Below are 57,671 nucleotides of genomic sequence, written 5' to 3' on the forward strand. Positions count from 1 at the left end.
GCCGCAACCGGCCACTCGCGGCCCGCAGTTCGACACGAATTCCCCCAAGCTGGGCAAAGGGCCCCGCCAGGGGGTAAGGAGGGACCCATGACAAGCACCGAGGCCACCGACGTCACCGAGGCCACCGAAGACATCGAGACGTCCGTTCCCTTCACGGCCGGCCAGGAGGGCTACGCGAGCTTCCGTATCCCGGCCGTCGTCGCCACCGCCGCCGGGAACCTGCTCGCCTTCTGCGAGGGCCGGCTCGGCTCCCAGGAGGACTTCGGGAACATCGAGATCGTGCTGAAGCGGTCCATGGACGGCGGCCGCACCTGGGGCCCGCTCCAGGTCGCCGCCCGCAACGGCGAGCACCTCGCGGGCAACCCGTCCCCGGTCGTCCTGGACACCGGCCGTGTCCTGCTCGTCCACGTCCGCAACGCGGCCCACGCCACCGAGAAGGCCATCCGCCGCGGCGAGGTACAGGCCGCCGACGGCCGCCGTGTCTGGGTCCAGCACAGCGACGACGAGGGACTCACCTGGTCGGAGCCGACGGACATCACCGCGGGCACGAAGGACGAGTCCTGGCGGTGGTACGCCACCACACCGGGCCACGCCCTCCAACTGGCCTCCGGCCGTATCGTCGTCCCCGCCAACCACTCCCTCCCGCCGCAGGGCGACGACGACGGCACCGAGGGCAGGTACGACGGCGGCCACTGCCTGCTGAGCGACGACGGCGGCCTGACCTGGACCACCGGATACGTCGACGACAACACCAGCGGCTACGTCAACGCGAACGAGACCACCGCCGCCGAACTCCCCGACGGACGCGTCTACTTCAACACCCGCAACGACTCGCCCGCCCCCGGCACCCGAGCCGACGCCTACTCCCGCGACGGAGGTGAGACCCTGCTCAAGCCCTTCCGCCCGCAGGCCGGCCTCACCACCCCCGTCGTCCAGGGCAGCGTCCTCCACCTCCGCGACCCCGACCTGCTCCTCTACTCCGGCCCCGCCGCCCCCGGTCACCGCGCCCTGATGACCGTCCGCGCCTCCACCGACGACGGCGTCACCTGGCGGCCCGCGCACACGGTCGACGGACTGCCCGCCGCGTACTCCGATCTCGTACGCGCCGACACCGCGACCGTCGGACTCCTCTACGAGACGGGCGACTTCGGCGCGTACGAGACGATCACCTTCCGCCGCATCCCCGTGACGGCTCTCACCTGACCCGCGCGGCCGGGATCCGCGCACGTAAAGTCGGCCCATGACCTCTACTGACAGCGCACCGAACGCCGCCCAGAACGCCGCACAGAAGGCCCCGGCCAAGGACCCCTGGGACCTCCCCGACGTGTCCGGACTCGTCGTCGGCGTGCTCGGCGGCACCGGCCCGCAGGGCAAGGGCCTCGCCTACCGGCTCGCCAGGGCCGGCCAGCGGGTGATCATCGGCTCGCGGGCGGCGGACCGTGCCGAGGCGGCGGCCGGCGAGCTCGGACACGGCGTCGAGGGCGCCGACAACGCCGAGTGCGCGCGGCGCAGCGACATCGTGATCGTCGCCGTGCCCTGGGAGGGCCACGGCAAGACCCTGGAGTCGCTGCGCGAGGAACTGGCGGGCAAGCTCGTCGTCGACTGCGTCAACCCGCTCGGCTTCGACAAGAAGGGCGCGTACGCGCTGAAGCCGGAGGAGGGCAGCGCCGCCGAGCAGGCCGCCGCCCTGCTGCCGGACTCCCGGGTCACCGCGGCCTTCCACCACCTCTCCGCCGTCCTCCTCCAGGACCCGGAGATCAAGGAGATCGACACCGACGTGATGGTCCTCGGCGAGGAGCGCGCCGACGTCGAGATCGTGCAGGCGCTCGCCGGCCGCATCCCGGGCATGCGCGGCGTCTTCTCCGGCCGGCTGCGCAACGCCCACCAGGTCGAGTCCCTGGTCGCCAACCTGATCTCGGTCAACCGGCGCTACAAGGCCCACGCGGGCCTGCGCCTGACGGACGTGTAGAACCGCCCGGTCGGGTGGGGGACACTGGTGGCAAGCAGTGTCCCCCGACAGGAGCCGACCTCATGCCCCGCCTCGCCCTCTACGCCCTCGCCGTCTGCGTACTCTCCGTCGCCGCGGCCGTCGTCTCCTTCGTGCAGGGCAGCCTGCTGGGGATCGTGTGGGTGCTGCTGGCCGGTCTGTCGTCCAACATGACGTGGTACTACGTGCGGCGCGGCAGGGCCCGTACGGAGTCGGGCTCCGTCACTGGCTGACGGAGCAGAACTCGTTGGTGCCGGACCAGAAGCGGTACAGCTCCTGCCCGCAGTACCGCTCGACGTCGTCGATGCCGAGGCCGCCCAGGATCGAGTACACCGCGTCGAAGAACGCCGTGTTCACCGACGGGATCCACAGCACCGCGAACACCGCGAGCAGGCCGAACGGCGCGAACGGCTCCACCTGACGCCGGACACCGTGCGACAGCCAGGGCTCGATCACGCCGTACCCGTCCAGGCCCGGCACCGGCAGGAAGTTCAGGATCGCGGCCGTGACCTGGAGCAGCGCGAGGAACGCCAGCGCGTAGCGGAAGGTCGCCGGCACCCCGTCCAGGGCGTCCAGCCAGAACGGCGCCGTGCACACGATCGCGAAGAGCACGTTGGTGAGCGGACCCGCCGCCGAGATCAGGCTGTGCTTCCAGCGGCCCTGGATCCGGCTCCGCTCGATGAACACCGCACCACCGGGCAGACCGATCCCGCCCATGATCACGAAGATGACGGGCAGCACGATGCTCAGCAGCGCGTGTGTGTACTTCAGAGGGTTCAGCGTCAGATAGCCCTTGGCGCCGATCGAGATGTCGCCGCTGTGCAGGGCGGTCCGCGCGTGCGCGTACTCGTGCAGACAGAGCGAGACGATCCACGCGCCCGTCACGAACAGGAACACAGCCACACCGGGCTGCGCGGCGAAGTCGGTCCAGGCCGCCCAGCCCGTCACCGCCGTCACGGCCACGATCCCGACGAAGACGGGGCTGATCCTCCGGTCGCTGCGGCGGGTCGCTGCGGTGGTCATGGGGCTCCCTGGACTGGTACGCGTGAGCTGGGCCTGCCCGACCGTACCGGGCGCATTCGGAAAACGTCTCGCCATCGCCCATTGGTTCCGGAGAAGGTGGGGGCATGGTGCCCTGACGACCTTCACCTTCACGCGAGCCGGCCGCCGACGGGTCGGTGCCCGATGCCCGAACCCCGAGCCACCAGAGACAATGGACCCCGTGCGCTACCGCATCCTCGGCACCACCCAGGCACTTCGTTCCGACGGCACGTCCCTCCCGGTCGGCGGTGCGCGGCTGCGTGCCCTGCTGACCGTGCTCGCACTACGGCCAGGACGGACCGTGCCCGTGTCCGTCCTGGTCGACGAGGTGTGGGACGGCGACCCGCCCGCGGACGCGTCCGGCGCGCTCCAGGCGCTGGTCGGGCGGCTGCGCAGAGCGCTCGGCGCGGACGCGGTGCACTCGGCGGAGGGCGGCTACCGGCTCACCGCGAGCGCCGACGACGTCGACCTGCACCGTTTCGAGCGGCTGGCGGGCGAGGGCACCCGCGCGCTGGCAGACGGCGACCCCGCGAAAGCCGCGGCCGTCCTCGACGACGCCCTCGCCCTGTGGCACGGCCCCGCTCTCGCCGACCTCCCGGACCGCGCCGCGGAGTCCGCCCGCTGGGAGACCCGCCGCCTCGACGCGCGCCGCGCCCGCCTCACCGCGGCCCTCGCCCTCGGCGACGCCGAACAGGCCCTGCCCGAACTCACCGCCCTCTGCGACAGCCACCCCCTGGACGAGCCCCTCCAGGCCCTGCGCCTGCGCGCCCTGCGCGAATTGGGCCGCCCGGCGGAGGCCCTGGCCGCCTACGAGTCCGTACGACAACTGCTGGCCGACCGGCTCGGCTCCGACCCGGGCGCCGAACTGCGCGCCCTGCACGCGCAGTTGCTGACACCGGCCCAGCCCAAGGCGCCGGGGCCCCAAGCGCAGCAGCCCCCGCCCTCCGGCAACCTCCGGGCCCGGCTCACCTCCTTCGTCGGCCGGGAGGCCGACATCGATGCCATCCGGGGCGACCTCGCGGCGGCCCGTCTGGTGACCCTGCTCGGACCCGGCGGGGCGGGGAAGACGCGGCTGTCGCAGGAGGCGGCGGAGACCGTGGGGGACACGGCGCGGGACGGGGTGTGGCTGGCCGAACTGGCCCCGGTCGACGACCCGAAGGCCGTGCCCGAGGCCGTGCTCACCGCCGTCGGCGCGCGCGAGACCGTGCTGCGCGGCGCCGGAGCCGAGGAGATGCGAGCGGTCTCCGACCGGCACGACGACCCCCTCAACCGGCTCGCCGAGCACTGCGCCACGCGCCGCATGCTGCTGATCCTCGACAACTGCGAACACGTCGTGGACGCCGCCGCGCACCTCGTCGAGGAGCTGCTCAAGCGCTGCCCCGGACTGACGGTGCTCGCCACCAGCCGTGAACCCCTCGGCATACCGGGGGAGTTGCTGCGCCCGGTGGAGCCATTGCCCGAACCCTTCGCGCTGCGGCTGCTCGCCGACCGCGGATCGGCGGCGCGGCCGGACTTCCGGATCGAGGACGATTCCGAGGCGGCCGCCGAGATCTGCCGGCGGCTCGACGGTCTCCCGCTCGCCATCGAACTCGCCGCCGCCCGGCTGCGGATGCTCACCCCCAGACAGATCGCCGACCGCCTCGACGACCGGTTCCGCCTGCTGACCTCGGGTTCCCGGACGGTCCTGCCGAGGCAGCAGACCCTGCGTGCGGTCGTCGACTGGTCCTGGGACCTCCTCGACGAGGACGAACGCGACGTACTGCGGCGGCTGTCCGTGTTCGCCGGCGGCTGCGCCCTCGCCGCCGCCGAGGCCGTCTGCGGACCCCGCGCCCTGGAGACACTCGGCTCACTCGTCGACAAGTCCCTTGTCGTGGCGGCCCCTTCGGCGGACGGGGGGATGCGCTACCGGCTCCTGGAGACCGTCGCCGAGTACGCGGGCGAGCGGCTGGAGGAAACCGGTTCGCGTGCCGCGGCCGAGCGCGCCCACCTCACGTACTACCGCGAACTCGCCCGCACCACCGACCCCGCGCTGCGCGGTCCGGGGCAGTCCGCGGCGATCGCGCTGCTCGAGCGCGAGTACGAGAACCTGCGCACCGCCCTGCGGCTCGCCGTCGCCGAGCGCGACGAGCAGGAGGCCGTCTGCCTCGTCCTGTCGCTGCACTGGTACTGGCAGATGCGCGACCAGCGCATCGAGGCCCGCACCTGGTCCCGCGAGGTCATGGGCCTCGGCCCCGACCCGTTCGTGGCGCCCGCGCGCCCGGCCGCCCCGCTGTACGAGAGCTGCACGGCCGGCCCGCCGCCGCTCGCCCCGGACGTCATGGAGGAGGCCCGGCGCGGTGTGCACCTCATCCAACTCGCCTGTATGGACATGGACATGGGCACCTGGCAGAGCCCGGAGTCCCAGCGGAAGCTGCACGTCATCAGCGACACCTACCGGCCGGGTCTCCCGCAGACCTGCCGCAGCCCCGGCAGCTTCTGGTTCTACGCCGTCATGCTCACCGGTGACATGGACCGGATGCGCTCCGTCATCGACGTCACCGTCAGCACCTGCCGCGAGCTCGGCCTCGAATGGGAGCTCGGCGCCGCCCTCCAGATGCGCGCCAACATCCTCGCCAACCGGACCGACTGGGCGGGCGGCGCGACCCGGGACGCCGACGAGTCGCTGGAGATCTTCGCCCGCGTCGGCGATGCCTGGGGCACGGCCGAGGCGCTCTCGGCACGCGGCGAGGCCCATGAGCGCAGAGGCGAGTTCGGGCCCGCCGCGGCGGACTACGCGGAGGCGATGGCGTACGCCGAGGAACTCGGTGCCCGGGCCCAGCAGGCGGTGCTGAGTGTCCGCCTCGGCAGCATGTACATCGAGCTGGGCGAGCCCGAGCGGGGCGAGCGGATGCTGCGCGAGGTGCTGGCACTGGGCCGTGGCGTGATCAACGAGGCCTTGCCCGCGGGCCGCATCTTCCTCACCATGTGGCTCGGCCGCACCGGACGGATCGACGAGGGGCGTGAGCAACTGCGGCTGCTGCGTGAGGAGTTCGCGGGCAGCACGTTCGTGATCGTCGACGGGTTCATCCTCGGGACGGAAGCCTGGCTGGACGCGGTCGACGGACAGTACGCGGACGCCCTGGACAAGGTGCGAGGCGCGCTGGAGCGGTCCGTGGACCCGCTGTCGCGGATGGTCACGCCGAACCTGGTCTCCGCGCACCTGGTCACCGCCGCCATCGCCCTCACCGGCCTGTACGGCGCCGAGCGCGCCCCCGACGCGGCCCGGCTGCTGGGCGCTTCCGACCGACTCCTGCCGCCGGAGCACTTCGCGGCCCCGATGGAGGACGAGTCGCGCACCCGGGCCGAGGCCGGGGTGCGGGCGGTACTCGACGACGCGGTGTACGAGGCCGCGTACGCCGAGGGCGGCGGGCTCTCCATGGAGGAGGCCGCCGCCCTCATCTGACGCGGACCGGGGAAGCCGTTCGGGAGCCGAACGTCAGCTCTTGGTACGGAACTTGTGGATCGCTATCGGCGCCATCACCGCCGTGATGGCCACCGACCAGCCGAGGGTCACCCACAGGTCGTGCGCGACCGGGCCGCCGACCATCAGCCCACGGGCGGTGTCCGCCAGGGCGGACAGCGGGTTGTAGTCGGTGAAGTTCTGCAGCCAGCCCGGCATCGACTCGGTCGGCGCGAAGATCGACGAGCCGAACTGCAGCGGCATCAGCACCAGGAAGCCCATGGCCTGCACGGACTGCGCGCTCTTCATGACCACGCCGAGCGTGAGGAACACCCACATCAGCGCCGAGCCGAACACCGTGGACAGGGCCACCGCGGCGAGCAGTCCGGGCCAGTTGGTGATGTCGAAGCCCACCAGGACGCCGATCACCATGAGGACCGCGGTCGCGGACAGCATCCGCATCAGCTCCACCGCGATCTTGGCGAACAGCACGGAGCCGCGCCCGATCGGCAGGGACCGGAACCGGTCCATGACCCCGGTGTTGAAGTCCTGGTTGAAGCCGGTGCCGACCCCCTGGGCCATGTTCATGCCCATCATGGCCATCAGCCCGGGCACCACGTACTGCACGTACGCCTCCTGGCCGCCGCCCAGCGACTGTCCGATGGAGCCGCCGAAGACGTACACGAACAGCAGGGTGAAGATGACCGGGAAGAGGATCGCGTCGAACATCGACTCCGGGTCCTGGCGGATCCACAGGAGGTTGCGGCGGACGAGAGCCCCCGTGTGGCGCAGATGCGCGCGCAGCGGGATGCGGGCGTCGGCCGTGAAGTCGGCCTTGGAATCGGTCTGGGAATCGGGGGTGAGAGTGGCGGCGGTCATACGGCGACTTCCTCGCGTGCGTCGGTGGGCGCGGCGTCCTGCGGAGCACTCGCGCGGTGGCCGGTGAGGGAGAGGAACACCTCGTCCAGGCTGGGCAGTTCGGTGGTGATGGAGGAGATGGTGATACCCCGCGCGATGACCGCTCCGGTCACGGCGGTGAGCTGCTCGTCGCTGAGGATCGGGACCAGTACCACGCCGCGCTCGGTGTCCACGGTCGTGCTGGCGAGCCCGGTGATGCCGAGGCTGTCCAGGTCGGCCGCGAGCGGGCGCAGTTGCAGCGGGTCGGCCGGGCGGACGCGCAGGGTGCGGCCGCCGACGCGGGCCTTGAGCTCCTCGATGCGGCCGTTGGCGATGACCTTGCCCCGGTCGACGACGGTCAGCTCGGAGGCGAGCTGCTCGGCCTCCTCCATGTACTGGGTGGTGAGCAGTACGGTGACGCCCTCGCCGACCATGCGCTTCACCTCGTGCCACACCTCGTTGCGGGTGCGGGGGTCGAGCCCGGTGGTCGGTTCGTCGAGGAAGAGGACGGTCGGCTGCCCGATCATGGAGGCCGCCAGGTCCAGCCTGCGCCGCATACCGCCGGAGTACGTGCTCGTCGGCCGCTTGGCCGCCTCGGTGAGTGAGAACCGCTCCAGGAGTTCGTCGGCGCGGGCCCGGGCGTCCTTGCGGGACAGGTCGAGGAGCCGGCCGATCATGTAGAGGTTCTCCCAGCCCGGGAGCTTCTCGTCGACGGAGGCGTACTGGCCGGTGAGGCCGATCACCCGGCGCAGCTGCCGCGGCTGCCGTACGACGTCGAAGCCGGCGACGGTGGCCTGACCGGAGGTCGGGGCGAGCAGGGTGGACAGGATGCGGACGAGGGTGGTCTTGCCGGCGCCGTTCGGCCCGAGCACACCCATCACGGTGCCCTCGCGCACATCCAGGTCGACGCCGTCCAGCGCCTTGGTCTCGCCGTAGTGCTTGACCAGCCCCCGTACGGTCACGGCCGTCCGGCCGTCGGCGACTTGTCGGGGATAGTTGTCGATTCGCGTCATGGCCACCAAGGTGCCAGCCGCCACCGACAAACCACCGACAGCCCGCCCACAGCCTCCTACGCGCCACCGACAGGCTTCACCGAACGTCACCGACAGGCTTCCCGCACGCCGCCGCCAGGCCCCCTTATGCCACCGACAGACCGTGGAAAGGCCGGTGTCCGCGCAGGTCAGTCCTGTCGTACGAGGGGTCGCGCCGGGTCCGCCGACCATTCCTCCAGGGAGCCGTCGTACAGGGTGACGTCCTCGCGGCCCAGCAGTGTCAGCGCGAGGGCGGCGCCGGCCGCGGAGATCCCGCCGCCGCAGTACAGGACGACGGGGGAGGCGGTGTCGTCGAGCACCGCCCCGACGCGCGCGGCGAGTTCGGCGCGCGGCAGGAACCGGCCGGCCTCGTCGAGCAGACCCCGGCCGGGCAGGCTCAGGCTGCCGGGGATGTGCCCGCGCCGCGAGTACCGGGTCGGCGCACTGCCGTCGAACCCGGACTCCGGAAGCGCGCAGACGAGCGTCCCCGGCCGCTCACCGCGCAGCACGGCTTCGATGTCGGGGAGGGCGGTCCAGGCGTGGGGGAGGGGGACGGGGGTGAGCGTTCCCGCCGTCCGCGCGGGCTCCCGCGGCGGCCCGTCGGCAACCGGCCGCCCGGCCGCCTCCCAGACTTGCAGCCCTCCGTCGAGTACCGCCGCCGGTACGGAGATCGCCCGCAGCATCCACCACAGCCGGGCCGCCCAGATGCCGCCGCCGCTGTCGTACGCGACGACCTCGCTGTCGTCCCGTACGCCGAGCCGCTGGAGCGCGGCGGCCAGCGCCTTCGGCGAGGGGACCGCGAAGTGGTACGGCGCCCCGGGGTCGGACAGCTCACCCGTGAGGTCCGCGTGGCGGGAGCCCGGGATGTGCCGCTCCGCCCACCGCTCCTGACCGCTGCCGGAGCGGTGGTCGCCGTCGTGGCCCGGTGAGGGAAGCAGCGCGGTGGCGTCGAGGACGACCAGCCGCGGGTCGTCGAGGCGGTCCGCCAGCCAGGCGTCGTCGACCAGCGGCCCGGGAAGCAGTGAGCCGGACAGCGGGGGTGTGGGGTGCTGGGCGTCGGTCATGGCCGGATGCTAACGCGGGCGTCGGCGCGGAAGACGCCTCTGAGCTGCGAGATCTCGCTCACTGGGCAGATTCTTCCCACATGGTGGACGACGCTTGCACAGGAACAGCCGTTCGGGGTTATGGTTCCGGACATCTACGCGGGAGCCCCTACCCGGTTGGGCTGAGAGGGCGTCTGGGATCCGAGTCGGCATCGTCCGGCCACGATCCCCATGGGAACGCCGACCGCACCACTTGACACTCAGAGGCCCTGCCTCAGTGCCCGCGTAGGAGTACCGCATGTCTTCAGCAGTCGAGCAGCTCTGTCCCCCGGCGCCCGCCGCGGCGGCCCGCTCCTGTTGTTGACCCGGACCGGTTCCCCTTCTCTCTCCCCTTCTCATTCACCAGGCCCTGCTGAGGCCTGAGTGCCGTATGCGGAGTTCCCCCATGTCGCACGTCCGAGTCATGCTCGACTACTTCCACCCCTGGCCGAATTCCGCCGGTATGTACGTCGCCCGGGACCGCGGCTGGTACCGCGAGGCGGGCCTCGACGTGGAACTCGCCGTCCAGGATCCGGGACGCGGCGACACCCTGGCGTACCTGGCCCGCGGGGAGGTGGACTTCGGCATCTTCCCGCCGAACCGGCTGCTGGCCCGCCGCGCCGCCGCCGACGGCCGGCCGCTCCTGGCAGTCGCCGCCGTCAACCACCGTGCCCTGGAGGCGATCCAGACCGCCCGCTCGACCGGCATCACCCGCCCCCGCGACCTCGCCGGGAGGCGCCTCGCCTACAACCCGACCCCCCGGGGCCGCGCGATGGTCCGCCACCTCGTCGCGGCCGACGGCGGTGACCCGGACGCGGTGATCACCGTCGACGCCGGCTACCGCGAACTCACCGTCGACGACATCGCCTCCGGCGAGGCCGACGCCACCTTCGGCAACTACTGGGCCTGGGACGCGCTCCGCGGCGACCTGCCCGAGGAGCGGCGGCTCACCTGGCCTGTCGACGAGATCGGCGCCCCCCGCTACCACAGCTACCTCCTCGGCACGACCGAGTCCTTCGCCGAAACCCGCCCCGAGCTGGTGCGCGCCTTCCTGTCCGCCACCGCCCGCGGCTACGCGGCGGCCGCCGCCGAACAGGACGCCACCCGCGCCCTGCTGGAGCGCGTGATCCCCTACTTCTCCCGCCCGCTGATCGCCCGCTCCCTCGCCCTGGTCGCCCCGACCTGGACCGGCGCCGGCGGCCACTGGGGCGTGATCGACGAGACCCGCATGGGCCCGTACGCCGACTGGCTCGCCCGGAACGGCGCCGTCGCGCACGCCCGGGACTGGGAGTCCTCGTACACCAACGACCTGCTCGAAACCGCCCCGGTGGGCACCAAGTGACCTGCCAGGCAAGGGAACTGACGAAGCGTATGACCGTGGACCTGATGCGGGTCAGCAGCGCGCTGTGTCGGCCGTGAGGAGCACTCCCACGTCCCCGACCACCAGCGCCGCACCCCTTCGAGGATTCCCATGAGACGCCGTACCGCCCTGCTCGCCGTATCCACCGCCGCCGCGCTCGCCCTGACCGGCTGCGCCTCGCAGGACTCCACGTCCGCCGCCGCCGAGAACGGCACGACCACGGTCACCCTCGCCCTCGACTGGACCCCCAACACCAACCACACCGGCATCTACGTCGCCCAGCAGAAGGGCTGGTTCAAGGACGCCGGGATCGACCTGAAGATCGTGCCCTACGGCTCGACCGCGCCCGAGACGCTGATCGCCAACCACAAGGCGGACTTCGGCATCTCCTACCAGGAGGGCATCACCACCGCGCGCGCCGCCGGCCAGGACATCAAGTCGGTGTACGCCGTCACGCAGAAGACGAACGTCACGGTCTCCGTACGCGCCGACCGCGACGACATCAAGTCCCCCAAGGACCTGGACGGCAAGACGTACGCCGGGTTCGGCGCCCCCTACGAGAAGGCCCTGCTCCAGAAGGTCATCCAGGCGGACGGCGGCAAGGGCGACTTCAAGCAGATCACGCTGAGCACCTCGGCGTACGCGGCCCTCTACGCGGGCAAGGCGGACTTCGCGATGCCGATGCCGACCTGGGAGGGCCTGGAGGCCAAGGAGACGGGCAAGCCCCTGAAGGACTTCGCGCTCGCCGACTACGGGGTCCCGGCCATCTACTCCACCCTCATCGCGTCCTCCAGCCAGTACCTGAAGGACAACCCGGAGACCGCCGAGAAGTTCGTCGCCGCGGTCGACAAGGGCTACGAGTACGCCGCCGACAACCCGGACCAGGCCGCCGGCCTGCTCGTCGCGGCCAACAAGAGCACCCTCACCAACACCGAACTGGTCAAGGAGAGCGAGCGGTTGCTCGCCAAGGAGTACTACCGGGCGGAGGACGGCACGATCGGCACCCAGAGCGCCGAGCGCTGGCAGGCCTTCGCCGACTTCGACTTCAGGTCCGGGCTGCTGACCGACGAGAACGGCAAGAAGCTCACCGAGGCCCCCGACGCCTCGGAGTTCTTCACCAACGACTATCTCCCGGCGGCCACCCAGTGAGGGCGGCACTGCGTGCCGTCTGGCCACCGCTCCTCGTCCTCGCCGTGGTCATCGGCGGCTGGCAGACGTACGTCACCGCCGCCGGCGTCGACCCGACGGTGCTGCCCAGCCCCGGCCGCGTCCTCGACCAGGGCTGGGCCAACCGCACCGACCTGTGGGACCAGACCCTGCCCACCCTCCAGGAGACCCTGCTCGGCTTCGCGCTCTCCTTCGCCGCCGCCTGGCTGGTCGCCGTGATCCTGGACTTCTCGGCGGCGGCCCGCCGGGGCCTGTACCCGCTCCTGGTGGCCTCGCAGACCATCCCGATCGTCGCCGTGGCACCCCTGCTGATCATCTGGTTCGGCTTCGGACTGCTGCCGAAGATGCTGGTGGTCACCCTGACGACGTTCTTCCCGCTCGCCGCGAACCTCGCGGCGGGCTTCGCGTCCACCGACCGCGACGCGATGCGGCTGCTGCGCTCGCTCGGCACCGGCCGCTGGCGCGCCTTCCGGCTCGTCCGCGTCCCGAGCGCGCTGCCGCACTTCTTCACCGGGCTGCGCGTCAGCATCACCTACGCCGTCGTGGGCGCCGTCTTCGCCGAGTACGCGGGTGCCGAGAAGGGCCTCGGTATCTACATGCAGGCGCAGAAGAGCGCGTTCCGCACGGACCTCGTCTTCGCGGCGGTCGTGGTCACCGCCCTGCTGAGCATCGCCCTGTTCGGGGCGACCTATCTGCTGCAACGGCTCGTCCTGCCGTGGGAGCGGGCGCTGCTGAAGGAAGGCCGGACATGAGTCTCCGAGAACCGGGAGCTCTCCAGGAGCGGGATGGTCGCCGAGTACGGGACGGTCTCCAACCGCCGGGAGGTCTCCAAGTAAGGGGAGCGGGAAAGGCGTTCGGGTCGCTCCAGGTGCTGCGCGACCTCGAACTCGCCGTGCGGCCGGGCGAGTTCGCGGCCGTCATCGGTCCGAGCGGCAGCGGCAAGAGCACCCTGTTCAACCTGATCTCCGGCCTGGACACGCCCACTTCGGGCGAGATCCTCGTCGACGGCTCCCGCGCGTCGGTGGCCTCCGGCAAGGTCGCCTACATGCCCCAGAAGGACCTGCTGTTCCCCTGGCGCACGGTGCTCGACAACACCGCGCTCGGCCTGGAGGCCCAGGGCGTACGGAAGAAGGAGGCGCGGCGGCGGGCGGGCGAGCTCTTCGGGGCCTTCGGACTGGACGGCTTCCAGTCCGCCTATCCCTTCCAGCTCAGCGGCGGCATGCGCCAGCGCGCGGCCCTGCTGCGCACGGTCGTCCTGGAACGCCCGGTGCTGCTGCTCGACGAGCCCTTCGGCGCGCTCGACTCGCTGACCCGCACCGAGATGCAGCTGTGGCTGGCCGACATGTGGCAGCGCTACCGCTGGACGGTCGTCCTGGTCACCCACGACATCCGTGAGGCCGTTCTGCTGGCCGACACCGTGCACGTGCTCTCACCCCGCCCGGCTACTGTCGTCGAGCGGGTCGAGGTGCCGCGCTCGGGCCCGCGCGGCCTGGACGCCCTGGCCGAACCGGAGTTCGCCGCGACCGAACGGCGCCTGTTCGACGCGCTGAGCGGCAGGACGAGCGACGGGGACAAGGCGGCCGAGGTGAATGGGGCGGACAAGGTGGCCGAGGCGGGAAAGGCGGACGAGGTGGCCGGCGCGGACAAGGTGGTGACCGGATGACCGGCCTGCTGGCGCACGGCATGGGCATCGATCCCGTCGCCCCCGACTGGCCGCCCCTCACGTGTGCCGAGGTGGAGGCCGTCGTCGGCCCGGCGAAGGTGCTGTGGCGCAGCCCGCGCCCGCTGTCCGCCGCCGCGCTCGTCGACCGCGACGGACGGCGCCTCTTCGTGAAACGCCACCACAGCTCCGTACGCACCCTGGATGGTCTGGCCGAGGAACACGCCTTCCTGCGGTACCTGCGCGAGCGCGGTGCACCGGTCGTCGAGGTGATGGGCGCGCAGGCGCGGGGGGAGTGGGTGTACGAGGTGCACTCGGCCGGCACCGGGACGGACCTGTACCGCGACGCGCTGTCCTGGTCGCCCTTCGTCTCCGTGGGCCACGCCCGGGCGGCCGGTGCCGCGCTCGCCCAACTGCACCTGGCGGCCGAGGGTTTCAGCGCTCCCCGCCGCCGCGCACAGCATCTGGTCTCCTCCTTCGGCGTGTTCGCGGCGGTCGACCCGGAGGCGGCCCTGGAGGCGTACGCGGCCGCGCGCCCCGCGGTCGCCGCCGCGTTGGCACGCCGGCCCTGGCGCAAGGACCTGCGCGAGGTCCATCTCCCGCTCTACGAGCGCCTGTTGCCGTACCTGGGCCGTCTCACCCCGCTGTGGACCCACAACGACTGGCACGCCTCGAACCTGCTGTGGGACACGGCGTCCGGCGAGGTGTCGACCGTCCTCGACTTCGGCCTCAGTGACCGCACGACCGCCGTCCACGACCTGGCCACCGCCATCGAGCGCAACACCGTGCAGTGGCTCGACCCGGCCCGCCCGGTCCGCTTCGAGCACGTGGACGCGCTCCTGGACGGCTACACCTCCGTACGGCCGCTCAGCGCCGTCGAGTCGGCCGCCCTGCCCGAACTGCTGCCGCTGGTGCACGCCGAGTTCGCGCTCTCCGAGATGGGCTACTTCCACGGGGTCACCCGGTCCGCGGAGAACACGGCGCTGGCCTACGAGTACTTCGTCGGGCACGCGCGCTGGTTCTCGGGGGAGGACGGGGCGCTGCTGCTGAAGAGGGTCCGCGAGCACGGGTAACGGCAGCGACCCGTCGACGGGGGAAGTTCGACGGGTCGCCTTGGTGCCGCGGTGGCTCGGTGGACCTCAGCAGGTCCTCAGCGGTCCCTCAGTGGACCGCGGGTCCGCATGGGACCTCAGTGGACGGAGTGCTCCTCCAGCGGGAACGTTCCGCCGACGACGTCGGCGGCGAACGCCTTCGCCGCGTCGCCCATGACCGTGCGCAGGTCGGCGTACTTCTTGACGAACTTCGGCACCTTGCCGCCGGTGAGCCCGAGCATGTCGGTCCACACCAGGACCTGCGCGTCCGTCTCGGGGCCCGCCCCGATACCGACCGTCGGGATGTGCAGGGTGCGGGTGACCTCGGCGGCCAGCTCCGCCGGGACCAGTTCGAGAACGACGGCGAACGCGCCCGCGTCCTGGACCGCCTTGGCGTCGCGCAGCAACTGCTGGGCGGCCTCCTCGCCGCGGCCCTGCACGCGGTAGCCCATGGCGTTCACGGACTGCGGGGTCAGGCCGATGTGCGCCATCACCGGGATCCCCGACTCCACAAGCAGCTCGATCTGGCGGTGCGAGCGTTCGCCGCCCTCCAGCTTCACCGCGCCGACCCCGGCCTCCTTGACGAGGCGGGTGGCCGAGCGGAGTGCCTGGACCGGGCCCTCCTGGTAGGACCCGAAGGGCAGGTCGCCCACGATCAGGGCGCGCGAGGTGCCCCGTACGACCGAGGCCGACAGCATGGTCATCTCGTCCATGGTGACGGGCACGGTGGTCTCGTAGCCCAGGTGGACGTTGCCCGCCGAGTCGCCGACGAGCATGACCGGGATACCGGCCTCGTCGAAGACGGACGCGGTCATCGCGTCGTAGGCGGTGAGCATGGGCCACTTCTCGCCGCGCTCCTTGGCGGCGAGGATGTCCCGTACCGTGATGCGGCGGGTGCTCTTGCCCCCGTACAGCGCCTTGCTGCTGTCGGTGGACGGGCGGACACCCTCCGCGGACTGCTTCGCGGCAGCCGAGATCTGCGTCATCGCAACGGCTCCTTCTGTCATCTCGAGGCGCCCTGACGGCGTCCCCGGATCACCTCCATGGTGGCACCTCGTGCCACGCGCGGCTAGACCGGGCCCTCGGAGACCGCCACAGGCCCGCCGGAGCGGCCCCGGGGACTGCGCCCTGCGACCTAGGTCTCTTCGTAAGTTCTCCGTAAAGCATTTCCGATACGAGACGGTGTCGTATCGGAATTCGTCTAGGCTGGCCGTCATGACGACATCCGCTCCCGCTTCCGAACGACACGTGCCCGAGGCGGTGCACAAGCGCCGCTGGGCCATCCTCGGCGTGCTCATGCTGAGCCTGCTGATCGTGGTGCTCGACAACTCGATCCTGAACGTCGCGATCAAGACGATCTCGACCCCCGCGCCCGTCGGCCTCGGCGCCACCCAGGGCGAGCTGGAGTGGGCGATCAACGCCTACACGCTCGTCTTCGCCGGACTGCTCTTCACCGCGGGCCTCCTCGGCGACCGGCTCGGCCGCAAGAAGGTGCTGCTCGCCGGTCTCGCCGTGTTCGGCATCGGTTCGGCGCTGGCCGCCGAGTCCGGCTCACCGGTCCAGCTCATCGTGTTCCGCGCCGTGATGGGTCTCGGCGCCGCCTTCGTGATGCCGGCCACCCTCTCCGTCCTGATGAACGTCTTCGAGCGCGACGAGCAGCCCAAGGCCATCGGCATCTGGGCCGGCGGCGTCGGCCTTGCCATCGCGATCGGCCCGATCACCGGCGGCATACTCCTGGACCACTTCTGGTGGGGCTCGGTCTTCCTGGTCAACGTGCCGATCGTGCTGCTCGCGGTGGTCCTGATGATCTGGCTGGTCCCGGACTCCCGCGACCCGAACCCCGGACGCGTCGACCCGATCGGCGTGGTCCTGTCCGTCGTCGGTCTCGTCCTGCTGGTCTACGGCATCATCAAGGGCGGCCAGCTGGCCGACTTCACCGACCCGACGGTCCTGCTGACCATCGCGGCCGGAGTCGCCGTGCTCGTCGGCTTCGTCGTGTTCGAGAAGCGCAGCGACCACCCGTCGATCGACGTCACCTACTTCAAGAACAAGGTCTTCTCGGCGGCGATGTCCGCCATCGCGCTCGTCTTCTTCGCGCTGATGGGTGTGACCTTCTTCTCCGTCTTCTACACCCAGAGCGTGCGGGGCTACTCGCCGCTCCAGACCGGCCTGTTGATGCTGCCGCTCGCCGTCGCCCAGCTCATCTTCGCGCCGCGGGCCCGCCTCGTCGTCGACCGCTTCGGGAACAAGGCCACCTGCACGGCGGGTCTGTTGATCATCGCCGCGATGCTGGCCGCGTTCGCCACGCTGGACGCGGACACGCCGATCTGGATCCTGGAAGTCATCTTCTTCCTCATGGGCACCGGTATGGCGCACATCATGACCCCGACCAGCGTCGTGATCATGCAGGCCCTGCCGCGTGAGAAGGCGGGCTCCGCGTCCGCCCTCAGCAACACGTTCCGCCAGGTGGGCGGCGCCCTCGGCATCGCCGTCCTCGGCTCCGTCCTGTCCGCCGCCTATCGCAGCGGCATCGAGGACAAGCTCACCCTGGTCCCGGCGAACCTGCGCCACACCGCGGGCGAGTCCATCGAGGCCACCCTCGGCGTCGCCGCCCGGCTCGGCCCCGAGGGCAAGGCCCTCGTCACCCCCGCCAACGACGCCTTCCTGCACGCCATGCACGTCACCGCGCTGTGCGGCGCGGGTGTCGCCGTCATCGGAGCACTGGTCGTGTTCCTGTTCCTGCCGGGCCGCCCGCCGGCGCAGCAGGAGGGCAAGGAGGAGGCGGAGCTGGTGAAGGCGAGGCCGTAGCCGCCGCGACGCTCGTACACCGGGGAGAATCAGCCCACGGGCAACCAAGGAAAACGGACGGAGTTTCGACGTGAGCCTCGCTGAGAGCCAGGACAGGCAAGAGGGCCCCCCGAGGGGACGCCCCCGCAGCGAGGCCGTGGAACGCTCCATCATCGAGGGCGTGATGAAGCTCCTGGAGGAGGGCGTACCCCTCGGAGAGGTCTCCATCGAGCGCGTCGCACGCACCGCCGGAGTCGGCAAGGCGACCATCTACCGCCGGTGGAGCGGCAAGGAGGCCCTCTTCGTCGACGTCCTGCGCACCGCCGAGCCCCCGGACCCGGAACTCCCCGGCACCTCGATGCGCGCGGACCTGATCGCCCTCCTGGAGCCGCTGCGCCAACGCGGCGTGGCCACCCGCACCTCCCTGATCCTGCACAACGTCTACGCACAGATGAAGAGCAGCCCCAAGGTCTGGGAGGCGTACCACACCACCGTCATCGAACCGCGCCGCCTGAGCACCCTGGAAGTCCTGCGCCGCGGACAGCGCGACGGCGAACTCCGCGACGACATCGACATCGACCTGCTCAACGACATGTTCGTCGGACCCATGCTCGTACGCACGGTCCTGCGCCCGCACGGCGAACTCCCCGAAGACCTCGCGGGACGGATCGTGGACGCGGCGCTGGAGGGACTGCGCCCCGCCAGGCCGTAGTCGGACCCGGTCGCGCCCGCGCGCACTCACCCGGCCGCCGACCTGATTTCTGACGGTCCGTATGTGCGCGTTTTGTCACAGGGGACGCGTTCGACCTCCGCATTCGGAACTCCTGGGACGAGGTTGCACGTCCTCGTGCCAGTACGGCCGTCATGGGACGGCGGGAAGGACACGGATCATCCCCTAGGGTCGTAACCGCGGGGCAGTCGGTGTGCACGGCAAGTGGTGAGGCGACGGTATGGCGCAGGCGTATATGACGGAGACGGGCAGCGGCGGCCAGGAGCCCGACCGCAGAGGGTCCCGGCTCCGGCGTATGGTCGCCGGCTGGCGCGGCGACCGGGGCATCTGGCGCCGCGGTGTGATCCTCGCCGCGCTCGCGGTCATCCTCGCGCTGGTGATGCTGCTGCACTCCCGGATCCCGAACGTGATCGGCAACCTCGGCAGTCTCACCGAGACGTTCCTGCCCTGGTTCGGCCTCGCCGTGCCGGTCCTGCTGGTCCTCGCCTTCGTACGGAAGTCGGCGACCGCCCTGATCGCCGTGCTGCTGCCGGCGATCGTCTGGCTGAACATCTTCGGCGGACTCCTCACCGACAAGACGGGCAACGGCGGGAACCTGACCGTCGCCACGCACAACGTCAACGCGGACAACCCGGACCCCTCGGGCACCGCCGGCGACGTGGCCGCGTCCGGCGCCGACGTGATGGCCCTCGAGGAACTGACGGCCACCGCGGTCCCGACGTACGAGAAGGCGCTCGCGTCGACGTACAAGTACCACTCGGTGCAGGGCACCGTCGGGCTGTGGAGCAAGTACCCGCTGACCGGCGTCCGGCCCGTCGACATCAAGCTCGGCTGGACCCGCGCGATGCGCGCGACCGTGACGACCCCGGAGGGTCCTGTCGCCGTGTACGTCGCCCACCTCCCCTCGGTTCGGGTGAAGCTGGAGGCCGGGTTCACGGCCCGCCAGCGTGACAAGAGCGCCGACGCGCTGGGCGAGGCGATCTCCGGCGACGCGAACCAGCAGGTCGTCCTGCTCGGCGACCTCAACGGCACGATGAACGACCGCGCGCTCAACGCCGTCACCGCGCAGATGCGCTCCACGCAGGGCGCGGCGGGCAGCGGCTTCGGCTTCAGCTGGCCCGCGGCGTTCCCGATGGCCCGGATCGACCAGATCATGGTGAAGGGGATCGAGCCGGTGTCCTCCTGGACGCTCCCCAGGACCCCCAGCGATCACCTCCCGGTCGCCGCCCGCGTGAAGATCTCCGCAACCGGTTCTTAACCTCTTGGAATACTGGGCCTGAGAGGCTTTGTTCCACAGATGAACTTACGTGTCCCGTGCACAGCGGTGTGTACGGGGCGCAGACCTGCGCGCGGTCACGTCCCCACGCACCTCCGCGCACCCTCCGCTCCACTGAAAGGCCCCTCATGCCTCTGGCACTGCTCGCCCTAGCCGTGGGCGCCTTCGGCATCGGTACCACCGAGTTCGTGATGATGGGCCTGCTGCCCGACGTCGCGGACGACCTGCACATATCGATACCCACCGCCGGTCACCTGGTCTCCGCGTACGCGCTCGGTGTCGTCATCGGCGCACCGCTGCTGGCGGCCGTCACCGCCCGCATGGCCCGCCGCAAGGTCCTGATCGCCCTAATGGTGCTGTTCATCGCGGGCAACGCGCTCTCCGCCCTCGCCCCCGACTACCACTGGCTGCTGGCGGCCCGCTTCCTCAGCGGCCTGCCGCACGGCGCCTTCTTCGGCGTCGGCGCCGTCGTCGCCACCGGCCTGGTCGCCCCCGAGCGCAAGGCGCGCTCCGTCTCGCTGATGTTCCTGGGCCTGACGGTCGCGAACGTCGTGGGTGTCCCGGTGGCCACGCTCATGGGCCAGCACATGGGCTGGCGCTCCACCTTCCTCGGCGTCAGCGTGATCGGCCTCCTGGCCGTCGTGTCCCTGGCGCTCCTCGTCCCCCGCGACAGCTCCCACGCGCCCGCCGCGGGCCTGCGCGGCGAACTGGCCGCCCTGCGCTCGCTCCCGGTCTGGCTGGCCCTCGGTACGACGGTCGCCGGCTTCGGCGCGCTGTTCGCCGCGTACAGCTACATCACGCCGATGCTGACGGACGCCGCCGGGTACGCCGACTCCAGCGTGACCCTGCTGCTCGCGCTGTTCGGTGTCGGCGCCACGGCGGGCAACCTGCTGGGCGGGCGTCTCGCGGACCGGTCGATGCGGGGCACGCTCTTCGGCGGCCTGGTCTCGCTCGCGGTGGTCCTGGCGCTGTTCCCGGTACTGATGGGGACGGCGTGGAGCGCCGCGCTCGCGGTGGTCCTGCTCGGCACGGCGGCCTTCGTGACCAGTTCGCCGCTGCTGCTGATGGTGATGGAGAAGGCGTCGTCGGCCCCGTCCCTCGCCTCCTCTGCCAACCAGGCCGCGTTCAACCTGGCGAACGCGGGTGGAGCCTGGATCGGAGGACTCGTGCTCGCCGCGGGCTTCGGGGTGACGTCCCCCGCGGTCGTGGGCGCGGGACTGGCCGTGCTGGGACTGGGAGTCGCCGGAGTGGCGTTCGTGGTGGACCGGCGCCGGGTTTCGGTTCCTGGGGCCGGCCGGGAGCGTGTGGTGGCCTCGTACGTGCCGGAGCACCCGGAGTCGGTGCACCACTGAGACTCGCCCCGCCGCTCCTGCCCGTCCCATCCCCGGGGGCGGCGAGGGCGGCGGGGTCGCAGGGGCTCCGCCCGCTGGACCCCCGCTCCTCGAACGCCCGAGGGGCTGGATCCACCTGGCCCGCTCCGGACTAGTCGAACCGGGCAAGGTCCCGCAGCCAGACCGCCGCCGAGCTGTCCGACGGTGCCCGCCAGTCGCCGCGCGGTGACAGCGAACCGCCCGCCGAGACCTTCGGCCCGTTCGGCATGGCAGAGCGCTTGAACTGCGCGAACGCGAAGAAGCGGCGGCAGAACACCTCCAGCCACTGCCGGATCTCCGGCAGCTCGTACGCCACGCGCTTGGCCTCGGGGAAGCCCGGCGGCCAGGCGCCGGCGTTCGCGTCGTGCCAGGCGTGCCAGGCCAGGAATGCGATCTTCGACGGCCGGAAGCCGTAGCGCAGCACGTGGAAGAGCGTGAAGTCGTGCAGCGCGTACGGGCCGATCCTGGACTCCGTGGACTGCATCTCCTCGCCCGGGACCAGCTCCGGGCTGATCTCGGTGTCGAGGATCGCGGCGAGGATCTTGCCGGCCTCCTCGCCGAACTGGCCGCTGCCGATGACCCACCGGATCAGATGCTGGATCAGCGTCTTCGGCACGCCCGAGTTGACGTTGTAGTGGCTCATCTGGTCGCCCACGCCGTACGTGGACCAGCCGAGCGCCAGCTCGGAGAGGTCACCCGTGCCCAGCACGATGCCGCCGCGCTGGTTGGCGAGCCGGAACAGGTAGTCCGTGCGCAGTCCGGCCTGGACGTTCTCGAAGGTGACGTCGTACACCGGCTCGCCCGAGGCGAACGGGTGGCCCATCTCCGTCAGCATCAGCCGGGCGGTCGGCGTGATGTCCAGCTCGGCCGCGGTGACGCCGAGGGCGGCCATCAGCCTGTGCGCGTTGTCCTTGGTGTGGTCGCTGGTGGCGAACCCGGGCAGCGTGAAGGCCAGGATGTCGGTGCGCGGGCGGCCCGCCCGGTCCATCGCGCGGGCGGCGACGATCAGCGCGTGCGTGGAGTCGAGCCCCCCGGACACCCCGATGACCACCTTCGGGCCACCGATCGACGCGAGCCGCTGCTGCAGCCCCGCGACCTGGATGTTGTAGGCCTCGTAGCAGTCCAGGGCCAGCCGGTCGGGGTCCGCGGGCACGAACGGGAAGCGCTCGATACGCCGCCGCAGGCCCAGGTCGGTGGTCGGCGGGTCGAGTGGGAACGACACGGTACGGAAGCCGGCGGTGCGGGCGGCGTGGGTGCGCCGGTTGTCGTCGAAGGTGCCCATCCGCTGCCGCTCCTGCCGCAGCAGGTCGAGGTCGATGTCGGCGACGGCGAACTGGTCGTCGAGCGGGAAGCGTTCGGACTCGGCCAGCAGCACCCCGTTCTCGTAGATCAGGGTCTGGCCGTCCCAGGACAGGTCGGTGGTCGACTCGCCCAGGCCCGCCGCCGCGTAGACGTACGCGGCGAGGCAGCGCGAGGACGCCGAGCGGCACAGCAGTTTGCGGTCCTCGGCCCGGCCGACGGTGATCGGGCTGCCGGAGAGGTTGGCGAGGACGGTCGCGCCCGCCAGGGCCGCCTCGGCGCTCGGTGGCACCGGCACCCACATGTCCTCGCAGATCTCCGTGTGCAGCACCAGGCCGGGGACGTCGTCCGCCGCGAACAGCAGGTCCACGCCGAACGGCACCGGTTCCCCGCCGACCAGGATCGTGCCGCCGCGCTCGTCGTCGCCCGCGGCGATCTGCCGGCGCTCGTAGAACTCCCGGTAGTTCGGCGGGTACGACTTGGGCACGACACCCAGGACGCGGCCGCGGTGCACGACCACCGCGCAGTTGTAGACCCGGTTGCGGTGGCGCAGCGGGGCACCGACGAGCAGCACCGGCAGCAGCTCGGCCGACCCCGCCACGACGGTCCCAAGCGCCTCCTCGACCTCGTCGAGCAGCGCGTCCTGGAGCAGCAGGTCCTCGATCGAGTAACCGCACAGCACCATCTCCGGGAAGACGGCGACGGCCACGCCCTCCGCGGAGCACCTGCGCGCGTGGCGCAGCACCGCCTCGGCGTTGGCGCGCGGTTCCGTGATGACGGTGTGGCCCGTGCAGGCGGCGACGCGTGCGAAGCCGTGCTGGTAGAGCGACCCAAAGTTCAGTGGAGGCACAGGGGCCAGTGTAATCGTCAGAGCGACGCGATGGGGTGGCGGGCGTCGGGCGGCCTCTCGCGACTCCCGGACCCGGGCCCGGACGAGAGGTCTTTCGGCGGACGCACGCCCGCCCCCGACGGAGCCTCCGTCGAGGGCGGGCGCGGGAAACCGCCGGGTGGATCTCAGTGGCGGCGGTACGACTGGACGTAGCCGCTCGCGGGCGTGCCCACGCCGGTGACGTCGTCGTAGCCCCTCACGGCCTTCAGCGAGCTGTCCTTGCCGAGGCTGCGCACGGAGGTGAGGAGACCGTCCGTCGCGTCGAAGCCGTTGACGAAGTCGACGCGCGCCACGGCGAGCCCGGACCCCGTGGGGTTGTCCGTGACGTCGTGGTACACCTTCGAGCCGTACTTGGCGTAGATCGCCGGGTTGGCGAAGCCGATCGCCTTGCCGCCGCGCGTCTGCTGGGCCAGCGCCTGGACCGCCGCGATCACCGGCGCGGCGAGCGAGGTGCCGCCGATCCGGTACTCGCTGTACGCCTGCGTCCCGTCGGCGAGCGTCTGCGTCTGGCCGACCTTGAAACCGGTGTTGGGGTCGGCGACCGCCGAGATGTCCGGCACGGTACGCATGGCGGTGGTGCCGTTCGCCTTGGCGAGCGAGCCGGGCACGACCCCCTTCTGGTAGTACGGCTGCGAGACCGTCCTACTGGTACCGCCGCCCGCGCCCGAGGTGAACGCGCCGGGGAAGCCGGTCCAGCTCTTGCCGTCGTCCGACAGCACGGCCCGCTCGGTGCCCCAGCCGGTCTCGAACTTGTACTTGTCGCCCTTGCCGACCGCCAGTGAGGTACCGCCGACCGCCGTCACCCACGCCGAGTTGGCCGGGGTGTCGACCTGCTTCGTACCGGTGTTGGCGACCTCGTCACCGTTGTCGCCGGAGGAGAAGTAGAAGCCGATGCCCTCGACCGCGCCGAGCTGGAAGACCTGGTCGTAGGCCGCCGCGACGTCGGGCGTCTCGTTGGCCTCGATGTCGCCCCAGGAGTTGGAGACGATGTCGGCGAGGTGCCCGTCGACGATCTTGCCCAGCGAGTCGAGCAGGTCGTCGTCGTAGCAGGAGGCGGCGCCGACGTAGGTGATGCTCGCCCCGGGCGCGACCGCGTGCACGGCCTCGACGTCGAGGGTCTCCTCGCCGTACCAGCCCGCGGCCCCGCACTCCTCGGTCTTCGTGTAGGTGCCGGGCAGTACCTGGCGCAGCTGACGGCTGCTGTACTTCGCGTCACCGTGCTTCTTGGCGTAGGTGGCCGCGTCGTAGGCGATGGTGGGGGAGGCGTACGCGTCGGTGATGGCGACCCGCACGCCCTTCCCGGTGCTGTTGCCCGCCCCGTAGGCGGCGCGCAACTGCTTGCCCGTATAACCCTGGACGGCGTACGGGATCTTCGTGCCGTACGCGCTCGGCAGCGACTTCGCGACGTTCGAACCGTAGTACGAGGAGAACGGTCCGGCGTTCTTGAACACGGCGTCCGGGGGCGGCAGGGTGTCGCTGTGGGTCGCCTTGTGCGGGGCGTTGTCCAGGCCGGTGACGGTCAGGACGGCGCCGTTCAGGGCGGCCGGCGCGGAGGCCGTCCTCGACGGCGCGCGGTAGGTCTTGGCGCCCTTGGTGTAGTTGTGCAGCTGGGTGTCGAACGCCTTCTCGGCGGCGGTGACGTCACCCGTCACGGATATGTAGTGCCGCGTGGAGCCGGTGACCTTCAGGCCCGCCGCCTTCAGCCACGAAGTCACCGCGGCCACCTGCGCCTTGGTGGCGCCGAAGCGATTCTGCGCCTGCGTGGCACTGAGGTACTTCCCGTACGAGGCCGACTGCGGGTCGGACACGGCCTTGGCGTACGCGGCCAGGTCCGAGGTGTTCCGGCCGGCGAGGTAGACCCGGGCGGAGACCTGGGAACCGTCGGCGGTGGCGCCCCTGTCCGCCTTGGCCGTCGCCCAGGTGGGCTTCGTGCCCGCGAGGGTGTCCCGGCTCGGGCCGTCCGCGGCCTGGGCCGCGGGTATGCCGATCGCCAGCGCGCCGGCGAGCAGGGGCAGTGTCGCTGCCATGCTCACTCCGGCTCGCAGCGCTGCGCGGTTGGATCTCATGTAACCCCCTGCGATGCGGTTCGTCGCATGTAGTGGTTCGGTCGGTGATCCGTGAACTCCCCGTGCCATATGGGTGCACAGGGAATGGATCACGCAGGGGTCACTCTTGCGATGAACCGTCCATGCCAGGGGAATGGGCGGTCAATGGGTGGGCCAAGAAGAGCCCAAGGAACCGTATCCGCGGGGGATTCGGGAGTTACGCGCGCCTTGTTCCCATCAACGCGCCTTTGCCCCACGTGCCTTGAGCAGATCCGCCATCAGGTCGATCTCCGACTGCTGCGCCTGGACCATGCCGGTGGCGAGCCTGCGCTCCACGCCGACCTCGCACTTCCGCACGCAGCCCTCGGCCATGTGGATCCCGCCCTCGTGGTGTTCGGTCATCAGCTGGAGGTAGAGGACCTCCGCCTGCTCGCCGCTCAGCGTGTTCAGCTTCGTCAGCTCGGTGTTGGTCGCCATCCCGGGCATCAGCTCACCGTCCTCACCGGAGGCCATGCCGGCCATGCCCATCCACGCCATGGGCCCGTCCGACGACACCTTCGGCAGACCCCACAGATCGAGCCAGCCGAGCAGCATGCCCCGCTGGTTGGCCTGCGTCTGCGCGATGTCGTACGCGAGCCGCCGTACCTCCACGTTCTTGGTGCGGTCCCGCACGATGTACGACATCTCGACGGCCTGCTGGTGATGGACGGCCATGTCCCGGGCGAACCCCGCGTCCGCGGAGTCGGCGGCGGGAATCTCCACCGAGGAGTCACCACCGGAGCCGTCGGCGACCGCGTACGTGATCCCCCCGGCCGCGACGAGCACCGCCGCCGCGGCCCCCGAGATCCACCCGATCTGCTTCATCCGTCCAGTCCGTCCAGTCCGTCCAGTCCGTTCGGTCCGTTCGGTCCGTTCGGTCCGGCTCGGCCGGTTCACTTCGCCAGGCCGCCGGTGCAGGCGGCGCCCGGCTCCGGCGTCTGCTCGCCCTGCACGTACGACTCGAAGAACTTGCCCACGTTCGCGTCGCTCGCGCTCGTCACCGTGCGCTGCTTGCCCCACGCGCTGAGCATGATCGGGTCCTTCTGGTCCTCGACGGGGCTCATCAGCGTGTACGGGGTCTTCTTGACCTTCTCCGCGAGCGCCCGCACGTCGGCGTCGGCGGCCTTGCTGTTGTACGTGACCCAGACCGCGCCGTGCTCCAGGGAGTGCACGGCGTTCATGTTGTTGATCGCCTTGGTGTAGACGTCACCGTTGCAGTTCATCCAGACCGCGTTGTGGTCACCGCCTACCGGGGGCTCCATCGGATAGTTCACGGTCTTGCTGACGTGCGTCTGGGAGAGCTTGGCGCTCCACGTCTTCACCCCGTCCGAGCCGGCGACGAAACGGCCCTTCGCCCCCTTGGAGTCGCTCGCCGTGTCGTCCTTGCCGGACTGCGACTGGACGAGCGCGTAACCGCCCAGGCCGAGCGCCGCGACGATGACCACGCCGAGGGTGATCGAGAGAAGCCGGTTGCGCCGCTCACGGGACTGCTCGGCGCGGCGCATCTCCGCTATGCGCGCCTTCCGCGAGGCGTTTCTGGTGTTCTTCTCGGAACCCATGGCGAGAGTCCTTACACGTGGGGGACGGTCGAGAAAACTGATCGTAGTGGGAGTGCTGCCGCCCATTACGGACGAGCCCCCCAGCAGGCAAGATGGGCGGCGGCGCGGGATCGGCGCGGGACACCTGCCGTACGCGAGGCGTTAAGACCCCGGTCGGCCGGCCGATCAAGGTCGGCAACGCGCATGAAATGCTGTTGTGGTGGGATGGTCAGGTGCCACGACCGTCCCCGAGGCGTGGGAGCAGGCGGCCTGACCAGCAAGGATGGGTGGAAGCGGAAGATGGACAAGCAGCAGGAGTTCGTGCTCCGGACACTGGAGGAGCGTGACATCCGGTTCGTACGCCTGTGGTTCACGGACGTACTCGGCTTCCTCAAGTCGGTGGCCGTGGCCCCGGCGGAGCTCGAACAGGCCTTTGACGAGGGCATCGGCTTCGACGGATCGGCGATCGAGGGCTTCGCCCGTGTATACGAGTCCGACATGATCGCCAAGCCGGACCCCTCGACCTTCCAGGTCCTGCCGTGGCGCGCGGAGGCCCCGGGCACGGCCCGGATGTTCTGCGACATCCTGATGCCGGACGGCTCCCCGTCCTTCGCGGACCCGCGCTACGTCCTCAAGCGCACCCTCACCAAGACCTCCGACCTGGGCTTCACCTTCTACACCCACCCGGAGATCGAGTTCTTCCTGCTGAAGGACCGCCCGCTGGACGGAACGCGGCCCACCCCCGCGGACAACTCCGGCTACTTCGACCACACCCCGCAGAACGTCGGCATGGACTTCCGCCGCCAGGCGATCACCATGCTGGAGTCGATGGGCATCTCCGTCGAGTTCTCCCACCACGAGGGCGCGCCCGGCCAGCAGGAGATCGACCTGCGGTACGCCGACGCGCTGTCCACGGCGGACAACATCATGACGTTCCGCCTGGTCATGAAGCAGGTCGCGCTGGAGCAGGGCATCCAGGCCACCTTCATGCCGAAGCCGTTCTCCGAGCACCCCGGCTCCGGCATGCACACGCACCTCTCCCTCTTCGAGGGCGACCGCAACGCCTTCTACGAGTCCGGCTCCGAGTACCAGCTCTCCAAGGTCGGCCGCTCCTTCATCGCGGGCCTGCTGAAGCACGCCGCGGAGATCTCCGCGGTCACCAACCAGTGGGTCAACTCCTACAAGCGCATCTGGGGCGGCTCGGAGCGCACCGCGGGCGCCGGCGGCGAGGCCCCCTCGTACATCTGCTGGGGCCACAACAACCGCTCCGCCCTCGTCCGCGTCCCGATGTACAAGCCCGGCAAGACCGGCTCGGCGCGCGTCGAGGTCCGCTCCCTCGACTCCGGCGCGAACCCGTACCTCGCCTACGCGATGCTCCTCGCCGCCGGTCTGAAGGGCATCGAGGAGGGCTACGAGCTCCCCCCGGGCGCCGACGACGACGTCTGGGCCCTCACCGACGCCGAGCGCCGCGCCATGGGCATCGAGCCCCTGCCCCAGAACCTCGGCGAGGCCCTCTCCCTCATGGAACGCAGCGAACTCGTCGCCGAAACCCTCGGCGAACACGTCTTCGACTTCTTCCTCCGCAACAAGAAGTCGGAGTGGGAGGAGTACCGCAGCGAGGTCACGGCGTTCGAGCTGCGGAAGAACCTGCCGGTGCTGTAGGGCCGCTGCTCGGGCAGTGTGTGGGGCCGACGGTCGTTGACCGTCGGCCCTTGGCGTTTCCGGGGCCGGGGCTGATCCAAACGACACCCCCTAGCGGTCGGCGGCGCGGTGTCCGCGGTGCGTGGGGAACCAGTCCTGGGCGTGGTCGACGGCGTTCACGAGATTCAGCAGGCGGCACCGGGCCGTCCCCACTGTGCCGACCCGCACCGCCGCCGGGTCCGCGTGTTCGAAGTCCGTGCCCAGTGCGGCGAAGTCGCTGTCGTCCAGGGCGACGTCGTCGTACTGCCACCACTGGCGTCGGCCGTCACGGTGGATCACGCATCGGTAGGACCGGCGAGGAGGGGAGTCCAGGCGGTATTCGCCCAGGTGGAAGGCGGTGCAGCTGTCGAAGGTGACGCCGAGGAGCAGGATGTGGGCTCGGAGGTCGTAGAGCCGGGCCAGGGGCGACTGCTCGCCCAGGTGGCAGTCGGGGCTGTGGTCGGCGGTGACCTTCACGGCTCGGGGGCCGAGGGCGGCGAAGGACGTCTGGGGGTGGGCGCTGCGCAGGGATTCCGGGTGGAGGCGGATCGTCTCGGCCAGGACGCCCATGCCGGTCGAGGGAGTGGTCGCCGGGTCGAAGGGGGGCATGTGCCGGCGGAAGGCGGCTCTGGCCTCGTCGCTCAGGCCGCGGACCCGTTCGCGGTGGGCGGCCGACGTGTCGGAGTTGTCCGAGGTGAAGGTGGGCACGATCACCGTGCCGTCGGGGCCGAGAGCGCGGCGCAGTGCGCGGAGGACGGTGACCGCTCCTCCCTCGACCTTGCCGAGGGAGCGCAGGGAGGCGTGCACCAGGAGGACGGACCCCGCCTCCAGTCCCAGGTCGGTGAGCTGGTGAGTGAGGTGGGACTCGGTGAGTCCGGCCCCGCCGGAAGCTGTGCTCAAGGAACCTCGTCCCCCGCTGTCACGAAGCCGCGGCGCCGACGCGCCGCGGCTTCCAGTGTCGCCTCCCGGTGGTGGACTACTGACGCTCGGCCGCAAGTTCGGCGAGCAGCTGGTGCAGGGGGCGGGTCGCGCGCTGGCGGTACTCCTGGATCGCCCAGCCGTTGCCGTCCGGGTCCTTGAAGTACATGAAGGTGGCGCCGTCCTGCGGGGAGTAGGCCTGCGGCTCGCTGACGTCGAGGCCGCGGCCCTTCAGCTCCTCGTACGCCGCCTTGGCGTCCTCCACGCACAGCTGCATGCCGTGGTACGTCCCCGGCTGCGGTGTCCCCGTCGGGATCGGGAGGCCGTCGACGAGGGCGATGGAACACCCGGACCCGGGCGGCGTCAGCTGCACGATCCGCACGCCCTCCATCACCTCGCCGTCGAGGTCGACGTGGAAGCCGACCTTGTCCCGGTAGAACTCCTTGGCCCGGTTCACATCGGTGACCGGCAGCAGGATCACTTCGAGGGTCATATCCATGGGACGACTCCTTTGTCGTACGGCGTCATGTACTGGATCTACTGGATCTACGGGAACACTCGAACCGCCCGCGTGTCTGGCTGAACGCGGCTCACCCTTACCGAATCCGAAAACCGTGCGGGGCGCCACAGCGAGGACCCGGGTGTTGGTGCCCGTGGTGAGGACGACCCGCGAGTTCCCGGCGAGGTTGTGCGCCTTGCGCTCCTGCGCGCCGAGCTTTTTTTGAGGTACCCGGGGACCCCCGCAGCGCCCCGTCCTTCCAGACGCCGATCATCATGGGCTTCCTCCGGGTTCGGCATGGGTTCGCCGTGTTCGACATGGTTCCGCTGGAGAAGAGACCCCCGACGCGGGGCGGAATCATCGGCGCCGGTCGTGGTGCCCGGCCCGGCGCTTCCGGCCAGGTCTGCGGTTACGCTCGGGATCGTACGACCTTGATCCGACAGGAGGGCCGGGCATGACGGTGCCGGGGCGCAGGAGCAGTACCTTCACGCGGCTGCTGCGGCACGGTTTCACCGATCCGTCGGCCGCCGAGCGGCTGCTGGAGAGCGTGGAGCTGGCGCCCATAAAGGCCGACCCGGTGCTCCTGGACGCGCTGGGAGCCACCGCAGACCCGGATCTGGCGCTGCTCGGGCTCGTAAGGCTCGTCGAGGCGCAGGACGGCAGCCCGGCGCAGCGGGAACTGCTCGACACGCTCATCGCGGCGAAGCCCCTGCGGGACCGGCTGCTCGGCGTGCTCGGCGCCTCCGCCGCGCTCGGCGACCATCTCGCCCGGCACCCGCTGGACTGGCAGGCGCTCGTGACGTACGAGCCGCGGGACCTGCACCCCGGGGTGGAGGAGTTCGAGCGAGGGCTCGCCTCGGCGACGGATCCGGTGTCCCTGAGGGTTTCCTACCGGCGCTGCCTGCTGTCCATCGCCGCGCGTGACGTGTGCGGCACGACCGATCTCGCGCAGACCGCCGCCGAGCTCGCCGACCTCGCGACGGCGACCCTGCGTGCGGCGCTCGCCATCGCGCACGCCGCCGCGCCCGACGACGCCGCGCAGTGCCGGCTCGCCGTCGTCGCGATGGGCAAGTGCGGTGGCCACGAGCTCAACTACGTGTCCGACGTCGATGTCATCTTCGTCGGGGAGGCGGTGGAGGGGGCCGACGAGGGTAAGGCCATGCAGGCCGCCAGCAGGCTCGCCTCGCATCTGATGCGGATCTGTTCCGAGACCACCGTCGAGGGCAGCATCTGGCCCGTCGACGCGAACCTGCGGCCCGAGGGCAGGAACGGTCCGCTCGTGCGGACCCTCAGCAGCCACCTCGCGTACTACCAACGCTGGGCCAAGACCTGGGAGTTCCAGGCGCTCCTCAAGGCACGGCCGGTGGCCGGGGACATCGAGCTCGGCGACGAGTACGTCGCCACGCTCGCACCCCTCGTCTGGCACGCCGCCGAGCGCGAGAACTTCGTCCCCGACGTGCAGAAGATGCGGCGGCGGGTGGTGGAGAACATCCCCGTCGCCGAGGTCGAGCGTGAGCTGAAGCTCGGGCCCGGAGGGCTCAGAGATGTCGAATTCGCCGTGCAGTTGCTCCAGTTGGTGCACGGGCGGGCCGATACGTCGCTCAGGAGCGGGACCACCCTTGACGCGCTGAAGGCGCTGGCCGCCGGTGGGTACGTGGGCCGCGCCGACGCCGTGCAGCTCGACGAGGCGTACCGGTTCCTGCGGTCCATGGAGCACCGGATACAGCTCTACCGGCTGCGGCGGACCCACCTGGTGCCCGAGGAGGACGCCGATCTGCGGCGCATCGGGCGGTCGTTGGGCCTGCGCGCCGATCCGGTCGTCGAGCTGAACCGCGAATGGAAGCGGCACGCCGCCGTCGTACGACGCCTGCACGAGAAGCTCTTCTACCGGCCGCTGCTCGACGCTGTCGCCCAACTCGCGCCGGGAGAGACGCGGTTGAGTGCGGACGCGGCCCGGGAGCGGCTGGTCGCGCTCGGGTACGCCGATCCCGCGGCGGCGCTGCGGCACCTGGAGGCGCTGGCCTCCGGGGTTTCGCGCAAGGCGGCGATTCAGCGGACATTGCTGCCCGTGCTGCTGGGGTGGTTCGCGGATTCCGCCGACCCCGACGCCGGGTTGCTCAACTTCCGCAAGGTGTCCGACGCGTTGGGCAAGACCCCCTGGTATCTCCGGCTGTTGAGGGACGAGGGCGCCGCCGCCGAGAACCTGGCGCGGGTGCTGTCCGCCGGGCGGCTCGCCCCCGACCTGCTGATGCGCGCCCCCGAGGCGGTCGCGGTGCTCGGCGACGGGGACGGTGGCAGAGGCGGGCTCGGACCGCGGCCCCGCGCCCATCTGGAGCAGGAGATCCTCTCAGCCGTGGGGCGGGCCGCCGGCGGCGAGCAGGCCATCACGGCGGTGCGTGGAGTGCGCCGCCGGGAGCTGTTCCGTACGGCGGCGACGGACATCGTCGCCTCCTACGGCACCGAGGAGCACCCGGCCGTCACCGACCAGGGCGCGCTGGTGGACCTCGTCGGCGGAGCCGTGTCCGACCTGACGGCGGCGACCATCGCGGGGGCGCTGCGGGCCGCGGTGCGATGGGGGTCCTCCCGATCGAGCGAGGCCGAGGGCGGGGGAGGGTGGGGGGAGACGCTGCCCACACGGTTCGCCGTCATCGGCATGGGGCGCTTCGGAGGGCACGAGCTGGGCTACGGGTCCGATGCCGACGTGCTGTTCGTGCACGAGCCCCGGGACGGGGTCGATGAGCAGGAGGCGTCCCGGGCCGCCAACGCCGTCGTCTCCGAGATGCGTCGGCTGCTGCAGATGCCGAGTGCCGATCCGCCGCTGCTGATCGACGCCGATCTGCGGCCCGAGGGGAAGACCGGGCCGCTCGTACGGACGCTCAACTCCTATGAGGCGTACTACCGGCGCTGGTCGCTGGTGTGGGAGTCGCAGGCCTTGCTGCGGGCCGAAGTCGTTGCGGGGGACGAGGACCTGGGGCGCCGGTTCATCGAGCTGATCGATCCGCTGCGGTATCCGGCGGAAGGGCTCGGGGACGATGCCGCACGGGAGATCCGGCGGCTGAAGGCCCGGATGGAGTCGGAGCGGATGCCGCGTGGGGCCGATCCCACGCTGCACACCAAGCTCGGGCGGGGCGGGCTATCCGACGTCGAGTGGACCGTGCAGTTGATCCAGCTTCGGCACGGGTGGGCGGAGCCGGGGCTGCGGACCACCCGCACGCGGGAGGCGTTGGCGGCGGCCTGTGCTGCGGGGCTGCTGGGCGGGGAGGACGCGGCGATCCTGGACGAGGCGTGGGTGTTGGCCACGCGGGTGCGGAACGCGGTGATGCTGGTGCGGGGGCGGGCCGGGGATACGTTTCCGTCCGACGGGCGGGAACTGGCCGCGGTGGGGCGGTACTTGGGGTACGGGGCGGGGGACTCGCGTCGGCAGGGGGCCGGGAGTCACAGCGGGGACATGCTCGACGACTACCGGCGGATCACGCGGCGGGCTCGGGCTGTGGTGGACGAGCTGTTCTACGGGGGGTGACGCCGGGACCCGGGTTCGGCTTGGTGGCTGTCGCCGGTGGGTGGGTGGGTCGGGGCCGGGGGCCGGTACATCCGCCCGTCGCCGCCGGATCAGACGTCGGGCGGGCATGGGGACCGTCCGGTGACGCGAACGTACGCGACGGGCATGTGATGTACCGGCCCCCGGCCCCTCCCGCCGGTGGGCGGCGATCAGGCCGTGGGGGCGGCGGTCAGGCATTGGGGTTGCGGTCTTTCTGGCCTATGGGCGGGCTGCGGCTGTACGGGGGTCCGTGGTCGCGTCCTGGGGCTGTGCCTTCGGCTTTTTGCGGGACAGGGCTACGCCTGTCAGGACTACCGCCATGCCTGCGACTACTCGTAGGCCGATCTGTTCGTCCAGGACGAGGGCGCCCAGGGCTACGGAGACCACGGGGAGCAGGTAGCCGACGGTGGCGGCGCTGGTGGGGCCCTCGTCGGCGATCATGCGGTAGTTGAGGTAGAAGGTGATGCCGGTGGCGAAGATGCCGAGGATGGTCACGGCGATCAGGGCGGTGGCGTCGGCCTCGCCGAAGGAGCCTCCGGTGGGGAGGGCCAGGGTGCTCCAGGCGGTGGCGGTGAGGAGTTGGGCCGCCGATACGGCCAGGGGAGCGCCCTGGGTGGTGAGGTGGCGGGCCATGTAGGCGAAGGCGATGGCGTAGCTCGCGGCGGCGGCAAGGAGGGCGAGGGCTCCCCAGCTGGCCAGGCCCTCCTGGTGCCAGGGGGCGAAGATCAGGAGTACGCCGGCGAAGCCCAGGAGGAGGCCGGTCAGGCGGAGGGGGTGGAGGCCTCGGTCGGTGCCGAGGAGGAAGCCTATGAGGAGGGCCCAGAGGGGGGTCGTCGCGCTCAGGACGCCCGCGATGCCGGAGTCGACCGTCTGCTCGCCGATGGCGAAGAGGGCGAAGGGTATGGCGTTGCAGAAGAGCGCCGCGACGACCAGGTGGCCCCAGATCACGCGGGAGCGGGGGAGGTGCTGCTTCGCCCTGCGGGCCAGGATCAGGAGGACCGCCGTGCCCAGGGCGCAGCGCGTGATCGTGATGTGCGCGGGGGACAGGCCGTGGTTCAGGGCCAGTTTGATCCACAGGAAGCCCGAGCCCCACAGGAGGGCCAGAGTGGCCATGCGGAGCGGCGAGGCGAGGGAGCGGAAGCTTGGCATGGGTCTACGGTCCCGGAAGAAACCTTTGAGGACAAGTGAAGAGTGCTGCATGCACTGTTAAGCTTGGCTGCATGCTCGATGTGAGGCGTATGCAGGTCCTGTCGGCTGTGGTGGGGTGCGGCTCGGTCACCGCTGCCGCGGCTGATCTCGGGTACACGCCGTCCGCCGTCAGTCAGCAGATCGCCGCCCTGGAGAAGCAGGCCGGGGTCGAGCTGCTGGAGCGGGTGGGGCGTGGGGTGCGGCCCACCGCGGCGGGGCTCCTGCTGTCCGAGTACGCCGGTGTGATCGGGCGGCAGGTCGCCGAGGCGGAGACCGCGCTCGGGGATCTGCGGGCCGGGCGCACGGGGCGGCTCGCGGTGCGCTACTTCGCCACCGCGGGGGCCGCGCTCGTGGCTCCGGCCATCGCCCGGTTCCGGTCCGAACACCCCGGTGTGCAGGTCGAGTTGAAGCTCATCGATCCCGAGGATCCGCTGCCCGACGTGAAGGAGGGGCGGGCCGACCTGGCGCTTGTCGTGCGGCCGCCCCATGACTCCGGCGGGCCCGAGGGCGTACGGCTGGTACATCTGCTCGACGATCCCTACCGTGCCGTGCTGCCAAAGGGGCACCGGCTCGCCGGAAAGCGCTCGCTGGAGCTGACCGACCTCGCCGATGAGCCGTGGGTCGGCAGCGAGTGGCCCGGGACCTGTCTCGACGCCCAGCTCGACGCCTGCGCCGCGGCCGGGTTCAGGCCCGGTTTCGTGGTCGAGAGCGAGGACTACGTGACCGCCCAGGGGTTCGTGGCGGCCGGGCTGGGGGTCAGCCTGATTCCGCGTCTCGGGCTCGGGGGTCTCCATCCGGAGGTCGTCATCCGCAAGGTGCGTTCTCCCGAGCCGCGGCGGGCGATCTACGTGGCCGTACGGGAGAGTGCCCCGCAGCAGCCGGCTCTGCAGGGGCTGATCGACTCGCTGCGGCACGCCGCCCGCGCGAGCGAGACCCGGGAGTGACCGGAAAGGGGCCCGGCGGCCTGCTGTCAGGCCTCGGCCGGCAGCGGGGGCGCCTTGCGTGAGCCCGGTACCCATCGCGGCAGCGCGTACGGCAGCGCTCCGTACCAGAGCCGGGCCACCGTGAAACCGAAGGCCAGGCAGAGCATGCCGCCCACCGCGTCGAGCCAGAAGTGGTTGGCGGTGGCGACGATGACCACCAGGGTGGCCGTCGGGTAGAGGAGGCCCAGGACGCGGGCCCAGGGGGCGGAGGCCAGGGCGAAGACGGTGAGGCCGCACCACAGGGACCAGCCGATGTGCATGGACGGCATCGCGGCGTACTGGTTGGACATGTGCTTGAGGTCGCCGGAGGCCATGGAACCCCAGGTCTGGTGGACCAGCACGGTGTCGACGAAGCTGTTGCCGTTCATCAGGCGGGGCGGCGCCAGCGGGTAGAAGTAGTAGCCGACGAGGGCCACCGCCGTGGTCGCGAAGAGCGCGAGGCGGATCGCCGCGTACCGGCCGGGATGGCTGCGGAACAGCCACACCAGAACACCCAGCGTCACCACGAAGTGCAGTGTCGCGTAGTAGTAGTTCATGCCGATGATCAGCCAAGTCACCGAGTTCACGGCGTGGTTGACGGATTCCTCGAAGGCGAGACCGAGTTGGTGCTCCGTGCGCCAGATCCAGTCGGCGTTGCGCAGCGCCTGGCCGCGCTGCTCCGGGACAGTGTTCCGGATCAGCGAGTAGGTCCAGTAACTGACCGCGATGAGCAGGATTTCGAACCAGAAGCGGGGGCGCCGCGGGGTCCGCAGCCGACGCAGGAAACGCAGCCCCGCTTTGTCCTCCGCGACGGGCTGCGAAGCAGTCTGCTCCCGGCCTTGCAGTGTCGTCACGGTTGTCTCACCCATAGGGACAGAGTCTGCCAGAAAAGCCTTCCCTCACAGATCATCCCTTGGTCGGGTCCGCGTCGCATGTTCTACGACCAGAGGACTCCAACCGGTGCCGTACGGGCTCCTCCCCAGGGAGGATCACGGACGATTCCGGTCTCCGGGGGCCGAAGCGGTCGAACCGCGCACCACCAGCTCGGGCATGAACACGAACTCGCTGTGCGGCGCGGGCGTCCCGCCGATCTCCTCCAGCAACGTCCGTACCGCCGCCTGCCCCATGGCGGGCACCGGCTTGCGGACCGTCGTGAGCGGCGGGTCGGTGAAGGCTATGAGGGGGGAGTCGTCGAAGCCGACGACCGAGACGTCCTTCGGGACGTCCAGACCACGCTGCCGGGCCGCCCTGATCGCGCCGAGCGCCATCATGTCGCTGGCACACACCACGGCCGTACAGTCGCGGTCCATGAGTGCGGAGGCCGCCGCCTGACCGCCCTCCAGCGTGTACAGCGAGTGCTGGACGAGCCGCTCCTCGATGTCGGCGGAGGTCAGGCCCAGCAGATCCTGCATCGTGCGTATGAAGCCCTCGATCTTGCGCTGCACCGGCACGAACCGCTTGGGGCCGAGCGCGAGCCCGATGTGGGTGTGGCCGAGGGAGACGAGGTGGGTGACGGCCAGGGCCATCGCCGCGCGGTCGTCGGGCGAGATGAACGGCGCCTGGACCTTCGGCGAGAAACCGTCCACGAGGACGAACGGGACACCCTGGGCGCGCAACTGGTCGTAGCGCTGCATGTCCGCGGAGGTGTCGGCGTGCAGGCCCGAGACGAAGATGATGCCGGCGACCCCCCGGTCCACCAGCATCTCCGTCAGCTCGTCCTCGGTGGAGCCGCCCGGGGTCTGGGTCGCGAGGACCGGTGTGTAGCCCTGCCGGGTCAGCGCCTGGCCGATGACCTGCGCGAGGGCGGGAAATATCGGGTTCTCCAGCTCCGGCGTGATCAGGCCCACCAGGCCCTCGCTGCGTTGCCGGAGTCGTACGGGGCGCTCGTAGCCGAGGACGTCGAGCGCGGCCAGAACGGTCTGGCGGGTGGTCGCCGCGACGCCCGGCTTCCCGTTCAGGACGCGGCTGACGGTCGCCTCGCTGACACCTGCCTGAGCCGCGATGTCGGCAAGCCGTGTGGTCACGGGAGTGGACTGTACCGGCCTGTTCTCGCCTTGCCCACCAACCGGACGCCGTGTGCGGGCGGTTGAACGGCCCGCTCCGGGCTGCTGCGTCATCGCGCTCCCTCGTGTAGTGGTCGGCTCGGCGTCCCGGGCGTGCGCCGCGGGAAGGGGTGGCTCCCGCAAGGCGCTGACGGGGCGATGATCCCCGTACCCGGCAGGCGTGGCAAGAGCTTGCAGAGTCTTGCACAGCGCGCCCGATGTCCGCTGAGCGGCCTTGTGCAGGGGTTTTCAGGGGCCGGACGGAGGTCACGGGCACGTAACTCTCGGCAGTCCTTGCACTTTTTTGCTGCAAGGCCTTTCGCGGCGCTTACAACGCTGTTACGTTCACGTCGCCCGGCGGACGCAACGGCGCAGTCGGCAAGTCGGCAAGGGCAGCGGGCGGGACCGCTGCCTCAACCACTCGGGCTTTCACCCTCAAGGAGATCTCATGCGGCGTGGCATAGCGGCCACCGCGCTGGTGGCGTCCATCGCCCTCGCGGCGACGGCCTGCGGCGGCAGTGACAGCGGCAGCGACAAGTCGGACGGCCCCACCACCATCACCTGGTGGGACACCTCCAACGCCACCAATGAGGCACCGACGTACCAGGCCCTGGTCAAGGAGTTCGAGAAGGCCAACTCCGACGTCAAGGTCAAGTACGTCAACGTCCCCTTCGACCAGGCACAGAACAAGTTCGACACGGCCGCCGGTGCCAGCGGCGCCCCGGACGTGCTGCGTTCCGAGGTCGGCTGGACCCCCGCCTTCGCGAAGAAGGGCTACTTCCTGCCGCTGGACGGCACCGAGGCCCTCGCGGACCAGGGCAAGTTCCAGCCCAGCCTGATCGAGCAGGCCAAGTACGACGGCAAGACGTACGGCGTACCGCTGGTCACCGACACGCTCGCGCTGGTCTACAACAAGAAGGTCTTCGAGCAGGCCGGCGTCGAGGCCCCCACCACCTGGGCCGAGCTGAGGACCGCCGCCGCCGCGATCAAGAAGAAGACCGGTGTCGACGGCTACTGGGGCTCGACCCAGGCGTACTACGCGCAGTCCTTCCTCTACGGCGAGGGCACCGACACGGTCGACGCCGACGCCAAGAAGATCACCGTCAACTCGGCCGCCGCGGTGAAGGGTTACGAGACCTGGGAAGGCCTGTTCAAGGGCGACGGTCTGCACAAGGCCGACACCACCGTCGACGCGTACGCCCACATCCAGGAGGCGTTCGTCAGCGGCAAGGTCGCCTCGATCATCCAGGGACCCTGGGAGATCACGAACTTCTACAAGGGCTCGGCCTTCAAGGACAAGGCCAACCTGGGCATCGTCAGCGTCCCGGCCGGCTCCAGCGGCAAGGCGGGCGCCCCGACCGGCGGCCACAACCTGTCGGTCTACGCGGGCTCGGACAAGGCCCACCAGGAAGCGTCCCTGAAGTTCCTGAAGTTCATGACCTCGGCGGCCTCCCAGGAGACGATCGCCCTGAAGAACTCCACGCTGCCGACCCGCGACGACGCCTACACCGCCGAGGTCAAGGCCGACCCGGGCATCGCCGGCTACCAGACGGTGCTCTCCGCCGCCCAGCCGCGCCCGGCGCTGCCCGAGTACAGCTCGCTGTGGGGCCCGCTCGACACCGAGCTGAACAAGGTGGCGGCAGGCAACGAATCGCTGGACAAGGGGCTGGGCAACGCGGCGACCGCGATCGCCAAGCTGGTCCCCGACTTCAGCAAGTGACCGTCGTGGCCGTCGGATCCGCCCGTCACCGGGGCACGGATCCGACGGCCACCGGCCCGCGTGCGCCCAACCCCTGATCTTCCAGAAGGTGTCGAACCATGACAGTCGTCATCGACCGCGCGACCGGCAAGCGCCGCGGTGAACGAGGGCCGCGCCCCGGGCCGCTCCAGCGCCTCAAGCACGGGTACCAGAAGTTCTGGTACGCGTACGCGATGATCGCCCCGGTGGTCGTCGTGCTCGGCGCGCTGGTGCTCTACCCGCTGGTGCGGGGCATCTATCTGACGTTCACGGACGCCAACAGCCTCAACTCGGCCCGCCAGATCGGCGTCAACCACATCGACGCCACCTACAAGTTCATCGGCCTGGACAACTACGCCGACATCCTGTGGGGCCCGACCTCCTACGACCGCTTCTGGTCGCACTTCATCTGGACGATCGTGTGGACGGCGCTGTGCGTCCTGCTGCACTACGCCATCGGCCTCGGCCTCGCCCTGCTGCTCAACCAGAAGCTGCGCGGCCGCACCTTCTACCGGCTGATCCTGGTCCTGCCGTGGGCGGTGCCCACCTTCGTCACGGTCTTCGGCTGGCGCTTCATGCTCGCCGACTCCGGCATCATCAACTCCGCCCTCGACGCGCTGCATCTGCCGTCGCCGCTGTGGCTGGAGGAGACCTTCTGGCAGCGCACCTCCGCCATCATGGTCAACACCTGGTGCGGTGTGCCGTTCATGATGGTCTCGCTGCTCGGCGGTCTGCAGTCCATCGACTCGACCCTGTACGAGGCCTCCGAGATGGACGGTGCCAACGCCTGGCAGCGCTTCCGGCACGTGACACTGCCGGGGCTGCGGCCGGTCAGCTCCACCGTCGTACTCCTCGGCGTCATCTGGACCTTCAACCAGTTCGCCGTCATCTTCCTGCTGTTCGGCGACACCGCCCCGGACGCGCAGATCCTCGTCACCTGGGCCTACTACCTGGGCTTCGGCCAACAGCCGCGCGACTACGCGCAGTCGGCCGCCTACGGCGTGCTGCTGCTGTCCATCCTCGTCGTCTTCACCTCCGTCTACCGCCGCTGGCTGGCCCGCAATGAGCAGCAGCTCGCGAACTGAGGCAGGAGCCCCCATGAGCACCACCACACTGCAGAGTTCCGCCTCGGCGGACCAGGCCCCCACGGACGCGAAGCCGGGCCGCAGGCCGCGGCGGCGCGGCGAGAACAGCCTCGCCGGGACGATCACCTCGCACGGCATCCTGACCGTCGCCAGCCTGATCGCGCTGTTCCCGATCGCCTGGCTGGTGTATCTGTCCCTCGGTCCGGACAAGGACGACTACCTGCACCCCGGGCGCATCTTCGGCAAGATGACGTTCGACAACTACTCGTTCGTGTTGCGGCACACGCCGTTCTTCGACTGGCTGTGGAGCACGCTCGTCGTGTCGCTCGGCACCACCTTCATCGGTGTGCTGGTCGCCGCGACCACCGGCTACGCGGTCTCCCGCATGCGCTTCCCCGGCTACCGCAAGTTCATGTGGGTCCTGCTCGTCACCCAGATGTTCCCGGTCGCCGTACTGATGGTGCCGATGTACGAGATCCTTTCCGAACTCCAGCTCATCGACAACTACTTCGGCCTCATCCTCGTCTACTGCTCGACGGCCGTGCCGTACTGTGCCTGGCTGCTCAAGGGCTACTTCGACACGATCCCCTTCGAGATCGACGAGGCGGGACGCGTCGACGGACTGAGCCCTTTCGGCACCTTCGCGCGGCTGATCCTGCCGCTCGCCAAGCCGGGTCTGGCGGTTGCCGCCTTCTACAGCTTCATCACCGCCTTCGGCGAGGTCGCCTTCGCCTCGACGTTCATGCTGTCCGACACCAAGTACACGTTCGCCGTCGGCCTGCAGAGCTTCGTCAGCGAGCACGACGCGCAGCGCAACCTGATGGCCGCCACCGCGGTGCTCGTCGCGATACCCGTCTCCGCTTTCTTCTACCTTGTGCAGAAGAACCTGGTGGCCGGGCTCACCGCCGGCGGCACGAAGGGCTGACGCCCGCCTCTCAGTGACTCCCGCGTGCCAAGTCGCGCGGGTGGCGGCCGCGGTGGCTCCCCCAGCCTCCGGCCGGGGGACCGCCAGACCCCGCCGTCACCGCGGCCGCCTCGTTCACCCGCCCCACCGCACACGCCCATGACCCGAACTCCGCACCAAGGACGCCATGAGCCAGCACTCCGCCGACCAGGCACCGACCGCCGCCCTCGCCACCGTCGCCACGCACCGCGACTGGTGGCGCGACGCGGTGATCTACCAGGTCTATCCGCGCAGCTTCGCCGACAGTGACGGCGACGGCATGGGCGACCTGGAGGGCGTACGTTCCAGACTTCCCTATCTGCGCGACCTCGGCGTGGACGCCGTGTGGCTGAGCCCCTTCTACGCCTCGCCGCAGGCCGACGCCGGCTACGACGTGGCGGACTACCGGGCCGTCGACCCCATGTTCGGCAATCTGCTGGACGCCGACGCCCTGATCCGCGACGCCCACCGGCTGGGCCTGCGGATCATCGTCGACCTCGTTCCCAACCACTCCTCGGACCAGTACGAGTGGTTCAGGCGAGCGCTCGCGGAGGGGGCCGGTTCCCCGCTGCGGGACCGCTACCACTTCCGCCCCGGCAAGGGCGAGAACGGCGAACTCCCGCCCAACGACTGGGAGTCCATCTTCGGCGGCCCCGCCTGGACGCGCGTACCGGACGGCGAGTGGTACCTGCACCTCTTCGCGCCCGAGCAGCCCGACTTCAACTGGGAACACCCCGCCGTCGGCGACGAGTTCCGCTCCATCCTGCGGTTCTGGCTCGACATGGGCGTCGACGGCTTCCGCATCGACGTGGCACACGGGCTGGTGAAGGCGGAAGGGCTGCCGGACCTGGGATCCCACGAGCAGCTGAAGCTGCTGGGCAACGATGTCATGCCGTTCTTCGACCAGGACGGCGTGCACGAGGTCTACCGGCAGTGGCGCACGATTCTCGACGAGTACTCGGGCGAGCGCATCTTCGTCGCCGAGGCGTGGACGCCGACCATCGAGCGCACCGCCAACTACGTGCGCCCCGACGAGCTGCACCAGGCCTTCAACTTCCAGTACCTGAGCACCCATTGGGACGCGGACGAGCTGCGCTCCTGCATCGACCGCACGCTGGACGCGATGCGCCCGGTCGGTGCCCCCGCCACCTGGGTGCTGTCCAACCACGACGTGACCCGGCACGCCACGCGCTTCGCCAACGAGGCGGGGCTCGGCACCCAGATCCGCACCGCGGGCGACCGCGCGCTCGGCCTGCGCCGGGCCCGCGCGGCGACGCTCCTGATGCTGGCGCTACCAGGCTCCGCGTACCTCTACCAGGGCGAGGAGCTCGGCCTGCCGGACGTCGTGGACCTGCCGGACGAGGTGCGCCAGGACCCCGCGTACTTCCGGGGCGCGGGCCAGGACGGCTTCCGTGACGGCTGCCGGGTGCCGATCCCGTGGACCCGGGAGGGCTCCTCGTACGGCTTCGGAAGCGGGGGCAGCTGGCTGCCGCAGCCCGCCGAGTGGGCCGAGCTGAGCATCGAGGCGCAGACCGGCGCGGCGGGCTCCACCCTGGAGCTGTACCGGGAGGCGATCGCCGTCCGGCGTGAGCGGTCCGACCTCGGCGCGGGCGACTCGGTGAGCTGGCTGAAGGCTCCAGAGGGCGTACTCGTCTTCCGCCGCGGCGAGTTCACCTGCACCGCGAACACCGGCACCGAGGCGGTGACCGTCCGGGCGTACGGTCGTGTGCTCCTCGCCAGCGGCGAGCTGACCCTGTCGCAGGACGGCGAGGCGAAGCTGCCGGCGGACACCACGGTGTGGTGGACCACCGGCTGACGGTCCGGCAGCCGGTCGATCGGCCCGGCTGCCCGGTACCTGACGGTCCGGCAACCGACAGGCTCTGCAAGAAGTTTCTGACAGTTTCAGAGGCCCGCCTTCCGCTTCGGGAGGCGGGCCTCTACTATCTGCGGCACCCGCACAGCTCTGCAAGCTTTCTGCAAGAACCTTCAATTCACCTCAATGCGCCTCAATGCACCTTCCATGGACCTTCAATGGAGAAGGAATCCCCACATGGCCAGCAGAACCCTTTCCGGTGCCCTCGCCCTCGCGGCGGCCGCGTCGGTCGCGCTCGCCGTCCCCGCCGGCACCGCGCAAGCGTCTCCCCCCGGCACCAAAGACGTCACCGCCGTCCTCTTCGAGTGGGACTTCGACTCCGTCGCGACGGAGTGCGCCGGCCGCCTCGGCCCCGCCGGGTACGGCTTCGTCCAGGTCTCCCCGCCCGCCGAGCACATCCAGGGCTCGCAGTGGTGGACCTCGTACCAGCCGGTCAGCTACCGGATAGCGGGGCGGCTCGGTGACGCCACCGACTTCCGGGACATGGTCACGGCCTGCCACAACGCGGGCGTGAAGGTGGTCGTCGACACGGTCATCAACCACATGTCCGCGGGCAGCGGCACCGGCACCGGCGGCTCGTCGTACACGAAGTACAACTACCCGGGCCTGTACTCCTCGTACGACTTCGACGACTGCACCGCCAGCATCAGCGACTACACCAACCGCGCCAACGTCCAGAACTGCGAACTGGTCGGTCTCGCGGACCTGGACACCGGTGAGTCGTACGTCCGGTCCGCCATCGCCGGCTACCTGAACACCCTGCTCGGCTACGGCGTGGACGGCTTCCGCATCGACGCGGCCAAGCACATGCCCGCCGCCGACCTCGCCAACATCAAGTCCAGGCTGAGCAACACGGGCGTGTACTGGAAGCAGGAGGCCATCTACGGCGCGGGCGAGGCGGTCCAGCCCACCGAGTACACCGGCACCGGCGACGTCCAGGAGTTCCGGTACGCCTACGACCTCAAGCGGGTCTTCAACAACGAGAACCTCGCCTACCTGAAGAACTACGGCGAGGGCTGGGGGTACATGAGCAGCGGGGTCTCGGCCGTCTTCGTCGACAACCACGACACCGAGCGCAACGGCTCGACGCTGAACTACAAGGACGGGGCGAACTACACGCTCGCCAACGTCTTCATGCTCGCCTGGCCGTACGGCGCGCCCGACATCAACTCGGGGTACGAGTTCTCCTCCACCGATGCCGGGCCGCCCAACGACGGGACGGTCAACGCCTGTTGGCAGGACGGCTGGAAGTGCCAGCACGCCTGGCAGGAGATCCAGTCGATGGTCGCCTTCCGCAACGCCACCCGGGGTGAGTCGGTCACCAACTGGTGGGACAACGGCGCCGACGCCATCGCCTTCGGCCGCGGCTCCAAGGGCTTCGTGGCCGTCAATCACGAGTCGTCCTCGCTGAGCCGTACGTACCAGACCTCCCTCGCGGCGGGAACCTACTGCAACGTCCAGAGCAACACGACCGTCTCGGTGAACGGTTCGGGCCAGTTCACCGCGACACTCGGCGCCAACACGGCGCTGGCGATCTACTCGGGCAAGTCCAGCTGCTGAGTGGCGGCGGAGGAGGGCCCGTTCACCGATCCCATGGTGAACGGGCCCTCTGTCACGAGCAGATGTGAAAGTTCTTGCCATCGCTTTCAAGACTCTTGCTGTAAGGCTTGCGTGAGCGATACGTTCACGCCGGCGCCCGGCAAAGAGGCCGAGCCGCGGCGTGGGGCAGACGGGGCTTCGGACCTGCCCGCCTGACCCGAATGAGCCGTAATCGCGAGGAGTTCACGCCTGTGATACCGAGATGGCCGGCGCCCTGGGTGCGCCGCAGCGCGCAGCCCGGACGGACCTCGCACCGCGGAAGGGTCGCGGCCGTCGCCGTGACCGCCCTCGCGGCAGCGCTCGTCCAGCCCCTCGCGGCCCGCGCCGCTACCCCGCCCGCACCCCCCTCGGACGCGACGCTGGCCAGGACGGCCGCCCGCAACGACGCGACCCGTGAGCAGTTCTACTTCGTCCTGCCGGACCGTTTCGCCAACGGCGACTCGTCCAACGACCGGGGCGGTCTGACCGGTTCACGCCTGTCGACCGGCTACGACCCCACCGACAAGGGCTTCTACCAGGGCGGCGACCTCAAGGGTCTGACCCAGCGGCTCGACTACATCAAGGGTCTCGGCACCACCTCCATCTGGATGGCGCCGATCTTCAAGAACCAGCCCGTGCAGGGCACCGGCGACAACGCCTCGGCCGGCTACCACGGTTACTGGATCACCGACTTCACCCAGGTCGACCCGCACTTCGGCACCAACAAGGACCTCGAGACGCTGATCTCGAAGGCCCACGCCAAGGGCATGAAGGTCTTCTTCGACGTCATCACCAACCACACCGCCGACGTCGTCGACTACGAGGAGAAGTCCTACGGGTACCTCTCCCAGGGCGCGTTCCCCTATCTGACGAAGGACGGCGAGCCCTTCGACGACGCCGATTACGCGGATGGTTCGCAGGACTTCCCCGAGGTCGACGCCGACTCCTTCCCGCGCACGCCGACCGTGCCCGCCGCCAAGCGGAACACCAAGGTCCCGTCCTGGCTCAACGACCCGACGATGTACCACAACCGCGGCGACTCCACCTTCGCCGGTGAGAGCTCCGAGAACGGCGACTTCTCCGGTCTCGACGACCTGTGGACCGAGCGCCCCGAGGTCGTCGGCGGCATGGAGAAGATCTACGAGAAGTGGGTCCGCGACTTCGGCATCGACGGCTTCCGGATCGACACCGTGAAGCACGTCGACATGGAGTTCTGGACGCAGTGGGCCACCGCCCTGGACGCGTACGCGAAGAAGCGGGGCCGTGACGACTTCTTCATGTTCGGCGAGGTCTACTCCGCCGACACCTCGGTCACCTCGCCGTACGTCACCGAGGGCCGCCTCGACGCCACGCTCGACTTCCCCTTCCAGGAGGCGGCCCGCCAGTACGCCTCCCAGGGCGGCAGCGCGCGGAAGCTGGCCTCGGTCTTCGGCGACGACTACAAGTACACGACGGACAAGGCCAACGCGTACGAACAGGTCACCTTCCTCGGCAACCACGACATGGGCCGCATCGGCCACTTCCTGGACCAGGACAACCCGGACGCGACCGACGCCGAGCTGCTGAAGAAGGACCAGCTCGCCAACGAGCTGATGTTCCTCAGCCGCGGCAACCCGGTCGTCTACTACGGCGACGAGCAGGGCTTCACCGGCGCGGGCGGCGACAAGGACGCCCGTCAGACGATGTTCGCCTCCAAAACCGCCGACTACCTCGACGACGACGAGCTCGGCACCGACCGTACCCACGCGAGCGACGCGTACGACACGAGTGCACCGCTCTACAAGCAGATCAGTGCTCTCGCCAAGCTCCGCAAGGCCAACCCGGCCCTGGCGGACGGCGTCCAGACGGAGCGGTACGCCGCCGACGGCGCCGGTGTCTACGCCTTCTCCCGTACGGACTCCAAGACCGGCACCGAGTACGTCGTGGCCGTGAACAACGCGGACGAGGCGAAGACGGCGACCTTCGCGACCGGCTCGGCGGACATGAGGTTCCGTGGGATCCACGGCACCCAGGACACCGTCACCAGCGGAGCCGACAACCAGGTCACCGTCGCCGTCCCGGCCGGCTCCGCCGTCGTCCTCAAGGCGGCGGGCAAGCTCGCTGCGCCCGCCTCGAAGCCGACGCTCACCCTGAAAGCACCGGACGCGGGCGCCACCGGCACCGTCGAGCTGAGCGCCGACGTCACCGGCGGTCAGCTGAACCGTGTCGTCTTCGCCGCCCAGGTCGGCAATGCCAAGTGGCGGACGCTCGGCTCCGCCGACCACGCCCCGTACAAGGTCACCCAGGTCGTCGGCAAGGACGTACCGGCCGGAACCGCCCTGCGCTACAAGGCGGTTGTCATCGACTCGGCCGGACGCACATCGAGCACCACGGCCACCTCGGTCACGGGCACCCCGCCCGCCGAAGAGGTCCCGACGGTCACGTCGCGCGACTACGCGATCGTCCACTACCAGCGTGCCGACAACGACTACACCGACTGGCGGCTCTACGCCTGGGGCGACCTCGCCGACGGCGAGGCGACGACCTGGCCCGAGGGCCACGACTTCATCGGCCGCGACGCCTACGGGGCCTTCGCCTACGTCAAGTTGAAGCCGGGCGCGGCCAACGTCAGCTATCTCGTGATCGACAAGGACGGCAACAAGGACGTCTCCGCCGACCGCACGATCGACGTCACCAGGACGGGCGAGATCTGGCTCGAACAGGGCAAGGAGGCCGCCCTCACCGAGCGGCCCGACTACCCGGCGCAGGACAGGTCGAAGGCCGTCCTGCACTACCACCGCGCCGACGGCGACTACGACGGCTGGGGACTGCACGTCTGGACGGGCGCCGCGACGGGCACGGACTGGTCCAAGCCGCTGGAGCCGGTGGACACCGACGCCTATGGCGCTGTGTACGAGGTGCCGCTCGCCGAGGGTGCCACCAGCCTCAGTTACATCCTCCACAAGGGCGACGAGAAGGACCTTCCCACCGACCAGTCGCTGGACCTGGCGGCGAACGGCCACGAGGTGTGGCTGTTGAACGGGCAGGAGAAGTACCTGCTCCCGCAGCCGGCGGGCAGCGCGGCCGCGCTCGACCTGACCACGTCCAAGGCCGTCTGGATCGATCGGAACACGGTCGCCTGGAACGGCTCGGAGGCGGCGGTGTCCACGCAGCTCCTCTACTCGCGCGACGGCTCGATCGCGGTGAAGGACGGCACCCTGACCGGGGAGGCCAAGTGGCTCCGCCTGTCCAGGTCCACGCTCACCGACGCCCAGAAGGCCGCCTTTCCGCATCTCAAGGACTACACCGCCTGGACCGTCGACCCGCGCGACCGTGACCGGGTGCGGGAAGCGCTGAGGGGCCAGCTGGTCGCCTCGCAACGGGCCGTGAACGGAGCGGTGTTGTCGGCGACGGGCGTACAGATCGCCGGCGTGCTCGACGACGTGTACGACGCGACGAAGGCCGACCTCGGTCCGGCCTTCCGTAACGGCCGCCCCACGCTTGCCGTGTGGGCACCCACCGCACAGAGCGTCGCCCTGGACCTCGACGGCACGGCCGTCAGGATGAAGCGGAACGACACCACCGGCGTCTGGTCGGTCACCGGCGACAGGTCCTGGACGAACAAGCCCTACCGGTACGTCGTCAAGGTGTGGGCGCCGACGGTCCAGAAGGTCGTCACCAACCCGGTCACCGACCCGTACTCGGTGGCCCTGACCGCCGACTCCGAGCGGAGCCTCGTCGTCGACCTGGACGCCAGGTCCCTTGCCCCGAAGGGCTGGTCGACCCTCAGGAAGCCGAAGGCGGTGGCGCTGAAGGACGCCCAGATCCAGGAGCTGCACATCCGGGACTTCTCGGTCGCGGACCCCACGGCCGAACACCCGGGCACCTACCTCGCCTTCGCCGACAAGGACAGCGACGGCTCGAAGCACCTCCGGGAACTGGCCGAGTCCGGTACCTCGTACGTGCACCTGCTGCCCGCGTTCGACATCGCCACCATCCCCGAGAAGAAGTCCGACCAGGCGACCACCGACTGCGACCTCGCCTCCTACCCGGCCGCCTCCGACAAGCAGCAGGAGTGCGTCGCGAAGGTCGCCGCGAAGGACGCCTACAACTGGGGCTACGACCCCTTCCACTACACCGTTCCGGAGGGGTCGTACGCGACCGACCCGGACGGCACGGACCGTACGGTCGAGTTCCGCGAGATGGTCAAGTCGCTGAACGAGGACGGCCTGCGGGTCGTCATGGACGTCGTCTACAACCACACCGCCGCCAGTGGGCAGGCCGACACCTCGGTGCTCGACAAGGTCGTCCCCGGCTACTACCAGCGGCTCCTTGCCGACGGCAGCGTCGCCAACTCCACCTGCTGCGCCAACACGGCGACCGAGAACGCCATGATGGGCAAGCTGGTGGTCGACTCGATCGTCACCTGGGCCAGGGAGTACAAGGTCGACGGCTTCCGCTTCGACCTCATGGGGCACCACCCCAAGGCCAACATCCTCGCGGTCCGCAGGGCGCTCGACGCCCTCACCCTCACCAAGGACGGCGTCGACGGCAGGAAGATCATCCTGTACGGCGAGGGCTGGAACTTCGGCGAGATCGCCGACGACGCCCGCTTCCCGCAGGCCACCCAGAAGAACATGGCGGGGACAGGCGTCGCGACCTTCTCCGACCGTGCCCGTGACGCCGTACGCGGCGGCGGCCCGTTCGACGAGGACCCCGGCGTCCAGGGCTTCGCGTCCGGCCTCTATACCGACCCCAACTCCTCGACCGGGAACGGCACTTCGGCCGAGCAGAAGGCGCGCCTGCTGCACTACCAGGACCTCATCAAGGTCGGGCTGACCGGCAACCTCGCCGGGTACGGCTTCACCGACACCAGCGGCACGGAGGTCAAGGGCTCCGAGGTCGACTACAACGGCCAGCCCGCCGGATACGCGGACGCGCCCGGAGACGCCCTCGCCTACGCCGACGCCCACGACAACGAGTCCCTGTACGACGCCCTCACCTACAAGCTGCCCGCCGGGACGAGCGCCGGCGACCGGGCCCGTATGCAGGTCCTCGCCATGGCGACGGCCACCCTCTCGCAGGGCCCGTCCCTCTCGCAGGCCGGCTCCGACCTGCTGCGCTCCAAGTCCCTCGACCGCAACTCCTACGACAGCGGCGACTGGTTCAACGCCATCCACTGGAACTGCCGGAACGGCAACGGCTTCGGACGCGGGCTGCCGATGGCGGCCGACAACGTCTCCAAGTGGCCATACGCCACACCCCTGTTGACCTCCGTCAAGGTGGGCTGCGACCAGATCGAGGGCAGCTCGGCCGCCTACCAGGACCTGCAACGCATCCGTACGACCGAGAGCGTCTTCTCGCTCGGCACGGCCGGCCGGGTGCAGTCGAAGCTGTCCTTCCCGCTGTCGGGCAGGGACGAGACACCCGGTGTGATCACCATGAGGCTCGGCGACCTCGTCGTCGTCTTCAACGCGACGCCCGACCGGCAGGAGCAGAAGGTCGCGGCCTCGGCCGGGACGGCGTACGCGCTGCATCCGGTGCAGGCGGCGGGCGCGGACTCCACCGTCAAGTCCTCCTCGTATGCGGAGAAAACGGGCACGTTCTCCGTTCCGGGGCGCACGGTGGCGGTATTTTCCCGGAGTTCCTGAAAAAGAGCATTATCTTGGTGGGACAGGCCTCGAATCCAGGTCTGTCCCACCGGCATGTCCAAGGGCTGGCAGATGGACGTCAACGGCAAGCGGACGGACACGACCGTGCTGGTCGTGGACGATGTGGCGGCCAGCCGGTACGCCATGGGCGCCCTGCTGCGCCGCGTCGGCTATCAGGTCGTGTCCGTCTCCAGCGGCCACGACGCACTCGTCGAACTCGACGTAGGGCTGCGCAAGGGCACCCTGCCCGACGTGGCGCTCATCGATGTGAACCTGCCGGACATGAGCGGCTTCGAACTGTGCCGTCGGCTCAAGGACCGGCCGCACATGGCCGGCCTGCCCGTCGTGCACTTCTCGGCCGCCACCGTGGACGCGGGCGACCGTTGCCGGGGTCTCGACGTCGGCGGCCAGGCGTATCTGACGGTGCCCGCTGAGCCCGAGGAGATCGACGCGGTGATCCGGTCCGCGGTGCGCGCCGCGCGGCTGCGGGCCGGTGACCAGGCGCTGGCACGGCGGCTGACCCGGCTGTCGGAGACGATCGTCGCCATCCAGACGGCACGCTCCCCGCAGGAACTCGCCGACGCCGCCGCCGAAGGGACCGCGCGGCTCACCGGCGGTCCCGCGGCCGTCTTCGTCCTCGGCCCGGACGACCAGCTGTACCGCAGCACCTCACGGGACCGCACCTCGCTCGCGATGCCGGACGAGGGCGCCCACCGGACCGTGGCCGGGCTGCTGCGGCGGCTCGTCCGCGGGCAGTCGGGGGTGCGGCTCACCACGGTGCCCGCGCCGCTGTGGCCCGCCGGGTTCTTCCGGCCGGGCGTGCAGCACGACGCCCGCCTCGCGCTGATCCCGATTCAGGACGGCCGCGCCTCGGTGTGCCTGGCCACGCCCACCCGCGGGGTACGCCGGGTGAACCCCGAGGACGAGACCCTGGTGGCCAGGCTCGCCGAGGCCACCGCGCTCGCCGCCGAGCCGCTGCTCATGTACCAGGTCGAACGGCACGTCGCCCTCACCCTCCAGCACAGCTTCCTGCCCCAGCCGCACCGGCTGCCCGAACTGCCGGGCGTCGACGTCGTGGTCCGGTACGTGCCCGCGTCCCACGAGACCGAGATCGGCGGGGACTTCTACGCGGCGCTGCGCGTCGGCGACGGTGTGCTCGCCGCGGTCGGCGACGTCGTCGGGCACTCGCTGGAGGCGGCCACCGTCATGGTCGAGATCCGGCACGCGCTGCGCGCCTACTGCGTCGACGAGAGCGACCCGGCCGTGCTCGCCGAGCGCCTCGACCGGATGCTCCAGCGCTACCACCCCGAGGTCACCGCCACCGTCTGCCTGGCGCTGATCGACCCCGCCACCGGCCGCACCCGCATCGCCAACGCGGGCCACATCCCGCCGTTGATCATCCGGGACAGCGGCAGCGCCGACTACGCCAAGGCCGCGGGACCGCTGATGGGCGTGGGCCTGTCCCACCCGCCGCCCACCGAACTGTTCCTCGAACCCACCGACCGGCTGCTCATGGTCACCGACGGCCTGATCGAGACCCGGGGCACGGACCTCGCGGCCTCGATGGAAACCCTCCGCTCGGCCGCCGCCGGTGCCCTGCCCGGACTCGACGCCCTCTGCGACACCCTCTTCGACTGCTTCGGCCGCGACCGGGAGGACGACATCGCGCTGCTGGCGCTCCGGCTAGGCTGACCGGGACATCTCTGGAAGAGGAGTGCTCATGCCGCAGATCACGATCGAACGCTCCCCGGGGCTCGATCACGTCGACTGGACCGCTTTCGCGCTGGCCCTGCACCCGGTGGTCGTCGAGGTGGCGGCCGCGCGCATCGAGGCGTGCAAGACGCGGGTCCTGAGGACCGAGGACGAGGTCGTGGGAGACGCGGCGGCGACGGGCGCGAGCGGACCGGCCATCGTGCACGTCACCCTCGCGCTGCTCGCCGGCCGCACCGACGAGACCAAGGCCGAGCTCACCGAAGCCGTGCTGGACCTGCTGCGCAAGCACATCGAGCCCACCGACGGGGTCGCGAAGGTGCACGCGTCCGCGGAGGTGCGCGACCTCGACCCCTCGTACCGGAAGTACGAGGAGTAGTCCCGCCGGGGTCTACGTCGCCGGTGGTGACGCCAGTGCGATCAGCCGGATGACGAGGTCGCTGAACGGCCCGTCGCCCGGCTCGCCCCTGAGCGACTCGCGCAGCAGGTCGCTCAGCTCCTCGTCGTAGGCGGCACTCACCGCGGCCAGCGCCCCGAAGTCGTGCACGAGCTGCCGTTCCAGGTCGGCGCGCGGGATGCGCCGACCGTCCAGCCAGAGAAGCGCCGTCGACTCGACGAGCGAGACCCACGAGCGGATCATCAACTCCAGCCGGGCAGGCGCGTTCTCGATGTTCATGTGCGACAGGATCTGGACGTACGCGGCCTGCCGCACCCCGTCGACCAGTGCGTTGGTGGTGGAGGAGCCGACGGCCGGGCCGCCCCGCATCAGCGCCGCGAAACCGGGCCCGTGGTCGTCCACGAAGTCGAAGAACCGGTGCATCACCCGCAGCAGCCGCGAACCCAGAGAGCCCTCCGCGGGGACCACGAACCGCTCCGCGAGATCGTCCGAAGCGCGCTGCAACGCGGCCTCGTACAGGCTGAGTTTGCCGGGAAAGTAGTGGTAGACCAGCGGCCGCGAGATACCGGCGGCAGCGGCTATCTCGTCGATGGAGACCTCGTCGGGCGAGCGTCTGCTGAAGAGTTCGAGGGCGACGCCGATCAGCTGCTGCCGCCGTTCATCGACACCCATTCTGCGGCGTACCCCGGTTGTCATACGAACACCTTACCGATCGGATCCGGCCTGGAACGGCACGGTCCGCCCAAGGCGGTTCACATGTCCAGCACGATCCTCTCACCACGCGACCGGGATACACAGATCAGCATCGAGTCGCCACGCTCCGCATCCGTCAGCAGCTCGTCCCGGTGCTCGATCTCCCCCTCCAGCACCCGTTGTTGGCAGGTCCCGCAGAATCCCTGCTCGCAGGAGTAGGCGGTGTCCGGCAGCTCCGCACGCACGGCGGCGAGCACGGTGGAGTCGGCGGAAACGGTCAACGTACGCCCGCTGCGACGGAGTTCGACCTCGAATTCGCCGTTCCCCTCGGCGGAGGTTCGGGGCGTGAACCGCTCCAGGTGCAACGCCGCCCCCTCCGGAAGCCGGGCCTCGACGGCCTCCATCAGCCCCTGCGGGCCACAGCAGTAGACCACCACGCCCTCGGGTACCTCCGCGAACAGCGCGTCGAGATCGGGGAGTCCGTCCTCGTCCTCGGCGACGACCGTCACCCGCCCGCCCTGCAGCTTCCCGACCTCCTCCAGGAACGGCATCGAGGCACGCGTCCGCCCGCAGTACAACAGCCGCCAGTCGACGTCCTGTTGGAGCGACCGCAGCATCGGCAGGACCGGCGTGATCCCGATACCGCCGACCACGAACACGTACCCGGGCGCGGCCACGAGCGGGAAACGGTTGCGCGGCCCGCGCACCTCCACCTCCATGCCCTCCCGGAGCCCGTCGTGGACCTCGCGCGAACCCCCGCGCCCGCCCGCCGCCTCGCCCACCAGCCGCGTCGCGACGGTGTACGACGAGGTGTCCTCCGGGTCCCCGCACAGCGAGTACTGCCGTACGAGCCCCGAGGGCAGCACCAGGTCGAGATGCGCGCCGGGCTCCCAGCGCGGCAGTTCCCGCCCCTCCAGGCGCAGTTGTACGACACCGTCGGCGACCCGCTCGTGCCGGGTGACCGACAGCCGCAGCGCGCGCGAGCGCGGCCGGCCGGAGACGGGGTTCTCCAGCGCGGGCAGCGGCCACAGCGGCGAGCCACCGATACGGCGGCGCATCGCCCGCCTGGCGAGGAGAGCCGTGCCGGCGACGGCCACGATCGTCCGCAGCCGGGGCATCAGGCCGCGCCCCGCTCCGCGGCCGTCGCCGCGGGCGAGGAGGCGAGATAGGCCACGGCCTGCTCGGTAGAACCCTCCTGGGAGGGGTGGTAGGACCGGCTGAGATAGCGCGGAACGGACTTCAGCATGTCCCCGGTCGACGGCAGCACTCCCGCCCTCCCGCCCAGGTAGAAGTCCTTGAAGCTCGCCCGGCCCGCCGTGAGCGTCGGATCGTTCTCCATGAAGAACCGCGCCCCGCGCTGCCACAGGAAGACGAGAGCGGTGAAGGCGGTGGCCCAGGTCCGCGCGCGCCGCCGGTAGCCCCCGTCGACGTGCAGGAACAGCTCGAACGCCACGGACCGGTGCTCGACCTCCTCCGCCCCGTGCCAGCGCAGCAGGTCCAGCATGGTCGGATCGGCGCCGCGCCGGTCCAACTCCTCGGCGTTCAGGATCCAGTTGCCGAGAAAGGCGGTGTAGTGCTCGATCGCCGCGATGATGGCGACCCGCTCCATCAGCCACCACTCGCGGGCCCTGCCGGGCGGCAGCGTGCGGTCGCCGAGGAGCTTCTCGAAGAGCCAGTCGACCTGGGCGGTGTACGGCGTCGGGTCGAGCCCGAGTTCCCTGAGGTGGGGGAGTACCTCGTCGTGCGCCTGCGCGTGCATGGCCTCCTGGCCGATGAACCCGATGACGTCCTCGCGCAGCCGCTCGTCCCGGATGTGGGGCAGCACCTGCTTGTACACGTGCACGAACCAGCGCTCACCCGCCGGCAGCAGCAGATGCAGCACGTTGATGGTGTGCGTGGCGAACGGATCGCCAGGCACCCAGTGCAAGGGTGTGTCCTCCCAGGAGAACGACACCTTCCGTGCCTTGAGCGGTATCCGCTCGGAGTCGACCGGTTCGGGAAGCCTCGCCCGCGTGTTGGACATGCCGTCAATGTACTGACGGGTAAGCCCGGGGAGAACCCTTGTGCGAAGACTTGTTGACGCGAGTGTCAGCGGGCGGCTGTCGCCTGTTACCGCACTAGCGCAGCCCGCTGATCTCCCGCCCGTCCTCCAGGCTTCCCTTCAGCTCGGCCTGCGCCCCCTGCTTCGTCCGTACGGCGAGCAGCGCGCCCTTCGCCGAGCCGGTCACCCCGCCGGTCACACCGACCGACGCCGTGTCCTTGCTCCCGGCCGCGAGGAGATACCAGCTCCCGGTGCCCGACTTCCACAGCACGCCCGCCAGCACGTGCGGGTCGCGCGAACCGCACGCGGGAGAGTTCTCGGCCTTCGCGGCGACCGCTCCGTACGCCGCGCCGGGCGTCCGGAACTGCGCGAGGACGCGGGTGCCGCCGCCCCGCCAGGTGTCGGCCCGCGTGCACACCCAGGTGGCGCTGCCACCGGCGTCGGGCAGCGACTGCCGCGCGTACTGCCAGGCGTTCACGGTCCGCACGCCGTGGGAGCGCACGGAGGCCAGCGAGCAGGCGTACGGCGCCCAGTTCCGCAGCGCCTCGGCGCCGGACACCTCGCCGGGGGCCGAGGGCCGTCCCGAGGTGAGGTGGGCCGGGGTCAGCTCACCGAGGTCGGTCAGCAGCCCCGTACCCGAGCCGTCCTTCAGCTCCAGCACGTTCCACGAGGTGCAGGCGCCGGACCGCTGGGCGGGGCTGGCCAGCGGGGCGGTGACGCCGTCGGCGGCGAGGGCGAGGTCCATGGTGCCCGAGGACGGCTTCATCAGGTCCCGCTCGGCGGCCCCGGTCACCCAAGGGGCGGTCAGATAACGGACGTTGCCGTCGGTCCGGTCGAGGACCACCGCCTCCGCCTCCGCCGGCTTCGCGCCGTCGACCCGCGCGAAGTCGAGGGCCGCGCCGCTCGTGCCGTCGGTCGGCTCGGCGTACCGCGCGATGCGCAGCCCGTCGAAGAGGAGCACGACACGCGCCTGGTCCACCACCCCGGCGTACAGGAGCTGCGGCGGTCCCGACGGGGCGCCGGACGGTGTGCCGGGGGTAGCCGAGACGGCCACGGACTCACCGGGCCGCGCCCACACGGCGAGCGCCCGCCGCAGCAGCGCGCTGTCCCCGGTGAGGCCGCCGCGCGCGGGCCACACCGAGAAGTCGGTGCGCGCGGACGACTGCCAGGCCAGGGCCGGCACCTTCGTCAACCGCGCCGGATCCAGGGCGGCCTGGGCCGCCGGGTTCTGTGCGTAGGGCGGCGCCGCCGCGCCGTCGGGCCCCCAGCCTTCGCCGGGCAGGCCGAGCAGCGCACCGCACACCACGACAGCCGCGGTCGCGGCGATCGCGGCCTTCAGGTGCTGCCTGCGCCGCATCAGGTCGGTGGGCCGGGCGTGCAGCGAACAGGGGTCGAACTCGGGGGAGTTGAGCAGGGAGTCCTGCGCCTCGACACCGGCGGCCACCGCGAGCGCCGCGCCCGGGTCGTCGACGCCCGCCGCCGTCAGTACTTTCCGTACGTCGGCCTCGGACAGCTTCTCCAGGCCGCGCAGCACATAGGCGGCGCGGGCGGGCCCGGAGAGCGCGGAAAGCCGCTGGTCCAGGGCGAGTTCGTCGGCACCGCCCGACCGCGGGAAGAGCCTGAGACCCCACACCTGGGGCAGCAGCGGCGGCAGCTGGGACCGCCTGGGCCACGCCCGCCGGGCCAGCGGCAGGCCCGCCTCCAGCGCCGTACGCACCACTCGGAGGCGTACGAAGGCGTAGCCCGGGTCGCCGTCGCGGCCGCCGCCCGTCTGCTGGGCCGGGATGACCGTCGCGTCACCGGACGTACGGCCCCGGGGCAGCGCGCGCTGGGTGAGGGCGTGCGCGGTCAGCACCCGGCGGTTGCGGCCGAGGCTGGGCGGCAGCACCAGATAGGCGAGCCGGACCAGCCGCGGATAGTGCTCGACGAGCGCCGCCTCGGCCTGCTCGACATCGATGACCGGGCCTGAGGACGGCGCGGGGCGCGGGGCTACATCCTGTGACTGCACATAGAGCAGAACGAGCGAACCGTTGGATGGTCACCCGCCGGTGTCTACTCCGGTTCGACCAGGAGCCTCGCGTAGTTCGCCATCGACCGCTGATAGCGCGGCAGATGCGGTGCGAGGGCGCCGATCACCAGGGCGAGGCCCTCGCGTTCGCGGCCCAGGTCGGCGAGGCAGAGCGCCAGGCAGGCGCGGATCGCGTCGTCCAACTCGTCCGAGGGGGCGACGAGTTCGGGGCCGAGCAGGTCGACGCCCTCCTCCGGCTTTCCGAGGTTCCGCAACGAACTGGAGAGCTGGATCTTGGTGCGGCGCCCTCGGTAGCCGCCGAGCCCGCGGGCCAGCGCCTCCCGGTACAGCGGAACGGCCTTGTCCGAGTGGCCCGTCGAGTCCCAGGCGCAGGCCTGCTCGAAGGGGCCGAGCGGACTG

General features: G+C 70.6%; 43 protein-coding genes (1 of these 43 running past the window's edge). 24 read left to right on the forward strand and 19 right to left on the reverse strand.

What is annotated here, in order from left to right:
• The first annotated feature begins 87 nt into the window (after positions 1 to 87).
• From ACIBLC_RS24660 to ACIBLC_RS24670, 3 genes are all read left to right on the forward strand, one after another.
• A complete protein-coding gene (locus ACIBLC_RS24660) occupies positions 88 to 1,203 on the forward strand; it encodes an exo-alpha-sialidase (protein ID WP_399213329.1) in 1,116 nt (371 codons plus the stop codon).
• A 37-nt stretch (positions 1,204 to 1,240) separates the two neighbouring features.
• Positions 1,241 to 1,969: an NADPH-dependent F420 reductase gene (gene npdG / locus ACIBLC_RS24665; RefSeq protein WP_399213330.1), complete on the forward strand. Its 729-nt coding sequence runs from the start codon at positions 1,241 to 1,243 to the stop codon at positions 1,967 to 1,969.
• A 62-nt stretch (positions 1,970 to 2,031) separates the two neighbouring features.
• Entirely contained in the window at positions 2,032 to 2,220 is a 189-nt protein-coding gene (locus ACIBLC_RS24670) for a hypothetical protein (RefSeq protein WP_399213331.1), read from the forward strand.
• Here ACIBLC_RS24670 and ACIBLC_RS24675 read toward each other — a convergent pair.
• A complete protein-coding gene (locus ACIBLC_RS24675; protein WP_399213332.1) occupies positions 2,210 to 3,010 on the reverse strand; it encodes a site-2 protease family protein in 801 nt (266 codons plus the stop codon). The two genes, ACIBLC_RS24670 and ACIBLC_RS24675, sit on opposite strands and share 11 nt — an antisense overlap.
• Positions 3,011 to 3,200: 190 nt before the next feature.
• On the opposite strand from ACIBLC_RS24675, the gene ACIBLC_RS24680 reads away from it, so the two are divergent.
• Positions 3,201 to 6,470 carry a BTAD domain-containing putative transcriptional regulator gene (locus ACIBLC_RS24680; RefSeq protein WP_399213333.1) on the forward strand — a complete coding sequence of 1,090 codons (3,270 nt, stop codon included), beginning with the start codon at positions 3,201 to 3,203 and terminating at the stop codon, positions 6,468 to 6,470.
• A gap of 33 nt (positions 6,471 to 6,503) precedes the next feature.
• Here ACIBLC_RS24680 and ACIBLC_RS24685 read toward each other — a convergent pair whose 3' ends face one another.
• The 3 genes from ACIBLC_RS24685 to ACIBLC_RS24695 form a co-directional block, all read right to left on the reverse strand.
• Positions 6,504 to 7,346: an ABC transporter permease gene (locus ACIBLC_RS24685; protein ID WP_399213334.1), complete on the reverse strand. Its 843-nt coding sequence runs from the start codon at positions 7,344 to 7,346 to the stop codon at positions 6,504 to 6,506.
• Complete coding sequence (locus tag ACIBLC_RS24690; protein ID WP_399213335.1) at positions 7,343 to 8,377, reverse strand: ATP-binding cassette domain-containing protein; 1,035 nt, start codon at positions 8,375 to 8,377, stop codon at positions 7,343 to 7,345. The genes ACIBLC_RS24685 and ACIBLC_RS24690 overlap by 4 nt, the downstream gene beginning before the upstream one ends.
• A 167-nt stretch (positions 8,378 to 8,544) precedes the next feature.
• Positions 8,545 to 9,459, reverse strand: a complete 915-nt coding sequence (locus ACIBLC_RS24695) for a sulfurtransferase (protein WP_399213336.1) — start codon at positions 9,457 to 9,459, stop codon at positions 8,545 to 8,547.
• A 424-nt stretch (positions 9,460 to 9,883) separates the two neighbouring features.
• On the opposite strand from ACIBLC_RS24695, the gene ACIBLC_RS24700 reads away from it, so the two are divergent.
• The 5 genes from ACIBLC_RS24700 (at position 9,884) to ACIBLC_RS24720 (ending at position 14,737) form a co-directional block, all read left to right on the forward strand.
• Positions 9,884 to 10,819 (forward strand): ABC transporter substrate-binding protein, encoded by a 936-nt coding sequence (locus ACIBLC_RS24700; RefSeq protein ID WP_399213337.1) that lies wholly within the window; start codon positions 9,884 to 9,886, stop codon positions 10,817 to 10,819.
• Positions 10,820 to 10,948: 129 nt separating this feature from the next.
• Positions 10,949 to 11,986, forward strand: a complete 1,038-nt coding sequence (locus tag ACIBLC_RS24705) for an ABC transporter substrate-binding protein (RefSeq protein WP_399213338.1) — start codon at positions 10,949 to 10,951, stop codon at positions 11,984 to 11,986.
• On the forward strand, positions 11,983 to 12,756 hold the full coding sequence (locus ACIBLC_RS24710; RefSeq protein WP_399213339.1) for an ABC transporter permease: 774 nt from the start codon (positions 11,983 to 11,985) through the stop codon (positions 12,754 to 12,756). Before ACIBLC_RS24705 ends, ACIBLC_RS24710 begins: the two co-directional genes overlap by 4 nt.
• A complete protein-coding gene (locus tag ACIBLC_RS24715) occupies positions 12,753 to 13,667 on the forward strand; it encodes an ABC transporter ATP-binding protein (protein WP_399213340.1) in 915 nt (304 codons plus the stop codon). Before ACIBLC_RS24710 ends, ACIBLC_RS24715 begins: the two co-directional genes overlap by 4 nt.
• Positions 13,664 to 14,737 (forward strand): phosphotransferase enzyme family protein, encoded by a 1,074-nt coding sequence (locus ACIBLC_RS24720; protein ID WP_399213341.1) that lies wholly within the window; start codon positions 13,664 to 13,666, stop codon positions 14,735 to 14,737. The genes ACIBLC_RS24715 and ACIBLC_RS24720 overlap by 4 nt, the downstream gene beginning before the upstream one ends.
• Positions 14,738 to 14,853: 116 nt before the next feature.
• Here the strand turns inward: ACIBLC_RS24720 and panB are convergent, their stop codons facing one another.
• Positions 14,854 to 15,741: a 3-methyl-2-oxobutanoate hydroxymethyltransferase gene (gene panB / locus ACIBLC_RS24725; RefSeq protein WP_399213342.1), complete on the reverse strand. Its 888-nt coding sequence runs from the start codon at positions 15,739 to 15,741 to the stop codon at positions 14,854 to 14,856.
• A 229-nt stretch (positions 15,742 to 15,970) separates the two neighbouring features.
• Between panB and ACIBLC_RS24730 the strand changes: the two genes are divergently transcribed.
• From ACIBLC_RS24730 to ACIBLC_RS24745, 4 genes are all read left to right on the forward strand, one after another.
• Complete coding sequence (locus ACIBLC_RS24730; protein WP_399213343.1) at positions 15,971 to 17,563, forward strand: MFS transporter; 1,593 nt, start codon at positions 15,971 to 15,973, stop codon at positions 17,561 to 17,563.
• 70 nt (positions 17,564 to 17,633) lie between these two features.
• Entirely contained in the window at positions 17,634 to 18,254 is a 621-nt protein-coding gene (locus ACIBLC_RS24735; RefSeq protein WP_399213344.1) for a TetR/AcrR family transcriptional regulator, read from the forward strand.
• A 313-nt stretch (positions 18,255 to 18,567) separates the two neighbouring features.
• The gene (locus tag ACIBLC_RS24740) at positions 18,568 to 19,530 is read left to right on the forward strand and encodes an endonuclease/exonuclease/phosphatase family protein (RefSeq protein WP_399213431.1); all 963 of its coding nucleotides are present in this window, start codon (positions 18,568 to 18,570) and stop codon (positions 19,528 to 19,530) included.
• Positions 19,531 to 19,676: 146 nt separating this feature from the next.
• Complete coding sequence (locus tag ACIBLC_RS24745; protein WP_399213345.1) at positions 19,677 to 20,900, forward strand: MFS transporter; 1,224 nt, start codon at positions 19,677 to 19,679, stop codon at positions 20,898 to 20,900.
• 130 nt (positions 20,901 to 21,030) lie between these two features.
• Here ACIBLC_RS24745 and ACIBLC_RS24750 read toward each other — a convergent pair whose 3' ends face one another.
• The 4 genes from ACIBLC_RS24750 to ACIBLC_RS24765 form a co-directional block, all read right to left on the reverse strand.
• Positions 21,031 to 23,058, reverse strand: a complete 2,028-nt coding sequence (locus ACIBLC_RS24750; protein ID WP_399213432.1) for an NAD(+) synthase — start codon at positions 23,056 to 23,058, stop codon at positions 21,031 to 21,033.
• A gap of 173 nt (positions 23,059 to 23,231) precedes the next feature.
• Entirely contained in the window at positions 23,232 to 25,133 is a 1,902-nt protein-coding gene (locus ACIBLC_RS24755) for a protease pro-enzyme activation domain-containing protein (RefSeq protein ID WP_399213346.1), read from the reverse strand.
• Positions 25,134 to 25,388: 255 nt separating this feature from the next.
• Entirely contained in the window at positions 25,389 to 26,015 is a 627-nt protein-coding gene (locus ACIBLC_RS24760; RefSeq protein WP_399213347.1) for a DUF305 domain-containing protein, read from the reverse strand.
• Between the two features lie 68 nt (positions 26,016 to 26,083).
• Positions 26,084 to 26,749 (reverse strand): DUF3105 domain-containing protein, encoded by a 666-nt coding sequence (locus tag ACIBLC_RS24765; RefSeq protein WP_399213348.1) that lies wholly within the window; start codon positions 26,747 to 26,749, stop codon positions 26,084 to 26,086.
• A gap of 279 nt (positions 26,750 to 27,028) precedes the next feature.
• Between ACIBLC_RS24765 and ACIBLC_RS24770 the strand changes: the two genes are divergently transcribed.
• Positions 27,029 to 28,390, forward strand: coding sequence for a glutamine synthetase family protein (locus ACIBLC_RS24770; RefSeq protein WP_399213349.1), 1,362 nt, complete (start codon positions 27,029 to 27,031; stop codon positions 28,388 to 28,390).
• A 90-nt stretch (positions 28,391 to 28,480) separates the two neighbouring features.
• Here the strand turns inward: ACIBLC_RS24770 and ACIBLC_RS24775 are convergent, their stop codons facing one another.
• Positions 28,481 to 29,308 carry an aminoglycoside N(3)-acetyltransferase gene (locus ACIBLC_RS24775; protein ID WP_399213350.1) on the reverse strand — a complete coding sequence of 276 codons (828 nt, stop codon included), beginning with the start codon at positions 29,306 to 29,308 and terminating at the stop codon, positions 28,481 to 28,483.
• Between the two features lie 76 nt (positions 29,309 to 29,384).
• Complete coding sequence (locus ACIBLC_RS24780) at positions 29,385 to 29,825, reverse strand: VOC family protein (protein WP_399213351.1); 441 nt, start codon at positions 29,823 to 29,825, stop codon at positions 29,385 to 29,387.
• A 454-nt stretch (positions 29,826 to 30,279) separates the two neighbouring features.
• Between ACIBLC_RS24780 and ACIBLC_RS24785 the strand changes: the two genes are divergently transcribed.
• Entirely contained in the window at positions 30,280 to 33,345 is a 3,066-nt protein-coding gene (locus ACIBLC_RS24785; RefSeq protein WP_399213352.1) for a bifunctional [glutamine synthetase] adenylyltransferase/[glutamine synthetase]-adenylyl-L-tyrosine phosphorylase, read from the forward strand.
• Positions 33,346 to 33,582: 237 nt separating this feature from the next.
• Here ACIBLC_RS24785 and ACIBLC_RS24790 read toward each other — a convergent pair whose 3' ends face one another.
• Positions 33,583 to 34,476 carry a DMT family transporter gene (locus tag ACIBLC_RS24790; RefSeq protein ID WP_399213433.1) on the reverse strand — a complete coding sequence of 298 codons (894 nt, stop codon included), beginning with the start codon at positions 34,474 to 34,476 and terminating at the stop codon, positions 33,583 to 33,585.
• A 107-nt stretch (positions 34,477 to 34,583) separates the two neighbouring features.
• Between ACIBLC_RS24790 and ACIBLC_RS24795 the strand changes: the two genes are divergently transcribed.
• Entirely contained in the window at positions 34,584 to 35,495 is a 912-nt protein-coding gene (locus ACIBLC_RS24795) for a LysR family transcriptional regulator (RefSeq protein ID WP_399213353.1), read from the forward strand.
• Between the two features lie 26 nt (positions 35,496 to 35,521).
• Here ACIBLC_RS24795 and ACIBLC_RS24800 read toward each other — a convergent pair whose 3' ends face one another.
• Positions 35,522 to 36,382, reverse strand: coding sequence for a phosphatase PAP2 family protein (locus tag ACIBLC_RS24800; protein ID WP_399213354.1), 861 nt, complete (start codon positions 36,380 to 36,382; stop codon positions 35,522 to 35,524).
• A gap of 120 nt (positions 36,383 to 36,502) precedes the next feature.
• The gene (locus ACIBLC_RS24805) at positions 36,503 to 37,537 is read right to left on the reverse strand and encodes a LacI family DNA-binding transcriptional regulator (RefSeq protein ID WP_399213355.1); all 1,035 of its coding nucleotides are present in this window, start codon (positions 37,535 to 37,537) and stop codon (positions 36,503 to 36,505) included.
• A gap of 466 nt (positions 37,538 to 38,003) precedes the next feature.
• On the opposite strand from ACIBLC_RS24805, the gene ACIBLC_RS24810 reads away from it, so the two are divergent.
• The 8 genes from ACIBLC_RS24810 to ACIBLC_RS24845 all read left to right on the forward strand — a co-directional run bounded on the left by ACIBLC_RS24810 (position 38,004) and on the right by ACIBLC_RS24845 (position 52,491).
• Complete coding sequence (locus ACIBLC_RS24810) at positions 38,004 to 39,275, forward strand: extracellular solute-binding protein (protein WP_399213356.1); 1,272 nt, start codon at positions 38,004 to 38,006, stop codon at positions 39,273 to 39,275.
• A gap of 98 nt (positions 39,276 to 39,373) precedes the next feature.
• Entirely contained in the window at positions 39,374 to 40,378 is a 1,005-nt protein-coding gene (locus tag ACIBLC_RS24815) for a carbohydrate ABC transporter permease (RefSeq protein WP_399213357.1), read from the forward strand.
• A gap of 13 nt (positions 40,379 to 40,391) precedes the next feature.
• On the forward strand, positions 40,392 to 41,303 hold the full coding sequence (locus ACIBLC_RS24820) for a sugar ABC transporter permease (RefSeq protein ID WP_399213358.1): 912 nt from the start codon (positions 40,392 to 40,394) through the stop codon (positions 41,301 to 41,303).
• A 166-nt stretch (positions 41,304 to 41,469) separates the two neighbouring features.
• Positions 41,470 to 43,137: a glycoside hydrolase family 13 protein gene (locus ACIBLC_RS24825; protein WP_399213359.1), complete on the forward strand. Its 1,668-nt coding sequence runs from the start codon at positions 41,470 to 41,472 to the stop codon at positions 43,135 to 43,137.
• Positions 43,138 to 43,371: 234 nt separating this feature from the next.
• Positions 43,372 to 44,754, forward strand: coding sequence for an alpha-amylase family protein (locus tag ACIBLC_RS24830; protein ID WP_399213360.1), 1,383 nt, complete (start codon positions 43,372 to 43,374; stop codon positions 44,752 to 44,754).
• A gap of 230 nt (positions 44,755 to 44,984) precedes the next feature.
• Complete coding sequence (gene pulA / locus ACIBLC_RS24835; RefSeq protein WP_399213361.1) at positions 44,985 to 50,402, forward strand: pullulanase-type alpha-1,6-glucosidase; 5,418 nt, start codon at positions 44,985 to 44,987, stop codon at positions 50,400 to 50,402.
• A 72-nt stretch (positions 50,403 to 50,474) separates the two neighbouring features.
• Positions 50,475 to 52,094: a SpoIIE family protein phosphatase gene (locus ACIBLC_RS24840; RefSeq protein WP_399213434.1), complete on the forward strand. Its 1,620-nt coding sequence runs from the start codon at positions 50,475 to 50,477 to the stop codon at positions 52,092 to 52,094.
• 28 nt (positions 52,095 to 52,122) lie between these two features.
• Positions 52,123 to 52,491, forward strand: a complete 369-nt coding sequence (locus ACIBLC_RS24845; protein WP_399213362.1) for a 5-carboxymethyl-2-hydroxymuconate Delta-isomerase — start codon at positions 52,123 to 52,125, stop codon at positions 52,489 to 52,491.
• Positions 52,492 to 52,503: 12 nt separating this feature from the next.
• On the opposite strand, the gene ACIBLC_RS24850 is transcribed toward ACIBLC_RS24845, so the two are convergent.
• The 5 genes from ACIBLC_RS24850 to ACIBLC_RS24870 form a co-directional block, all read right to left on the reverse strand.
• The gene (locus ACIBLC_RS24850; protein ID WP_399213363.1) at positions 52,504 to 53,205 is read right to left on the reverse strand and encodes a TetR/AcrR family transcriptional regulator; all 702 of its coding nucleotides are present in this window, start codon (positions 53,203 to 53,205) and stop codon (positions 52,504 to 52,506) included.
• A gap of 56 nt (positions 53,206 to 53,261) precedes the next feature.
• Entirely contained in the window at positions 53,262 to 54,320 is a 1,059-nt protein-coding gene (locus ACIBLC_RS24855; protein ID WP_399213364.1) for a PDR/VanB family oxidoreductase, read from the reverse strand.
• The gene (locus tag ACIBLC_RS24860; protein WP_399213365.1) at positions 54,320 to 55,225 is read right to left on the reverse strand and encodes a metal-dependent hydrolase; all 906 of its coding nucleotides are present in this window, start codon (positions 55,223 to 55,225) and stop codon (positions 54,320 to 54,322) included. Before ACIBLC_RS24860 ends, ACIBLC_RS24855 begins: the two co-directional genes overlap by 1 nt.
• 94 nt (positions 55,226 to 55,319) lie before the next feature.
• Positions 55,320 to 57,251: a hypothetical protein gene (locus tag ACIBLC_RS24865; RefSeq protein WP_399213366.1), complete on the reverse strand. Its 1,932-nt coding sequence runs from the start codon at positions 57,249 to 57,251 to the stop codon at positions 55,320 to 55,322.
• A gap of 44 nt (positions 57,252 to 57,295) precedes the next feature.
• On the reverse strand, positions 57,296 to 57,671 hold the 3' portion of the coding sequence (locus tag ACIBLC_RS24870) for a tetratricopeptide repeat protein (protein WP_399213367.1). Its footprint extends 122 nt past the window's final position; 376 of the gene's 498 nt are visible here — the last part of the coding sequence; its start codon lies off the right edge, out of view — the gene reads right to left on this strand; its stop codon occupies positions 57,296 to 57,298.

The sequence above is a fragment of the Streptomyces sp. NPDC050535 genome, assembly GCF_044457665.1.
Classification (GTDB): Bacteria; Actinomycetota; Actinomycetes; order Streptomycetales; family Streptomycetaceae; genus Streptomyces.

Coding starts and splice junctions, on each gene's coding strand:
- ACIBLC_RS24715 (WP_399213340.1), top strand. CDS start 12,753: ATGAGTCTCCGAGAACCGGGAGCTCTCCAGGAGCGGGATGGTCGCCGA.
- ACIBLC_RS24860 (WP_399213365.1), bottom strand. CDS start 55,225: ATGTCCAACACGCGGGCGAGGCTTCCCGAACCGGTCGACTCCGAGCGG.
- ACIBLC_RS24765 (WP_399213348.1), bottom strand. CDS start 26,749: ATGGGTTCCGAGAAGAACACCAGAAACGCCTCGCGGAAGGCGCGCATA.
- ACIBLC_RS24845 (WP_399213362.1), top strand. CDS start 52,123: ATGCCGCAGATCACGATCGAACGCTCCCCGGGGCTCGATCACGTCGAC.
- ACIBLC_RS24830 (WP_399213360.1), top strand. CDS start 43,372: ATGGCCAGCAGAACCCTTTCCGGTGCCCTCGCCCTCGCGGCGGCCGCG.
- ACIBLC_RS24680 (WP_399213333.1), top strand. CDS start 3,201: ATGGACCCCGTGCGCTACCGCATCCTCGGCACCACCCAGGCACTTCGT.
- ACIBLC_RS24785 (WP_399213352.1), top strand. CDS start 30,280: ATGACGGTGCCGGGGCGCAGGAGCAGTACCTTCACGCGGCTGCTGCGG.
- ACIBLC_RS24840 (WP_399213434.1), top strand. CDS start 50,475: ATGGACGTCAACGGCAAGCGGACGGACACGACCGTGCTGGTCGTGGAC.
- ACIBLC_RS24755 (WP_399213346.1), bottom strand. CDS start 25,133: ATGGCAGCGACACTGCCCCTGCTCGCCGGCGCGCTGGCGATCGGCATA.
- ACIBLC_RS24745 (WP_399213345.1), top strand. CDS start 19,677: ATGCCTCTGGCACTGCTCGCCCTAGCCGTGGGCGCCTTCGGCATCGGT.
- ACIBLC_RS24770 (WP_399213349.1), top strand. CDS start 27,029: ATGGACAAGCAGCAGGAGTTCGTGCTCCGGACACTGGAGGAGCGTGAC.
- ACIBLC_RS24795 (WP_399213353.1), top strand. CDS start 34,584: ATGCTCGATGTGAGGCGTATGCAGGTCCTGTCGGCTGTGGTGGGGTGC.
- ACIBLC_RS24825 (WP_399213359.1), top strand. CDS start 41,470: ATGAGCCAGCACTCCGCCGACCAGGCACCGACCGCCGCCCTCGCCACC.
- ACIBLC_RS24760 (WP_399213347.1), bottom strand. CDS start 26,015: ATGAAGCAGATCGGGTGGATCTCGGGGGCCGCGGCGGCGGTGCTCGTC.
- ACIBLC_RS24730 (WP_399213343.1), top strand. CDS start 15,971: ATGACGACATCCGCTCCCGCTTCCGAACGACACGTGCCCGAGGCGGTG.
- ACIBLC_RS24720 (WP_399213341.1), top strand. CDS start 13,664: ATGACCGGCCTGCTGGCGCACGGCATGGGCATCGATCCCGTCGCCCCC.
- ACIBLC_RS24820 (WP_399213358.1), top strand. CDS start 40,392: ATGAGCACCACCACACTGCAGAGTTCCGCCTCGGCGGACCAGGCCCCC.
- ACIBLC_RS24675 (WP_399213332.1), bottom strand. CDS start 3,010: ATGACCACCGCAGCGACCCGCCGCAGCGACCGGAGGATCAGCCCCGTC.
- ACIBLC_RS24700 (WP_399213337.1), top strand. CDS start 9,884: ATGTCGCACGTCCGAGTCATGCTCGACTACTTCCACCCCTGGCCGAAT.
- ACIBLC_RS24695 (WP_399213336.1), bottom strand. CDS start 9,459: ATGACCGACGCCCAGCACCCCACACCCCCGCTGTCCGGCTCACTGCTT.
- ACIBLC_RS24685 (WP_399213334.1), bottom strand. CDS start 7,346: ATGACCGCCGCCACTCTCACCCCCGATTCCCAGACCGATTCCAAGGCC.
- ACIBLC_RS24810 (WP_399213356.1), top strand. CDS start 38,004: ATGCGGCGTGGCATAGCGGCCACCGCGCTGGTGGCGTCCATCGCCCTC.
- ACIBLC_RS24790 (WP_399213433.1), bottom strand. CDS start 34,476: ATGGCCACTCTGGCCCTCCTGTGGGGCTCGGGCTTCCTGTGGATCAAA.
- ACIBLC_RS24740 (WP_399213431.1), top strand. CDS start 18,568: ATGGTCGCCGGCTGGCGCGGCGACCGGGGCATCTGGCGCCGCGGTGTG.
- ACIBLC_RS24670 (WP_399213331.1), top strand. CDS start 2,032: ATGCCCCGCCTCGCCCTCTACGCCCTCGCCGTCTGCGTACTCTCCGTC.
- panB (WP_399213342.1), bottom strand. CDS start 15,741: ATGACGCAGATCTCGGCTGCCGCGAAGCAGTCCGCGGAGGGTGTCCGC.
- npdG (WP_399213330.1), top strand. CDS start 1,241: ATGACCTCTACTGACAGCGCACCGAACGCCGCCCAGAACGCCGCACAG.
- ACIBLC_RS24800 (WP_399213354.1), bottom strand. CDS start 36,382: ATGGGTGAGACAACCGTGACGACACTGCAAGGCCGGGAGCAGACTGCT.
- ACIBLC_RS24850 (WP_399213363.1), bottom strand. CDS start 53,205: ATGACAACCGGGGTACGCCGCAGAATGGGTGTCGATGAACGGCGGCAG.
- ACIBLC_RS24855 (WP_399213364.1), bottom strand. CDS start 54,320: ATGCCCCGGCTGCGGACGATCGTGGCCGTCGCCGGCACGGCTCTCCTC.
- ACIBLC_RS24780 (WP_399213351.1), bottom strand. CDS start 29,825: ATGGATATGACCCTCGAAGTGATCCTGCTGCCGGTCACCGATGTGAAC.
- ACIBLC_RS24705 (WP_399213338.1), top strand. CDS start 10,949: ATGAGACGCCGTACCGCCCTGCTCGCCGTATCCACCGCCGCCGCGCTC.
- ACIBLC_RS24660 (WP_399213329.1), top strand. CDS start 88: ATGACAAGCACCGAGGCCACCGACGTCACCGAGGCCACCGAAGACATC.
- ACIBLC_RS24690 (WP_399213335.1), bottom strand. CDS start 8,377: ATGACGCGAATCGACAACTATCCCCGACAAGTCGCCGACGGCCGGACG.
- ACIBLC_RS24815 (WP_399213357.1), top strand. CDS start 39,374: ATGACAGTCGTCATCGACCGCGCGACCGGCAAGCGCCGCGGTGAACGA.